This window comes from Luteibacter anthropi (assembly GCF_011759365.1).
GTDB classification, from domain to species: Bacteria; Pseudomonadota; Gammaproteobacteria; order Xanthomonadales; family Rhodanobacteraceae; genus Luteibacter; species Luteibacter anthropi.
The window spans coordinates 1-56246 of the sequence record NZ_JAARLZ010000008.1 but is presented as its reverse complement, the minus strand read 5'-3'; the positions used below and the strand labels follow the sequence as shown (position 1 = coordinate 56246).

Sequence of the window (56246 nt, the reverse complement as noted above, 5' to 3'; positions counted from 1 at the left end):
TCTACCCCGAAATCACCCTGGCCCGCAAAAGCGGCGACAACCCGACCTTCGTGCGCAACGGCTGGTCGCTCACGCTGACCGCGCGCAGCACGGCAGGCACGTTGCTTTCGGACGCAAGCTTCTCGCAGGTCATGGGCGATGCGAAGTGGATCCGCTCGTTCTGGGGCAACAACCGCCTGATCCTGCGCGGCACGGCCGGCAAGATCTGGACAAACAACTTCAGCGACCTGCCGCCGCAGCTGCGCTTCTTCGCCGGTGGCGACCGCTCCGTGCGCGGCTACGACTTCGAGAGCATCGGCCCGCGCAACCAGTACAACCGCGTGATCGGTGGCGAAGGCCTGCTGGTGGGCAGCACCGAGGTAGAACATTACTTCACGAAGAACTGGGGCATGGCCGCTTTCGTCGATGCAGGCAACGCCTTCACCGGCACCAATTACAGCCCCCGCGTGGGCACGGGCCTCGGCATCCGCTGGCTCTCCCCCGTGGGCATGATCCGCGCCGACGTGGCCGTACCCGTGGGTGACAAGAACGAACACGGCATCCATCTGCATGTCGTCATCGGGCCCGACCTGTGAGGAGCACCGGCATGAAATGGTTGATCCGCGCCGGCATCGCCCTGGGCATCGTATTGCTGGTCGTGGCGATGGGCGTGTGGTGGCTGGTGGGCACGGCCTCCGGCCTGCGCTTCGCGCTGGAGCGCGCGAAGGGCTTCACCGATAACGCACTCTCCGTCGAACAGGCCGAGGGCCGCCTCGCCGGTCCGCTGGACCTGAAGGGCGTGCGCTACAACGATGGCAAAGGCATGGACGTGCGCGTGGCTACGGCGCATGTCGATTACGCGTTTGGAGCATTGCTGCGCAAGCGTGCGCATGTGTTCGACCTGAGCGTGGATGGCGTGGACGTCGCCCTGCCGGCGAGCCAGCCCGAGCCCGACCAGCCTTCCGAACCGTTCTCGCTGAAGCCGCCGCTCGACATGGTGTTCGACAAGGTGCGTGTGGGCCATGTAAAGGTCACGCAGGCCGGGCAGCCGCTGTTCGAATCCACTTCGCTCGACCTCGCCGGCTCGTGGACCGGCAACGGTCTCGAACTGAAGACGCTCGCCTTGCGCGCCCCGGATGGTCAGGCCGACCTTGGCGGCAAGCTCGCCGTCGGCAAGGGCTACAGCGGCGACGGCAAGGCATCGTTCTCCTGGAAGCTCGGCGATGTGGAATACGCCGGCGACGTGGAAGCCCACAGCGACGGCAAGAAAGCGCACACCATCGTGAAGCTGCGCCTGCCCTTCGTGGCCCAGGTGGATGCAAACCTCGTGCAGAGCGGTGACTTTGCCTGGACGGCGAAGATCAACGCGCCGGGCTTCGATCCCAAGCCGCTGATCGGCAACAGTTCGTTGCAGTCGCTTGGGCTGGCCGTGGAAGGCTCGGGCGACCGCTATGGTGCCAACCTCACCGGCAATCTCGATCTCAACGATTACCGCGTGCGCCTCGCACCGATGAAGGCGTCGTTCGATCACGACTACAAGCGCCTCACCCTCGAAGAACTCACGGTGGGCTCGCCGCAGGTGAAGGGCTCGCTTACGGCCAGGGGCACGGTGGAAATCGCCGCCCAGCCGCTGAACGCCGATCTGGCGCTTACCTGGAAGGACGTCCTCGTTCCCGCCAACGTCGCCGGTCAGGATCTTGCCAGTGCAGGCACGCTCACCTTCAAGGGCGGCGCCGAGGCTTATCACGCCGGGGGTGATGTCGATATCGGCCCACCTGGCCATGTAGGCAAGTTCACCCTCGATCTCGATGGCAAACCCGAAGCCATCGACCTGCACACCCTTGAACTGAAGCAGCCCAACGGCGATCTCGCCGCCAGCGGTACGATCACGCTGAAGCCCGAGATGGCGTGGAAGCTCGACCTGAAGGGGCAGCGCTTCGATCCCGGGCAGCTGCTTGCCGAATGGAGCGGTGCACTCAATCTCGATCTTTCCACCGAAGGCCATCTCGCGAAGGACGGTCCGCTGGGCACCCTCGACCTGCGCAAGCTCGACGGTACGCTTCGCAAGCGTCCGCTGCGCGGCAGCGGCAAGCTCGAACTGAAACCCAACGAGGTGGTGAACGGCAATCTCGACCTCGCCTCCGGCGGCAGCACGATCCGCCTCGATGCAAAGGGCGACACGGCCAACGATGCCACGCTGAAACTCGCCATCGCATCGCTGGGCGATTGGTTACCGGATGCCGGTGGCCGTGTGCAGGGCGATGTGGGTGTGAAGGGACGTTGGCCCGATCTCGCCGTGAAGGCGAACCTGCGCGGCAATGCCATCGTCTACGCCGGGCAGAAGATCGACGCGCTCAGCGTTGATGCTGACGTGCCGGATATCGGCAAGCCCGGTGGCAAGCTCGTCGTGATCGGCAACAACGCCGTGACCAGCGGACTCGTGTTCGACCGTATCGCCATCAACGCCGACGGTAACGAACAGAAACATCAGCTCACCGTCGAAGCGAAGGGCCGTCCGCTGGCGGCCGACCTGACGCTTTCCGGCTCTCTGAAAGATGGTGCGTGGAACGGCAGCCTTTCCCGGCTGGATATCGATTTCCAGGGCCTGCCCCGCTGGCGCCTCCAGAACGCGAGCCAGCTTGCGTGGAAGGATGGCGCGGCGAGCATGAGCGACCTTTGCCTTACCGCAGGCGATCCGGTGCTGTGCGTTGCGGGCAAGCAGGACAAGGCGGGCAATCTCGACGCAAGCTACCGCCTGCGTCGCGTGCCGCTGGCCCTGCTGATGTCGCTGGCGGAAGCATCGAATACGCCGATCCGTGCGGAAGGCATCCTCGAAGGCGATGGCAACGTGCGTCGCACCGCAGCGGGCGCCTTGTCGGGCCAGGCGAACATCACCAGCACGCATGGCTCCGTGGCGTATACCGATCATGCGGATCGCCCCCTGCTGGTGTACGACAACCTCAGTGCCAATGCCCAGCTTGCACCGGACAATCAGCGCCTGACGCTGCGTGCCGCGATCAATGATGGCGGCAGCATCGACGGCAACGTGTCGATCAGCGGCGCCCAGCAGGCACTCGGCGGCAACATCTCGCTTCAGCTGAAGAGCCTGTCGTTCGTGGAGTTGTTCACCACGGAGCTGGCCGAGGTGAAGGGCGGCCTGCATGGCAACTTCGGCCTGGGAGGCACGGTTGCCGCACCGGCCGTTACGGGCAGTGCCGTGCTGGATGGTTTTGCGGCGGAAGTGCCCAGCGCCGGCCTGAAGCTCAAGGACGGACGCATCAGCGTCAACACGACCGATGCGAAGAATTTCATCGTGGACGGCACCATCCGTTCGGGTGACGGCACGCTCTCGGTGAAGGGCAATGCCGCCCTCGGCGAAGGTGCGCAGATGCGCGTGGGCGTGGAGGGCTCGAAGTTCACGGCGGTGGATATTCCTGCCGCGAAGGCGGTGATCTCGCCCGATATCCTGATCGTGCAGGATGCCAAGGGCATGAACGTGAGCGGCAAGCTCAACATCGACATGGCGGACGTCAATGTCGAGAAGCTGCCGGGTGCGGGCGCGACCAAGGCATCGAGTGATGTCGTGGTGGTAGACGAGAAGCAGCAAGAAGCGGCGGCGCAGGCCTCGCCGATCACGGCGGATATCCGTGTCGATCTTGGCCAGAAGGTGCATCTGGTGGGCTTCGGCATCGATGGCCGCATCACGGGCCAGCTGGATGTCCGCGAGCGCCCGGGCCGTGCCACCACGGGCCAGGGCCAGATCGGCGTCGATGGCACGTACAAGGCGTACGGCCAGGATCTGCGCATCGAGCAGGGCCAGCTGTTGTTCGCCTCCACGCCCATCGACAATCCGGGCCTGAACATCCGCGCGGCGCGCACGCTGAATCCGAATGCCACCATCGACGATGGCCAGAAGGTGGGCCTGTACGTTTCGGGCACAGCGCAGCGCCCGGTACTCACGGTGTTCTCGAACCCGGTGATGGAACAGTCCGACGCCCTCTCCTACCTCGTGACGGGCAAGCCGTTGTCGCAGGTGAAGGGTGGCGAAGGCAACATGGTGGGCGCGGCGGCACAGGCTCTGGGCTCGGCGGCAGGCGACCTGCTGGCGAAGAGCGTGGGCTCGAAGATCGGCGTAGACGACATTGGCGTCAGCAACAACGATGCGCTGGGCGGCACCTCGGCCTTCACGGTAGGCAAATACCTCTCCCCCCGCCTCTACCTCAGCTACGGCGTAGGTCTCTTCGACCCCGGCCAGGTCATCACCCTGCGCTACATCCTCAGCCACCGCTGGAACTTCGAAGCGCAAAACGCCACCGACTTCTCCCGCGCCAGCCTGAACTACCGCCTGGAACGCTAGCAACTCCCCTGTAGGAGCGCGCCTCGCGCGCGACCGGTAATCCCCATAAGCCGCCGATACCGGTGAGCCCGGGGAACCGATCGCATCGGCGGTTAACGCTCCGTAGTAAAGCAGCCTTTGGAGGCTTCGCTCCGCAGGATGGGCTCGCCTTACGGCCTCGCACGCGGCGCCTGAACGTGGCCAAGAACGAGCCGACGGGGGCGGCCCTTGGCGCGCCGGCCTGCGGTGTCCCTCGGGAAAGGAGGAGCCGCTGCGCGGCTCAGTGTCTTATGGCTTGCGCCCCTTCGGGCCCGGTGAGCGTGCGGGGTTTTTCGACTCGGCTCCTGCCTCGGCGAAAAATGCCGGTCATCCTGACCGGCACCCTACGGGCCTTATCCGCCCACTCACCTCACCTCCATCAAGTCGCGCCAAGGGCCGCCCCCGCCGGCTCTCCCCAACGCTGAGGTATTCGTGCGGATAAAAACCGGCGCACGGTTTCTTGGTGACGCGCACTGCTTGTGTAGGAGCGTGCTTGCGCGCGACCGGTTTTCACGAATGATTTGATGGTTCACCCTGACCGGTCGCGCGCAAGGCGCGCTCCTACACAATCACGTATCGCGATGCTTATCGCGGCCCCGGCGCCAACCACCCCAACCACAACGCCGCCATCGTCGCCCCAAACAACGTCGCCCCGGCGATATCCAGCGTCCACGTCCACACCGGCTCAATCACCGTACACGACTCCGACGCAAACACCGCCACGGCCAGCGCGCCGACCACGAATGCCGCGAACGCCAGCGCCACGTTCCACTTCGCCCCCTTCGATAGCGGATCGCCATCCTCGCGCTTCCCCATCAAGACGGCGATATTGATGCCCAGCAGCACCACCCCACACATGGCCTTGGCGATCTCGACACGCTGCGCCATCACTTAGCCCCTCCCAACGCGCGCACCTCATCCCACATACGCCGCACGTTTGCTTGCTTGGTGCATTGCAGGCTCATGCGATAAAGCACGTTCACACCGGACATGGCTCTGGCGACACACCGCTGATTCGGCAATTCGCTTTCGGCCATGTACTCGGTAAGCACCGACTGCATCGCCTCGGCATACGCCTGCCACGCCGTCGCATCATTCATCAGCGTGTCCATACTGGCCTCGGTATTCAGACCAAAGCTCCCCTCGCCGAGGACGCCATCGTCTTTCGGATCACTCATGGTTTGGTTTTTCCCTGGTACGCCGCTTCCGAGCGGGGCACGCCAAGGGCCGTGCCCCTCATCGACTCGGGCGACGAGATCTCACCATTCCCGCGTTTTGTCCGGTTTTCTCACAGGCAGGGCGCTACGCGCCGGGTAGGACGGCAGAGCCAGAAACCATGAGAAATCAGGACGAACGCGGGCGTTAGCCGCGTCCTGACAGGTGTTTAGGACGTCCCTGGACCGTCCGGGACAGACGGTGGGTGTGAGAATGCCTTAAGATTTGGCACAGCCATATCAACTCCTTGAGATAGTTGGTTTGGTCAGCGGGTCAGGGGTGCTGGTAACACCTCTGGCTCGCGTCTTTCTCGATACGTCGAGCGATGGTTGTCTGCCGAGCCATCAACGATCCAGCAGACAACGCGCACACCGTACCAAATTGCGGATGCGTTTGGGTATGGAAATATTCTCAAAAATCGCCCCCGTCGTTCCTGCGCACGCAGGAACCCAGCGCCCCGATTTGCCAGCAAACACGATGACGTTGCATCGGCTTTGGCGCCAACCGTTTCGATATCCATCCAGCGCCACGCCATCCCTGTAGGAGCGTGCTTGCGCGCGACCGGTGATATCGAAACGATGATGATGTTCGCAACAACCGGTCGCGCGCAGGCGCGCTCCTACACGACAGTAGCTGTGTCCGGTTAGTTGTGAGGTCGCGCCGGTCGCATCGGTGCTCCATCGTGCGACACCACATCCCTGTAGGAGCGTGCTTGCGCGCGACCGGTGGAATCGAAACGATGATGGTGTTCGCGATGACCGGTCGCGCGCAGGCGCGCTCCTACACGGCAATCGTTACGTCACGATCTATCTTGCCATGCGTCAATTTTTAACCGTTCCTTGCCCTGTGCAGAAACCACCCGCACCGCAATCACCCCCGAAAATCCATCAATATCCACAGGTACGTCGCTCCGCCTTCATGACCTGAAGATATCTCCTACATCCACACGCCAAGCCATCTGATCGAATACCCGATTGCGTCCGCCGAGTTGATGCCATGTGTTACTCACAAGGAGAAATCATCCTTTCACATATCCAAGGGTTCTCCATGGGCTGCTTGTTTTCTGGCAGGCCAAGAGCACGGATCGCCGGGCACGTCATGGCCCTATTAGTAATTATTTACCGGTTATTCCGGATGTTTCAGTAACAAGGACGATCGACATGAACATACCGAAATCTTCCACCATCACTCCTCTACGACGAATGATGATGGTGCTTGCCGGCATTACGGCGCCTATTCTTCCTCATATCTTCTGCGAAGACCCTGATCATGATTCCTCCTACATCGTAATCACGGTGACCGCTCTCCTCCTCATCGTACTCGCGACTCTTCGATACGCACGAAAGCACCCATGGGAAGCTGAAATGCGCAAGCTTGAAGACATTAAGTTCAGGTGGGTAACCGGTTTCGCCCTTTTCTTTGTCGTAGCCGACATGGCGCGCCTGCTGGTGGATGCCGAACATGGTTATCGGACGGCGCTTCTGCACGGTACGCCACTGGTGATATTTGCCTTTGCAATCGCATACACAGAACTCAGCCTTGCCAAAAAAGGGCGATTGCAGAGAAGTGGTGCACTTCAGTGAAAAATCGCTGGATCAGGCCTTGGCTTGTTTGCTCGTACGCCGTTTATTTCGCCGCATTTGCTCCGCACTTCACGTGCGAGAAGCATATGCATGAAATCTCGTTCTTTATCTATATGGCGGCTGCATGTACGACGATCTCCGCCATCGTGCTGTTGGTGCAGATGCGTATGTGGAGGCGGAGGACCTTCTGGATGGCGCATAGAGGTACGTTCTATCGCGAGCCATGGATCGAAGGGTGGCAAGTGCTGGTCCATGCCGGGTGGCGGGCGTTTGCACTTATTGTTTTGATAATGGCCATTACGCAGGTTGAGCGATTGCCGCTGGAGGGCGTTGAGCTGGTTTTCAGCACTTCGTTGCTGATGGGGCTTGGGTTGGCTAACGGGCTTTGTTATGCGCGTGGTTAATGGCGGAAGATCGCGGTGATTGCGTAGGGGGTGTTATCTCTAAAGCCGTATGCCACGCGCTGGGTTCCTGCTTTCGCAGGAACGACGGGGGACTTCGGGTAGGCGGGCTTCAGGCCGCCTGATTTGCGCTTAGTGTTGGAATCCTGGCGAGTACCGGTATCGGCTTCGACACGGGAGGGTCAGCGCCCTGCGTGCAGGTGATGCAGTAGTTCCGCTTCCGTGAGCGACAGGCCGCAGGTTTCGGCGATGTCCTGGGGCGAGGCACCCTGGCGGGCGAGGCGCTGGGCCAGGGCCAGGGCGCGGTCGGTGTTGACGCCGCCTTCGTTGGCGACACTGACGTTGGGCGTGCGGCGGACCTGGTCTTCGATGTCGCCGAGGCGGTGTTCCAGGCGGCGCAGCATGCTGTCGAGCTGGTCGGGCTCGATGGCGGGCGTGGGGTCTACCGTTGCAGGGGTCTCGTGCAGGGCCTCGGGAGCAACCGGCTGCGCCGGAGTCTGGGTCTTGCGCGTGCGGAGGATCAGGAACAGGAGGCCGACCAGGTTGAGGACGGCGAGTGCGATGAGCACGTAACCAATGGCGGCGTTCATGTCATGGGGCTCCGGGTGGACGGGCTGAACGGTAGCACGGGCGGCTTTGTTGTAGGAGCGCGCCTTGCGCGCGACCGGTGGTGCGAATGCGTTGATGGTTTTCGCGATGACCGGTCGCGCGCGAGGCGCGCTCCTACAGGAGTGAGGGCATCAGGCGCGGCAGAGGCGGGGGACGTCGACCAGGGCGATGAAGCCGTCTTCTCGGGTGACGACGCCGCTCACCGGGTCGTCGCGGCGTTCGGCGCGGCCGGGGGGCGGAGGGGAGACTTCGTCGTCGCCGAGGTGGAGCATGTCGCCAATGAGGTCGATGCGCATGCCAACCACGCTGCCGGCGTCGTCGAAGACGATGACGCGCTGCCCGTCGGCGTGCTGTGCATCCACCTGCCCTTCCAGGCCAAAGCGGCGGCGGCCGTCGAGCACGGGCACGATCTGGCCGCGCAGGTTGACGATGCCGAGCACGTCGTGCGGTGCGCCGGGTACGGGGGTGATGTCGCCGGGGCGGATCACTTCACGCACAGCGGAAAGGGCGACGGCGTAGCGCTGTCCCTTGAGTGAAAAACCGAGCCAGGTGCTACGGTCGTCGGATACGGTGACGGTCATGGCCCAAGCTCCTGTTCCAGCCATTCAATGAGTGCGGCGGTGCCAATCACGCCGCATTTCGGTTCTTTGGACATGCCCACCAGCCAGGGACGCGACGTCGCGCCGTGGCGCCACTGGATGCCTTCGCCTTCCAGCACCACCGGCTCGTCGTTGACGGCGCAGGCCAGGGCCCACGCGCGATTGCCCAGGATCACCAGCGTATCGGCCTGTGCGCCGGACATGTCGGGCGAGAGGATCGCGCCGAGGTCGGCCACGCGGGCTTCACCGCTGGGATGGCGCCAGCGTCCCAGGCAGATCGGATTGGCACTGTTGGGTGGCGACAGCGGCGGCATCGGCAGCATGTGCGTGACGTCATCCATCGGCACCGCAAGCTTCACGCCGGCAGCGACGCACAGCAGGTAACGCGTCTGGCCCGTGGCCGTGGGCGGCGGCAGCGGGTCGCTCCAGGTCTGGATGGCGACAACCTTCACTTCCGCGGGCGGTTCGGGCACCGGCAGCGGCGTGAGCAGCTCGGCGAGATAACCTGCGACGATCTGCTCGGCGTCTTGCATGGCGCGGATCATGCGGCCGCGTCCGTCAACGACGGCACGGGCATGGCCAGCAGCTCGTCGAGCAGCTGGCGGTAGGCGAGACCGCCGCGACGTGCGGCGGGCCAGGAGGCCAGCGGCACACCGGCGGCGCTGGCTTCGCGGATCTGGGTGTCGGTGGGAATCACCGACTGGCTCACGCCATCGCCATACTGCTCGCGCAGTTGTTCGAGGCAGGCGCGCGAGGCATGGGTGCGTGCGTCGTACAGTGTCGGCACGATGGTGCGTGGCAGCGGCTTGCCGCGCGAGCGCTCGATCATCGACAGGCTGCGCAGCATGCGTTCCAGGCCCGCGAGCGCCAGCGCCTCGGTCTGCGTGGGCACCAGCAGGCGGTCGCTGGCGGCGAGTGCGTTGACCATGAGCACGCCGAGCGTCGGTGGGCAGTCCAGCAGCACATGGTCGAAATCGGGGGCCAGTTCGGCCAGCGCCTGGGAGAGCACGAGGCCCATGCCCTGGCGGGTGCCGAGCTGGCGATCGAGCGTGATCATCGCCGCGGATGCGGGCAGCACGCTCAGCCGCTCCCACTGCGTGCCGTGCACGAGCGTGCGCACGGGCAGCGGATTGGCGGTAACTCCGAAGAGATCGTAGACGCTGCCGTGCGCACCGCCTTCGACACCGATATAGCCCGACAGCGATGCGTGGGGGTCCATGTCGATCAGCAGCGTGCGCTTGCCGGATTCGGCCAGCATGCTGCCCAGCGCCACCGTGGTGGTCGTCTTGCCCACGCCGCCTTTCTGGTTGGATACGGCCCAGACGCGCATCAGTGTGCCTCCCCTTCCGTCGCGAACCGGGCGGCACCCGCGGTGGGGGCGACCAGTTCGGGGGATGAGGTTGCGGCTGACGTCGCCGTGCCCGATGCCGCGGCAGGCGGTGTAGCGCCAGCAGCAGGCGCTTCGGTCGCGCCACGCTGAGCCAGATCCACACGATCCGCATCGCTATAGAAACGCGCCGGTGCCGCCTTGTCGCTCATCACGACGATCAGCACGCGGCGATTGTGATTGCGGCCGTCGGCCGTGGCGTTGTCGGCGGTCGGGCGATATTCGCCCCAGCCGATGATGCCCACGCGGTGCGGATCGACGCCGGTCAGGGTGAGCAGTCGCGCCACCGTAGCTGCGCGCGCGGCCGACAGCTCCCAGTTGGACGGAAACGTAGACGTGGCGATGGGCGTGTTGTCCGTATAACCCTCGATGCGCATGGCGTTCGGGAACGGCGCGAGGATGCCGGCCAGGCGACGCAGCACGTCTTCGGCCTGCGGCTGGAGCTTCGCCACGCCAACGGGAAAGAGGATATCCGTGCGCACTTCGATTTCGAGCCAGTCCGGCGTCTGCCGCACGCTGACCAGGCTCTTGTCGATCAGCGGCTTCATCGCCCGCTTCACTTCGTCGGAAATCTGGCTGAGCGTGTTCTGCTCGGTCTTGCCCACGCTGGTATTCGCATCGGCGCTGGTGGCGGTCTGCCGCAGCTTGCCGTCCTGGTGTTCGGTGGCGGCGCCTTCGTGGCCGGGCAGCGGCAGGTTGCGCGGCGGAATGGGTACGTCGATCTTCGCTATCGGCGAGGCAGTGGGCGCGCGCGACTGGTCGGGCAGCGGCACCTGCGCGGCGGGCGTCGAATCGCGGATGGGCTCGATCACCTTGCCCGTGCCGTTGAAAGCCTCGTTGATGGACTGGGCCATCACTCGGAACTTGGTCTCGTTCACGGCGGATACCGCGTACATCACCACGAACAGCGCGAGCAGCAAGGTGATCAGGTCGCCGTAGGGGATCGCCCAGCGCTCGTGATTCACGTGCTCTTCGTGGTGACGGCGTTTCACGAGAGGAATCCTTGCAGCTTGCTCTCGATGTGGCGCGGGTTGTCACCCTGGGCGATGGAGACCAGTCCTTCGACCAGGATTTCGCGCATCTGCGAACGACGTCGTGCCAGGCCCTTCAGGCGCGAGGCCATCGGCAACGCCAGCAGGTTGGCCAGGCCGATACCGTAGATGGTGGCGACGAAGGCGGCGGCGATGCCGTGGCCGAGCTTGCTGGGGTCGGCAAGGTTCTGCATCACGGACATCAGGCCCATCACGGCGCCGATGATGCCCATGGTCGGCGAGTAAGTGCCCGCGTTCTCGAAAACCTTGGCCGCCTCGATGTCGGTGTGCTCGCGCGAGTACACCTCCACTTCCAGCACCGAACGCATGGCATCGGGTTCGGTGCCATCCACGAGCAGTTGCAGCCCCTTGCGGATGAAGGGATCGGTTTCGCGCTCAATGGCCGGCTCCAGGCCCAGCAGGCCCGTGCGGCGGGAGATTTCGCTCCAGCCGATGATGCGGCTGACGAGGTTTTCCGATTCGATATCCGGCGGGCGATACACCCAGGGCAGCATGCTCCAGGCGCGCTTGAGCACGGCGCCGGGCGTCTGCACGAGCAGTGCGGCGAAAGTGCCGAGGAAGACGATGACGAAGGCAGCGGGGTTCCACAGGGCGTCGAGGCTCGATCCCTTGAGGATGGTACCCACGATGATGACCACGAAGGCCAGGATCGTGCCGACGACACTCACGATATCCATGTCAGACAGCCATCCTTAGTGTTGGCAGCACCTGTCCGCTGTCATCGGCCAGCCCCGCCAGGTCGAGCACGAGCGAAATACGGCCGTCGCCGGTGATGGTGGCACCCGCCACGCCCGGCACATCCTTAAGGAACGGACCAAGCGGCTTGGCCATGACGTCTTCGCGGCCCAGCACTTCGTCGACGAGGCAGCCCAGCACCTGATGACCGATCTGCACCACTACGACATGACCGCCCTGCCCTTCGGTGCCGGCCCAGCGGCCGAGGTCGGCCAGGGGCAGCGCGCGACCGCGATGGTTGGCGACGATGCGGCCGTCGAGCTTCTGCACCTGTCCGTCCGCCAGCTCAAACACTTCGGCGACATTGGACATGGGCAGCGACAACAGGCGATGCCCAACGCGCACCATGAGCACACGCAGGATCGCCAGGGTCAGCGGCACCGAAAGACGCACCGTGCTGCCATGGCCTACGCGCGAGTCGATGGACAGCGTGCCGCCCAGTTCCACGATCTTGGTGCGGACCACGTCCATGCCCACGCCGCGACCGGAGATGTCGGACACCTCGCTGGCCGTGGAGAAGCCGGGGCGGAACACGATCTCGTAGCATTCGCGTTCTTCCAGGCGCGCGGCCTGCTCGGCATCCATCAGGCCCTTTTCGACGGCCTTGCGGCGCAGGACTTCGGGATCCATGCCCTTGCCGTCATCGGTCACCGTGATGACGATGCGGTCGCCGTACTGACCGGCGGCCAGGCGCACGGTGCCCGAGCGCGGCTTGCCCGCACGGGCGCGCACGTCCGGCATCTCGATGCCGTGGTCCACGGAGTTGCGCAGCAGATGCACCAGCGGGTCGGCCAGCGCCTCCACCACGGTGCGATCGATGTCGGTCTCCTCGCCCTCGGTCACCAGTTCGATCTCCTTGCCCAACTGGCGGGCGAGGTCGCGAACGATGCGCGGGAAGCGCGAGAACAGCTTGCCCACCGGCTGCATGCGCATGCGCAGCACGGCGTTCTGGAGATCTTCGGCCACGCGTTCCAGCTCGCCGATGGCACGTTCCATCGGATCGTTGGTGCCGCGCGGCGCAAGGTTGGTCAGGCGGTTGCGCACCAGCACGAGTTCGCCGGCCGCATCCACGAGGTTGTCGAGGCGATGCGTATCGACGCGTACGGTTGTGTCGGCGGTGGAGGCCGTGCGCTTTTCGGAGGCGGCCCTGGCAGGTGCTGCTTCGCCAGCCGCAACGACAGGTGCCATGGGCGAGGCCGCCTGCACGGGAGCCGGAACCGGCACAGGTGCTGCCACGGGCACCGGTTCTGGCGCCACGGCACTGTTCGCGCCCGGCGCGGCCGTACCGTGCAGGGAATCGAGCAGGGCTTCGAATTCGTCGTCGCTGATGGCGTTGCTGTCCGCGACAGGCGCGGCCGCTTCCACCACGGGTACGGCTGCGCCTGCATCGGCACCGGGAGCCCCCGTGCCATAGAGCGAATCGAGCAGGGCCTCGAATTCGTCGTCGCTGATCGTGCCCGACGCAGCCGGTGCCGGCGCACGGTCGGCGCGCGCGGCATCGAGCATCGCCTCGAATTCGTCTTCGATGGGATCGTGCGGCTTCGGCACGGCCACGCTTGCCGCAACGACCGATGCAGTCACCGGCTGCGCGAGCGCGGCCGGGGGTGCGGAGGCCACGCGGCCGGGAATCACCAGGCGATCCAGCAGCGAACGCGGCGCGGCCTCGATGGGCACGCCGCCGTCGGCGGCGCGCATCATGTCGTTGAGGAGATCCAGCGATTCCAGCAACGCATCCATGAAGCCGGCATCGAGCACGATGGCACCGTTGCGCGCCTCGTTGAGGAGATCCTCCGCGCGATGGCAAAGCTCCACCATGGCGTGCAGGCCGAGAAAACCTGCACCGCCCTTCACGGTGTGAAACGCACGGAACACCGCGTTCAGCAGATCGACGTCACCGGGCGAGGACTCAAGGTCCACGAGCTGTTCGCCCAGGCTCTCAAGCAGTTCACGCGCCTCGATCAGGAAGACGTTGAGCAGCTCGTTGTCCAGCTCCACGCTCATGGCGCGCTCAGAAACCGAATTCGCTGAGCAGACGATCCACTTCGTCCTGGCTGACCTTGTCCGCCGCCGGAGCCGCACCGCCCGCCAGCGAACCGGTAAGGCGCACCAGCTCCACCAGCGAGGATTCGACCTTGGCCATGAAGGCTTCGACGCGGGCCACGCGCTGGCCGGAGAGATCCTGCCAGGACTGCGCCTCGACCATCTCGCCCAGGCCGATGTCGGCGCTCTGCGCGAAGTCGCCCACGCGAACGGCCAGCGCACGGGCGCTGGAAGCGAACGACGGGTCGGTCGGGTCGAGCACCAGCACTTCGTCGGCCTGCCTGGCCAGCGACTGGGCCTGCGGACGCAGCTTTTCGCTGAAATCGAGCGTGCGATGGGCAGCCTGCGAACTCATTTCGAGCACATCGAGCAGGTGCTTGCGCGCGTCGCTCATGTTGCCCGGGTTGCCGTCGTGCGAGATGTCGGCGGCGAGACGGCGGGCCGACTCGTGCAGGTCGCGCGCGAGGTGGCCCAGGGCGAGAAACAGGTGCTGTTCGCGGCTGCGGATCAGGCGATCGAGCGCCTGCTCAACGGCGGCCGGATCATCGGCCTCAAGCAGGTCACGCAGTTCGGGAGCGACCTCTTGGCCGGCGGAAATCGTGGAGTTCATGCGGTGTCCTTAGCCTGCCGCCGCGGCGAGGCGTTCGAAGATCTTGTCGAGTTTTTCCTTCAGCGTGACCGCAGTGAACGGCTTGACCACATAGCCGTTCACGCCGCTCTGTGCGGCGGCGATGATCTGGTCGCGATTGTTCTCCGCCGTGACCATCAGCACCGGCATCGCCTTGAGGGCGGCATCGGCACGGATGGCGCGAAGCAGCTCGATACCGGTCATGTTCGGCATGTTCCAGTCGGTGACCACGAGGTCGAACGACTGCGAACGCAGCAGCGCCAGCGCGGCGTTGCCATCTTCGGCTTCCTGGATCAGGCCGTTGGTGAAGCCCAGTTCCACCAGCAGGTTCCTGACGATGCGCCGCATGGTGGAGAAATCGTCCACCACGAGGATTTTCATGTTCTTGTCCAAAACGTCTCTCCGCCTGTACCTGCGCGTTTCTTACCCGGCGACGGCACCCCCGGATGCCGTCAATGCTTTTCTTTCCAACCCGACATGCGAGCGCGGAGGCGGATCAGGGCCTGGCCATGGATCTGGCACACCCGCGATTCGCTTACACCCAGCACCGCACCGATTTCCTTCAGGTTGAGCTCTTCATCGTAGTACAGCGACATCACCAGCTTTTCGCGCTCGGGCAGGCCGTCGATGGACTGCGCCAGCGCATCGCGCATGCCATCCTGCTCGAAGGTGCCTTCCGGTCCGGCAGCATCCGGATCGGCGACGTCGATGGCTGCGCCCTCGTCGCCTTCGGGCGCCGTCAGGCTCAGCAAACGCGCGCTCGCCGCGTCGGCCAGGATCTGGTTGTACTCCATGGCGTCGATGCCCAGCCGCTTCATCACTTCCGCGTCGTCGGCGTCGCCACCCGTCTCGTTTTCGATCTGCCTCGTTACCTCCGCTACCTCGCGCAACTTCCGGTGGACGGAGCGCGGGGTCCAGTCCGTCTTGCGCAGTTCGTCCAGCATGGCGCCACGTATGCGGATGCCCGCATAGGTTTCGAAGCTGGCCGCGCGAGTCGGCGAATAATTTCTTGCGGCTTCAAGCAAACCGATCATCCCGGCCTGCATGAGGTCGTTCGCGTCCACGCTCGGCGGCAGCCTGCCCATCAGGTGATAGGCGATACGGCGTACCAGCGGCGCATGGGTCTTTACCAGTTGGTCCGCGGGAACACGAGTAATTTCAAGGTATTCGCTCGCCACGCTCACAACGGCAGCCCTCCTCCCAAGTGGGAACGTTCGGCAAAGAAGCCAATGCGTCCCTGTGCCCGGGTTTCGGGTTCACCCCATGTATCGACCGACCTGGCCAGATTCTTGAATCCGACCGCGGAACGGCTGCTCGGCCAGGCATCCACCACCGCCGACTGGCGGCGGATGGCCTGCCGCAGGTACTCGTCGTGCGGCACCATGCCCATGAAGTCGAGCGATACGTCGAGGAACCTGCCGGTCACCCGGGACAGCTTCTCGTACAGCGCCTTGCCCTCCTGGGCATGGCGCACCATGTTGGCGACGATGCGGAAGCGATGCACCGCAAACTCGCGCGAGAGCACCTTGATCAGCGCGTAGGCGTCGGTCAGGGAGGCCGGCTCGTCGCAGACCACGATCACCACCTCGTCGGAGGCGGCGGCGAACATCGACACGCTGTCGGAGATGCCGGCGGCGGTGTCGACGATGAGGTATTCGGGGGCCAGCGGGTATTCGTCGAACGCGCGGATCACCGCGGCGTGCTCGATATTGGGCAGCTGGGCCATGCGCCGGGTGCCCGAGGTGGCCGGAATCACCTTCAACCCGTGTGCGGCTTCCAGCACCAGATCCTCGATGCGGCAGGCGCCTTCGAGCATGTGGCCCAGGTGGCGCACCGGTTGCAGGCCCAGCAGCACGTCGATGTTGGCCATGCCCAGGTCGGCGTCGAGCAGCAGCACGTCACGGCCGCCCATCGCCAGGGCCATGCCGAGGTTGACCGCCACCGTGGTCTTGCCCACGCCACCCTTGCCTCCCGCGATCGCGATGCTGCGGGTAGGACGACGGTCGGACAGCCATTCGAGTCCGGCAGCCTGGGTGTTGTCGACGTGTGTGCTCATGAAGGATTTCGCTGCCGGGGAAGAGTATGCGTTTGCAGATGCCGAGGTCACGGGTCGGGTCGTCCTGATCATGCCAGCGCCGTCGCCGGCATGCCGAACCGATCGGCAAGTATGGCGTCGTCGGGCTCTTCTGTGCGCTGTTTCACCCTTTGGGCGGCAAGACAGACCAGTTTGCGTGCATCCGCCGAGGCGATGTCCTCGGGGACACGCTGGCCATCGGTGGTGTAATCCAGCGGCAGGCCATGGCGGATCACGGCCGAGAGCACGCCGCCAACCAGCGGCGCCTCGTCGAGCTTGGTGAGGATGGCGCTCTGCGGCCCCAGCGGCGCATAGGCGCGGATGGCGTCGTCGATGGCCTGGGACTGCGCGTTGGCGGCCAGCACCAGGCAGGTGCGCACATCAGCCATGGCGCGCAGGGTATCGAACTGCTGTTGCAGGCGCGGGTCGTTGCCGGCCAGGCCGGCCGTATCCACCAGCACGGTGTGCTTGCCACGCAGCTGGAGCAGTGCGTTGCGCAGGCTGGTGGCGTCGTTGGCGTTGAACACCCGCACGCCGAGCAGGCGGGCATAGTGCTCCAGCTGGGCGCCGGCGCCGATGCGGTACTGGTCGGTGCTGATCAGCGCCACGCGCGAAGCGCCGTGGCGCATCACGGCGCGGGCGGCCAGCTTGGCGATGGTGGTGGTCTTGCCCACGCCGGTGGTGCCCACCAGCGCGGTGACACCGCCACCCACCGTGTCGAAGTTACGGCCGGTGGTGCGCACGTTGCGCGACAGCAGGCCCAGCGGCAGGTAGCGTGCCTGCTCCACGGTCATGTCGGCGGGCAGCTCGGCGCACAGGGCACGCGCCACGTCGCCGTCGATGCCCAGGCGGGTCATCTCGCGCAGCACGCGGGCATGCAGGGGCTGCTGGCGATCCATCTGGTTCCAGGCCAGGGCGGACAGCTGCACTTCGAGCATTTCGCGCAGATGGTTGATCTCGGCGCGCATGCCGGTGACGGCGATGTCGTTCTGCGGGTTCACCGTGGCGGCACGCACCACGTCGGCGACGCTGGCGGCCAGCGCGGCGCTGGACTGCCGCTGCGGGGCGGCGCTGTTCGGGTTTTTCACGGCACGCTCGACCACGGCGGCCGTCGCGGCGCGGGCCTGGTCGAGGCGGGCGGAGCGCTCGCTGTCGCGGTCCTCGCGGATCGCACGGATCGGCGACGGCGCCTGGGCCTGCCTGGCGGCCTTCTCTTCGACGTTGTCGAAGGCGAAACCGGCTTCGCGAACCAGCGCCTCGTCATAGTCGAGCGCGGCGATGATCTCGATGCCGTCGTCCATGCGACGCGTGGACAGGATCACGGCATCCGGGCCCTGCTCGTCCCGTACCTGGCGCATGGCCTGGCGCATGTCGGGAGCAACGAATCGTTTGATTTTCATGCGTTCGATCCTGTCTTACGTCGCGGTGCCCAGGTTCGAGGACACCACCATGTTCGTTCCGTCCGGCCGGCGAATCGGCGAACGGTGTCTCAATGCTCAGCGCCCGAGGGCCGTCACCAGCTTGACGCGGCGGTTGTCCGGCACCTCGTTATAGGCAAGCACATGCAGGTTTTGGGCCACATGTCGCGTAAAGCGGGCCAGCCAGGGACGCAATGCAGGAGAAACCAGCAACACGGCCGGTTCGCCGGCCGCTTCCTGGCGGCGGGTGGCATCGGCGACGCTCTGCTGGAGGCGATCGGCCAGTCCCGGTTCCACCGCCGCACCCGCCGGGCCACCGCCCTGCAACGACTGCAACAGGATCTGCTCCAGGTCCGGCGCCAAAGTAATGACGGGCACTTCGGTACCCAGGCCGGCGATCTCCTGCACGATCTGGCGACCCAGCGTCACGCGCACGGCGGCGGCAAGCACGCCCGGGTCCTGGCTCTGGCCGGCATGCTCGGCCAGCGATTCCACGATGCCGCGGAAGTTACGGATGGGCACGCGCTCGGCCAGCAGGTTCTGCAACACCTTCACGATGGCACCCAGCGACAGGCGCTTGGGCACCAGGTCTTCCACCAGCTTCGGCGTCTGCTGGGCCAGGCGGTCCAGCAACTGCTGCACGTCCTGGTGACCGATGAGTTCGTGGGCGTGGTTCTGAAGGATGTGCGACAGGTGGGTGGCGATCACCGTGGCCGGGTCCACCACCGTGTAGCCGAGGGTCTGGGCGTGCTCGCGCAGGCCCGGCTCGATCCACACGGCATCCAGGCCGAAGGCCGGATCGCGCGTGGCGATACCGTTCACCGTGCCGTGCACGCGACCCGGATCGATCGCGAGCATGCGCTCGGTGTGGATCTCCGCTTCACCCATCGGCACGCCCATCAGCGAGATGCGATAAGCATGCGGCGCGAGGTCGAGGTTGTCGCGGATATGCACCGAGGGCACGAGGAAACCCAGCTCCTGCGACAGCTTGCGGCGCACGGATTTGATCCGCGCCATCAGCTCGCCGCCCTGCGCCTTGTCCACCAGCGGAATGAGGCGGTAACCCACTTCCAGGCCGATGGTGTCCACCTGGGCCACGTCTTCCCACGACAGCTCGGTACGCTCGGCCGGCGGCGCCGCTTCCAGCGCCAGCTCGGTGCCGGGCGCGGAGGCGGGAGTCGAACCCGCGGCACCGCCCTGCTGGTTGAGGTGCAGCTTCCATGCGCCGAAGCCAGCGGCGGCGGCGAGAATGAGAAACGGGATATTCGGCATGCCCGGAATCAGGCCCATCGTGCCGAGCACGGCGGCCGCCACGCCCAGCGCCTTGGGCTGGCCGAACAGCTGGCCCATCACCTGCTTGCCCATCTCCTGCGACTTGGACACGCGGGTGACGATCACCGCCGTGGCGATGGAGAGCATCAGGCCCGGCACCTGGGCCACGAGGCCGTCGCCGATGGTCAGCAGCGTATAGGTGCGCGCAGCCTCGGAAGCCGACAGACCGTGCTGGAGCATGCCGATGAAGAAGCCGCCGATGATGTTGATGGCGAGGATCAGGATGCCGGCCGACGCATCGCCGCGTACGAACTTGGAGGCACCGTCCATTGAACCGTAGAAGTCGGCTTCCTCGCGCACTTCCTGGCGGCGCTCGCGCGCCTGCTCCTGCGTCAACAGACCGGCGTTGAGATCGGCATCGATCGCCATCTGCTTGCCGGGCATGGAGTCGAGGGTGAAGCGTGCGGTCACTTCGGACACGCGGGTGGCGCCCTTGGTCACCACCACGAAGTTGATGATGGTGAGGATCGCGAACACCACGAAGCCCACTGCGAAGTTGCCACCAATGACGAACTCGCCGAAGGCCTCGATCACCTTGCCGGCGGCACCGGGGCCGTTATGACCATGCAGCAGCACCACACGGGTGGAAGCAATGTTCAGCGCCAGGCGCAACAAGGTGGCGAACAGCACCACGGTGGGAAACGAGGCCAGCTCCAGCGGCCGCATCACGTACATGGTGGCCAGCAGGATCACCAGCGACAACGCGATGTTGAAGGTGAACAGCAAGTCCAGCATGAACGGGGGCAACGGCAGCATCATCATGCCGAGCATGATCAGCATCGCCACCGGCGCCGCGACGCCGCGGCGGCCGATCTGGCGGAAGGTGCCCATGAGGTTCGTGGAGGCTGCCATGTCTTCAGTTATCCATGCGGTAAGGACCGAGCAGTTCCGGATCGATGTCCTGCGTCGGCAGATCGGGCGGGAGATCACCCATGGCAATCGCCTGCTTCAACCGGAACACGTAGGCCAGGATCTGGGCCACGGCCACGTACAGCGCCGCGGGGATTTCACGTCCGATTTCCGTCGTGTGATACAAGGCTCGTGCCAACGGCGGGGCTTCCACCACCGGAACCTTCGCACCGCCACCGATCTCGCGGATCTGCTGGGCGATCACGTCCACGCCCTTGGCCACCACGCGTGGCGCTCCCATGCGGTTTTCGTCGTATTTGAGGGCTACCGCGAAGTGCGTCGGGTTGGCGATGATCACGTCGGCCGTGGGCACGTCCTGCATCATCCGGCGGCGCGCCATCTGCTGCTGCACCTGACGGATTTTTGACTTCAGCTCCGGCGAGCCTTCGCTCTCCTTGTGCTCGTCCTTGACCTCCTGCTTGGTCATTTTCATCTTCGTGGTGAAGCTGTACTTCTGCCATGGCGCATCCACCAGCGCGATCACGCCCAGAGCGCAGGCAAAAACCAGCGAGGCATGGCCGAAGATGCCGAAGGCCTTGGCAATGCCTTCGCTGACCGGACCACTGCCTACCGAGAACATGTCCAGCGTGCTGCGGCGCAGGAACCACACCAGTGCGCCGCCGATCAGCAACAGCTTCAGCACGGACTTGCCCAGTTCCACCAGGCCATTCACGGAAACCAGGCGCCCGAAGCCCTTGATCGGGTCCAGGCGGTCGAACTTCGGCACCAGGGCCTGCATCGAGAAGTTGAGTCCGCCCATCAGGGCCGGTGCCGCGATGGAGGCCACCATGGTCACCACGAACACAGGGCCGAGCAGCTTCAGCCCTTCCAGCGCCGCCGTGGCAAGCGCATGGCGCAGGCCGTCGGGCCCCAGCAGGTCGTCGCGGTGGTAACGCAGGCCTACATGCATGATGTTGGCGGCGTGCTCGGCCATCTTCTCGCGCGAGGCGATAAGCGTTGCCACGCCGGAGAGCACCACCACCGCCGTGGAAAGATCGCGCGAACGCGGCAGCTCGCCCTTCTCGCGGGCTTCGCGAAGGCGTTTTTCGCTGGGCGATTCGGTGCGGTCTTCCTTGTCGGACTGCTCGCTCATCGCGACTACCTCCCGATAAGGCCGCGCATGGTTTCCCACGCGGCGGTCTGCAGGGAGTCGAACGCGCTCGGCAGGCCACGCAGGGCCAGCCACACGGCGACCATGCCCAGGCAGATGGTGATGGGAAAGCCCACGGCGAACAGGTTCATCGACGGTGCCGAACGGCTGATGGCGCCGAAGCCGAGGTTGACGACAAGCACGGCGGTGAGTGCCGGCAGGGCCACGCGCACCGCGCCCCCGAACAGGTGGGTGGCGAAGCTCAGCACCACCCACAGGCCATCGGCACCGATGCCCTGTTCGCCCACGGGCAGGCTGCGGAAGCTTTCCGCGAGCAGGTCGATCAGTTGCAGGTGGCCGTTCATCACGAGGAACAGCAGGGTCACCATCATCGTGTAGAACTGGCTGAGCACAGGCGTGCTGCCGCCGACGCCCGGGTTGACCACTTCGGCGAAGCCCAGGCTCATCGCCTGGGACACGAACTGGCCACCGAACGATACGGCCTCGAACACCAGCTTCAGCACGAAACCGATCGCGGCACCGATGATGATCTGCTGCGCCAGCGTGGCCACGCCTGCCGCCGACAGCGGACGGATATCCAGCGGCGCCAGCGGTGCGAGCACGACGGTAAGCAGCACGGTGAGGCCGATGCGGATCTGCGCCGGAATCGTGGTGGCGCCAAGGACAGGAGCCACCAGCATCAGGCCGGAGACGCGCGCCATCGCCCAGCAGGCGCTGCCCACCCACGCCTCGATCTGGCCGATGTCGAACGGCATCAGCGCACCGCCTGGGGCAGCGATTCGATGAGCGTGCGGGTGAACTGCACCAGGGTGCGCAGCATCCACGGACCGGTGATGATCATCACCAGCGACATCGCGATCAGCTTGGGAATGAAGCTCAGGGTCTGCTCGTTGATCTGCGTGGCGGCCTGCACCATGCCGATGATCAGGCCCACCGCCAGCGCGGTGAGCAGCAGGGGCGCGCCGACCAGCATGGCGATGTGCAGCGCCTGCTGGCCGAAGCCGATGACCGATTCGGGCGTCATGGGTAGAAGCTTCCGGCCAGCGTGCCCAGCAGCAGGGTCCACCCGTCCACCAGCACGAAGAGCATGATCTTGAACGGCAGCGAGATGATCATCGGCGAGACCATCATCATGCCCATCGACATCAGCACCGATGCCACCACCAGGTCGATGATGAGGAACGGGATGAACAGCAGGAAGCCCATCTGGAAGGCGGTCTTCAGCTCGCTGGTGACGAAGGCCGGCAGCGCCACGCGATACGGCACGGATTCACGATCGGCATAGGGCTCGTCACCGGCCAGCTTCGTGAAGAGCTGCAGGTCCGGCTCGCGGGTCTGTTCCAGCATGAAGTGATGGAACGGCGCAGCCGCCAGCGGCACGGCTTCCTGCACGGTCATCCTGCCGTCCATGTACGGCTTGATGCCCGCGTCGTAGGCGTTGTTGAGCACCGGCGACATCACGAACAACGTGAGGAACAGCGACAGGCCGATGATCACCTGGTTCGGCGGCGTGCTGTTGGTGCCCAGCGCCTGGCGCAGAAACCCCAGCACGATGACGATGCGGGTGAACGAGGTCATCATCAGCAGGATGGCCGGCAGGACGGTAAGCACCGTCATCAGCGCCAGCATCTGGATCGACAGCGACCACTGCTGGCCGCCATTGGCGCCCGGTGCCACGTTCACCAGCGGAATGCCCTGCGGATCAGCGGCAAATGACACCGCCGGCGCCAGCAGGAACAGGAAAAAGACCAGCCAGCGCTTCATGGGCGCTTCCACTGGGCAAGCACGTCACGGAAACCACGGATCACCGGTGCCTGCGGCGGCACGGCATCTTCGGCCACGGGCGTATCGAGCACGTGCAGCGTGCGCAGGCCACCACCCGGCGACGCACCCACCAGCAACTGCTTGCCACCGACTTCGATCAACATGACCCGGTCCTTGACGCCGACCGGCATCGATTCGACGACGCGGATCTTCCGGCCACCCGGGCGGATCCGCACCTGCGCGCGCCGGCTGAGCCAGCCCACGAAGAAGATGAGCGCCACGACACCCAGCAGGCTGATCAGCACGCGGACCAGTTCCGCGCCCGAATCCACCGCCGGAGCGGCGACCGGGGCCGCCATCAGGGCACAGGGAAGGAAGCCGCCAAGGACGGCAACGATGCGACGCATGGGGATCACCGCAGCTTGCGGACGCGCTCGGCCGGGCTGATCACGTCAGTCAGCCGGATACCGAACTTCTCGTTGATCACCACGACCTCGCCATGAGCGACGAGGGTGCCGTTGACGAACACGTCGAGCGGCTCGCCGGCAGCGCGGTCGAGTTCCACGACGGAGCCCTGGTTGAGCTGGAGCAGGTTGCGGATGCTGATCTTGGTACGGCCCACTTCCATCGCCATGGTGACCGGCACGTCGAGGATGACGTCGAGGTTCACCTCGTTGCCGAGGCCGCCCAGCGTGGCGGTAGCGTCGGCGTCGGCGCCTTCCTGGTTTTCGGGGCTCAAGGTGGGTTCGTTCATGTCCGTTCCGATGACGTTGCGTGGATACGCCGGACATAAAGCAAGCCGCGTGCCATACGGCCGTCACCGCGCGGGGGGTCAATTTTTCCTTGCTTGCCGACCACTTGGCGAAGTGGCTGCATGCCGGCCTTCACGGATTCGCCAGAAAGCTGACGCTCGACGGCAGTTAGTCGCCATGACGGTCAACTGTCACCGCCACGTCGGAACGCCAATACAGAGACGCGAACGATTTCACGACATAGAATGCGTGCCTGGTTAAACCGCTCTCAGACTCATGGACGAACGAACCGCCTCCACCATCATCAACCCCGACGTACTCTCTGCGGTGAACGGGCTTCAGGCGGCCTTCCGCTCGGCCGACCCGTTCCCCCACGTGGTTATCGACAACTTTCTGGACGACAGCTTCGCCAGGGAACTACTGGCCGCATTCCCGTCATTCGAGCGTGGCAATTACATCGGCGACGATGGGAAGCCCGGGGCAAAATCCACGCTCGACAAGGTTCGCTCGCTCGGCCCTGCCTACGAGCGTCTGGATGATGCAATCAAGAGCCCCGGATTCCTCGAAGCCATCGGCCGTATAACGGGTATCGATGGTCTTCTCTACGACCCCTGGTACCTCGGTGGCGGCACGCACGACAACCGCAACGGAGCCAGTCTCGATCCGCACGTCGATTTCAACTTCCACCCGAGCGAGCGCTGGCACCGCCGGCTCAACCTCATCGTGTACCTCAATCCGGAGTGGGACGCGGCATGGGGTGGCAACCTCGAACTGTTCCGCGATCCCTATACGCAGGCCACGCCCACCCAGGCCGTGACGCCGGTGTTCAACCGCTGCGTGATCTTCGAGACCTCGGAGCGTTCGTGGCACGCCTTCGACCAGATCGCGTTCCCGGCCCGCCATGCGGAGCTGAGCCGTCGCTCGGTGGCGCTTTATTTCTATACGAAAGACCGTCCTGAAGAAGAAACGGCCGACCGGCACACGACTTACTACGTCAAGCGCCAGCTGCCAGACCACCTGGCCGAAGGCCACACGCTGAGCGCGGCCGATGTGGACGTCATCCGCGGCCTCATCGCCCAGCGCGACGGCCACATCCGCCTGCTCTATGACGAGAACACATCGCTGCTGAAGGCGCAGGACAAGGGCTTCGGCGGGCACCTGCTTTACCTGGCCAAGCGCGCGTACGTCCGCATCCGCCGCTGAACCAGGTCACACCGCTTTTGTAGGAGCGCGCCTTGCGCGCGACCGCTTTACGAAATGCTGTCGCGCGCAAGGCGCGCTCCTACAAAAGCCGGTCGTGCATATCTCGCGCGGGTCAGGCCGGGTCGGTCATCGGCTCGATGGGCAAGGCCGCCGGGCGCTGGGTGCTACGGCGCATCAGCGTCTCGAAGCGCACCGCCTTGTTGCCGCTGGCGTTGGCCATGCGGCCACGGAAGATCGGCACGTCCTCCGCGAACACCGTCGCGAGATCCGGCAGGTTGATGGGAATCACGTCGCCCTTGCGCAGGTGCAGGAAGTCACCGATGGTGAGCCTGGCCTCCGCCAGCAGCGAGGTCACCTCGACCTCCGCATCGAGGATTTCCTCGTGCAGGCTCTGGATCCAGCGATCGTCACGCTCCGCCCGGTCGCTCTGCACGCCGGCATCGAGCAGTTCGCGGATCGGCTCCACCATCGAGTAGGGCAGCGTCAGGTGCACTTCGCCACCACCGCCATCCAGCTCGATGTGGAAGCGCGACACCACCACCGTCTCGGTCGGGCTCACGATATTGGCGAACTGCGGATTGATCTCCGAGTTCATGAATTCGAACTGCATCTTCAGCACCGGCGCCCAGGCCTCGCACATGGCGGCGAAGGCTTCCTGGAGCACGATCTGGATGACGCGGTTCTCGGTGGGCGTAAAATCGCGACCCTCGATGCGGGCGTGGTAACGACCGTCGCCTCCGAAGAAGTTGTCGATCACGGTGAACACCAGGCGCGGCTCGAACACCATCAGCGCGGTGCCGCGCAGTGGCTTGATACGCACGAGGTTCAGGTTGCTCGGCACGGCCAGCGAGTGCACGTACTCGTTGAACTTGGTCATCTTCACGCCAAGCACCGACACCTCGCATGACTTGCGCAGCACGCCGAACAGGTTGGTGCGGAAGTAACGCGCGAAGCGGTCGTTGACCATTTCCAGCGTCGGCAGGCGGCCGCGGACGATGCGATCCTGCTGGGTGAAGTCGTAGTCCATCACGCCGCCGGGTGGCGGAAGATCGATATCGGTATCCACCGACCCGCCTTCCACGCCTGCGAGCAGGGCATCGATTTCTTCCTGGGTAAGGATGTCGCTCATCGCCGCGGCTTTCCCGTTACTGCATGATGAAACTGGTGAAGTAGACCGCGTCCACGCCGGGACGGCCGATCTTCTCCTTGAGGATGCGCTGCACTTCGGCCAGGGCCGAGGCCTGCAGCTTCTGCTTGCCCTTCACGTCGGAAAGGGTTTTCACGTCCTGCGCCGAAAACAGCATGAGCAGGGCATTGCGGATCTCGGGATCAGCCTCCTTCACGGCGGCGATCGCATCGGCATCGTGCGACATGACGTTCACGCCCACCTGGAGAAAGCGCAGGGCGGTGTCGTCCTGGAAGTTCACCACGAAGGCCGGGTCAAGCTGCAGATAGATGGCCGGCCTGGAGCGGTTGGCGTCTGCCGTCGTCGTTTCGCCCGGCTTGCCGTGCCCCGACTTCATCATGAAGTAACCACCCGCCCCGCCCGCCACGAGAACGATCAGCGCACCGACAAGCAACAGCTTGCCCTTGCCCTTCTTCTTCGGGGCGGTTGCGCCTTCGGCGGTGTCTTTGGGTGCTGCAGCCATGCGGAAAAACCTCTCTGGTACCGTAACGGAAACGGCAGGGACGATGACGCCCCTGCCGGTGTTTTAGCAAGTGGCGTGCCAGCCTGAGAAAGCTAAGCACCCACTCCTTCATCGCGCTGTGACGCCGTTCGCGTCACGGGCAGCATCAAGGGCGCGACGAAAAATTGACTGCCGACGTCAGTGTGACGTCAGGCCACCTCGTCCAGCAGGCCACGCGATACGGCCGTTGTCGCCAGCGTGGCCGGTGCGGCGTCGGCATCGCTGCCCCCGTTGCCCTGCGGCGAGGCCGTGGCCGACGCATTGCCGTCGCCCTGCCCCGCCTGCCGCTGGCCGACATCGGCCTGCCCGAGCGACAGGCCGTGATGGGCCAGCATGCTGTCAAGCTGCGAGAGCGTCTGCTGCACGGCATGCACGGCTGCGGGATGCTGGGCGATGATGGCAACGTTGACCTTGCCCCCATCCATGTTCACGCGGACATCCATGCTGCCGAGTTCTTCCGGATGCAGCTTGATGCGGGCCTCCTTGACCTGACCGCTGCCCATCCATGCGATCTGCTCGCCCAGTTCCTGGGCAAACTGCGGCGAGTTTGCCGGCTGCGTGGCCTGCACCTGCATGGCCTGCCCGTCGGCAGGTGTGGCGTGCAGGGCCGGCATGGGACTCTGCAACGGATCGATGGCGGTGGGATCATCCTTGCTGGGGGTGACGTTGCCACCCTGCGCGGCAAGCAAGGCCCCAAAGGCCGGAGCTGCCGTCGTTGCGGCGGCATCGGCCACGGCACCGGCGGGCGCCATGCCAACCACGCCGGGCAGAGCGCCCTGCTCCGCACCCTGCGCTACGCCATCGGCACCCAGCGCGGCCTGCGGTGTCGTGGCAAGTGAACCGAGTGCATTGCCCGCGAGCTCACTGGCGGCGTCTGCCGGCTTCGTCGTGGCAACGGTCTTCGCCTGCGGAGCTACGCCGATCAGGGCAAGCATCGCGCTGGCCACCGACGTATCGGTGTCCTTGGGGTCCTTCGTACCCTTGTCGGCCTTCGCGGCTTTGTCGTCACCCGTTTTCCTGGCCGACTTCGTATCGGCCGGCTTCGCGGATGCTGTCGTCGACGATGCCTGGTCCTTCGATCCCTTCGCCGTATCGCCGCGCTGCGCCTTGCTCGCATCCGCACGCGCCGCGTCCATCGCGGTGTCGAAGCGCTGGCTGCCGGACGAGTTGTCCGTAGGCGCCGGTGACGGCGTGGACGGCGGCTGCGGAGGATTGGCGTTGAGGGTGAGGTTGGCGGTGTTCATGCAAAGAGTCCTGGCATGGCGGCGGGATGACGCGGGGAGGCGTCAGCCTTCGCTCCTGGGGTTACGGCGGTACTGCGATCGTTCGTCGGCCTGTTCCTGCTCGCGACGATCCTGCGATTTGCGTTCCTGCTCACGGTACTTCGTGGTCACCGAGTCCAGCGCCTTCGCGCGACCGCGCGCATCGGCCCAATCCGTGCGGGCACGGTCCAGTGCGTGCCCGCGGCGCTGCACTTCGCCCATCTGCTGCACGATCGCCACGTCGATCTTCTGCAGGAACTGCTGGCGGTTGAGCAAGGCACTCACCCCGATACCATCGGGCATCACGGCGTATTCGTTGCGATAACGGCGCAGCTCTTCGAGCTGGTGTTCGGCCTCGGCCAGGGCGCGCTGGTGCACGGCCAGGGCGCGCGTGGCGTCCTCGGCCTTGCCGGCGGCGATATCCACCACGGGCTGGAGACGGTCGGCACGCGAGGGCATCAGTCGGCCCTCGCGGCGTCTTCAAGACCTTGCCGTGCTTCGGCAAGATCCACCGGCACATCGGTTTCCTGCTGGAGGAAGGCCGAAAGACGTGGATACAGCGCGATGGCCTCGTCGGTGCGGGGATCGCTGCCCTTCTGGTAGGCGCCTACGGCGATCAGGTCGCGCTGCTGACGATAGGCCGAATAGACCTGGCGGAAGCGCTGCGCCGAACGCATGTGTTCTTTATCCACCACCGCAGGCATCACGCGACTGATCGACGCCTCGATATCGATGGCCGGGTAGTGACCCGCCTCCGCCATGTCGCGCGACAGCACGATATGGCCGTCGAGAATGGCGCGGGCGGAGTCGGCAATGGGATCATGGCGATAATCGTCGCCCTCGGTGAGCACGGTGTAGAACGCCGTGATCGAACCGCGCCCTTCCGCATCGTTGCCTGCACGCTCCACCAGGGCGGGAAGCATGGCGAACACCGAGGGCGGATAGCCCTTGGTCGCGGGCGGCTCGCCGATCGCCAGGGCGATTTCGCGCTGCGCCTGCGCATAGCGGGTCAGCGAATCCATCAGCAGCAGCACGCGCTTGCCTTCGTCGCGAAAATGCTCGGCCACCGCCGTGGCCACCTGCGCGCCACGCAGGCGCGACAGCGGCGGCGCATCCGCCGGGGCGGCCACGACCACGGCGCGGCGACGACCTTCCTCGCCCAGCGTGTGGTCGACGAATTCCTTCACTTCACGGCCGCGCTCGCCAATCAGGCCGACCACCACGACATCCGCATTGGTGAAGCGGGTCATCATGCCCATGAGCGTCGACTTGCCGACGCCCGAGCCTGCAAACAGGCCGATGCGCTGGCCACGTCCTACGGTGAGCAGGGAATTGATGGCGCGCACGCCGACATCGAGCGGCGTGTCGATGGGCTGGCGCAGCATGGGGTTGATCGGGTCGCGGCGCAGCGGCGCGCGATCGCGTGCCAGCAAGGGCCCCAGTCCGTCGAGCGGTACGCCATCCGGGCCGATCACACGGCCGAGCAGCGAATCGCCCACGGGAACACCAGACACGGCCGCCACGGGCGTGACCCGGGCATTGGGCAGCACGCCGTGCATCTCGCCCGTGGGCATGAGCAGCAGGCGGCCATCGGAAAAACCGACGACCTCCGTTTCCAGCTGCTTGCCATCGGCCGAGGCGACCATGCAGCGTGCGCCGACGGGCGCCTCGCAGCCCACGGCTTCCAGCGTCAGGCCGACCACGCGACGCAGCTTGCCCTCCGCCTGCAACGGCCGCACGCGGGCGGCATTGGCCGCCTGGGCGGTCAGTGACTCGCGCCAGTGTGCATTGCGCGCGGCGTTGTGCGTGTCGGTGCTCACGGGGCCTCGTCCTGCTCGTCGGCCTCCGCATCCACCGAGGGCGTGAGGACACTGTCCACCACGGCGGCCAGACGCGTGCGCACGCGCGCATCGAGGCGGGAATGCTCGCTTTCGAGACGGACATCGCCGCGCTCCAGCGCCGCATCGTCCACCACCGTGCCCTCGTGATCGAGGGTTGAGCGATGCTCGCGCACGAGGGCGGCATCGATGGGATTCAGGTGAATCTTCAGGTGGCGCGTCGCCGATGGCAGTGCGTCCACGGCCTGGCGCACCACTTCGACGATCTTTTCGGGACGGGTGGCGATCTCGAAACCCAGCACGCGCTCGGCAATCACCGTGGCAAGCATCGCCAGGTCACCGGCCACATCGTGGTCCAGTTCGGCAAAGGGCTTCTGCACCGCGGCGATCAGCGCCTCGATCCGGGCTACCTGTGCCGTGAGTTCACGCCTGGCCATGGCGCGACCTTCGTTGAGGCCGGCATTGAAACCTTCTTCGCGGGCCTGCCGTTCGATGGCCTCGATTTCCGCCACGGTGGGGCGCGGCGGACCTTCGTCTTCCGCCTCGGCCTCGGCCGTCACCGGCGCGGGGCCGTTGACCAGCGGCAGCTCCCAGCGTTCGAAGCGCTCGACGCGTTCGCGGGCGAGAATGGAAGTAAGGCTCATCAGACGAACTCTTCCCCGCCACCGGCGAGATTGATCTGGCCTGCGTCAGCCAGGCGACGCGCGGTAGCAAGCACTTCCTTCTGCGCGGCGTCGACTTCGGACAGGCGCACGGGGCCCTTCACTTCGAGGTCGTCGCGCAGCATGTCGGCGGCGCGCTTGGACATGTTGGAGAAAATCTTCTCGCGGATCGCCGCATCGGCACCCTTGAGCGCCGTGATGAGGCGCGCCGACGGCACTTCGCGCAGCAGGGTCTGCATGCTGCGGTCGTCGATCTCGGCGAGGTCGTCGAATACGAACATGAGCTCTTCGATACGCTCACCCAGGCCGTTGTCGATACCACGGATGGACGACATCAGCTCGGCCTCGCGCGCGGTTTCCATCGCGTTGAGGATGTCCGCCGCCGCCTTCAGGCCGCCGACCGTGGCCGACTTCAGCTTGGTGGAGTTGCCGGAGAACTGGCGCTCCATGATTTCGTCCAGCTCGTTGAGCGCATGCGGCTGCACGCCGTCGAGGGTGGCGATGCGCATCACCACGTCGCTGCGCGTGCGTGCCGGCAGGTAACCGATGACTTCGGCGGCCTGGTCCGGTTCGAGATGCGCCAGCACCAGCGCGATGATCTGCGGGTGCTCCTGTCCGATCATCTCGCCGATGGCACGGCTTTCCATCCACTTCAGCGATTCCAGGCCCTTGCTGCTGCGGCCGAGCAGGATGCGGTCGATGAGACCGCCGGCCTTGTTCTCGCCCAGCGCGTTGACCAGGATGCGGCGGATGTATTCCTCGGTGCCGACACCGATGGACGTGTGCTGGCCGACGTCGTCCTGAAGCTGGTTCAGTACGGTTTCGACCTGCTCCTTGGTGACGTTCTTCAGCGCGGCCATGGCGGTGCCCACGGCCTGCACGTCGCGCGCACCCAGGTGCTTGAGGATGGACGCGGCGTCTTCCTCACCCAGGGTGAGCAGCAGGATCGCCGCCCTCTGCGCGCCCGTCAGGGCGTCCTTCGACTCAGCCGCCATCGTCTGCCACCCAGCTCTTCACGACCTGTGCAATCTGTTTCGGGTTTTCGGCAGCCATGCGCTTGGCAAGGCCCACCTTCTGTTCGTAGGCCAGCAAGGCCGGCGAGCCAAGCTGCACCTGGGTGCTGGCCGTGACGCGATCCGGCGTCATGTCGTCATCGTCCACCATGACCGAGACGCTGGGAATGGGACCGGCCAGGGCGACGTTGTTCATCGCTACGGGAGCCGGCTTCAGCAGGCCCTTCAGCATCGGGCGCAGCACGAAGAAACCGACCACCAGGGCAATCATCACGCCGAGGCCCTGCTTGATGAGGTCGAGCATGCCCGGGCGCTCCCAGAACGGCGTGCCCGTCGGCGCTTCGTCGGCCACGGCACCATGGAAAGGCTCGTTGATGACGCTGACGCTGTCGCCACGCGCGGCGCTGAAGCCCACGGCGTTCTTGGTCAGCTCGGTCAGGCGCGACAGCTCCTCCGTCGTGAATGGCACGCTCTTGGTCTTGCCGTCCTTGTCGGGCATCTGCTTGTTGTCCACCACCACCGCAATAGTGAGGCGGGCAACCTTGCCGGCCGGGTCGGTCACATGGCTGACGGTACGGTCCAGCTCGTAGTTGCGCGTGGCGCTCTGCGAGGACTGCGACGGATTCTGGTTGTTCTGCGTGCTGGCGGTCTGCGCACCGGGCTTGGCATTGCCGTTGCCAGGATTCGCCGCCGTGGGGTTGCCGCCTGTGTTGGGCGGCTGGTTGCTCAGCGCACCCGGCACGCCGCCGTTGCTGGCCGGATCGGTACGCGTCTCGTTGCTGGTCTGCTCGCTGCGTAGCGCCGGATTGTCGTGATTGAAGGTTTCGCTGGCTTTCTCGGTCTGCGAGAAGTCGAGATCGGCAAACACCTGCGCGCGCACCTTGCCCGCACCGACCAGCGGCGTGAGCAGGTCTTCCACGCGCTGCGTGTAGGTTGCCTCGATGCGGTTGGACAGGCGCAGGCGGCTGTCGCCGATGGCCTGGGCGCTGTCCGGATCGCTCACGGTCAACAGGTTGCCGCCCTGGTCGATCACCGATACCTGGCGGGTATCCAGGCCCGGCACGCTGGAAGCGATGAGATGCACGATGGCGGCGACCTGGCCCTGGTCGAGCTGGCGTCCCGGATACAGCGTGACCACGACCGACGCACTGGCCGGCTTGTTGTCGCGGATGAAGGCCGAGGGCTTGGGCATCGCCAGGTGCACGCGCGCAGCCCGCACGGACTGCAACCCGGCGATGGTGCTGGAAAGGTCGCTCTCCAGCATCGACTGGTAACGCGAACGCTCCGCCATGTCGCTCATGCCGAACGGCGAATCGGCCTGCGGAAGATTGTTGTTGGCCGTGCCCTGCGGCAGGCCCTGCCCGGCAAGCTTCAGTCGCACGCCCGCCACGTCGGCGGCCGGCACGAAGATCGAGCTGCCATCGGCGCTCAGCGTGTAAGGGGTATTGCCTGCCTGCAAGGCCTGGGTGACGGCAGCGGCATCCTTCTGCTCAAGGCCGCCATACAGCAGGCCGTAGTTCGGCGAACGCGACCACAACACCGCAGCGATGCCGATGGCGACCGCGCCGGCGATGCCCGCCAGCATGAACAATTGACGCGCCGCCGGCGTCTGCGCAAGGGACTTCAACGAGTCCATGCGCGTGGCCTTGCCGCTTTCCGTGGTAGCTACGCCGTTATCAGCCATGGTTCGGGCTCAATCCTGTGGTGGGGCTCATTCGCGTCAGATCGACAGGTTCATGATTTCTTTGTACGCATCGACGAACTTGTTGCGTACTTCGGTCATTGCGCGAAACCCGAGGTCGGCGCGCTGTCCCTGGATCATCACCTGGGCAAGATCGATCTTCGGATCGCCCCGTTCGAAGGCGTTGGAAAGTTGACCCGCCTTCTCCTGGGACTTCGCCACACCGTCAATGGATTGCTTCAGCAGGTCGCCGAAGCTGCCCTTGGCGGTGGGCTCCGTTTCCCCAACCCCGCGTATCGCGGGCATTTCTGTCTGCGAACTGATGCGGCGCATCTGGACGAGAAGGTTGTTGACATCGATCGTGGTCATGACGGTTTTCCAACGCGGTATCGGCTTTGCGTCACTCGATGCACGAGGTGTGCCAACCGAGGCCGATGCGGCCGGATGCGTCAGCCCGCCTGCGCGGTTTCCGACAGACCGTACTTGCGCAGCTTTTCCACCAGCGTCGTACGCTGTACGCGAAGCAGCTTGGCCGCATGCGCCACCACGCCGTTGGCAGAATTGAGCGCCTGGCGGATCAGGCCGATCTCGATGCCGGCCAGGTGATCCTTGAGGTCGAGGCCACCCTGCGGCAACACCGACGGATCGCCTTCACCTGCATAGGTAAAGGTCTCGGTCACTTCCGGCTCGGCTTCCATCATGGCAATGAGGGCCGCGCCGCTCACCTCTTCCACCGGCTGCGCACCACGGTACTTCTCCGGCAGGTCGACGGCGCGGATTTCGCCGTGCGGCATGAGGATGGCCATGCGCTCGACGAGGTTCGACAATTCGCGCACGTTGCCCGGCCAGCCGTGGCGGCACAGGGCCGTCATGGCACCCGGCGAGAAACGCACCGACGACAGGCCACGCTGCACGAGACGCTGGTTGAATTCGCCGATGAGTGCCGGCAGGTCTTCCAGGCGCTGGCGCAGCGGCGGCATTTCCAGCGGGAACACCGAGAGGCGGTAATAGAGGTCTTCGCGGAAGCTGCCGTTCTCGATGGCGCCTTCGAGGTCACGATGGGTCGCGGCGATGATGCGCACGTCGCAACGCTGCGGACGGTTGCCACCCACGCGCTCGAACACGCGCTCCTGCAACACGCGCAGCAGCTTCACCTGCATCGGCAGGCTCATGTCGCCGATCTCGTCGAGAAACAGCGTGCCGCCCTCGGCCATCTCGAAACGGCCCTTGCGGCTGCTGATGGCGCCGGTGAAGGCACCCTTCTCGTGACCGAACAGTTCGCTTTCGAGCAGTTCGGCCGGGATCGCGCCGCAGTTGATCGCCACGAACGGCTTGTCACGGCGCGGGGAGCATTCATGGATGGTGCGGGCGACCAGTTCCTTGCCGCTGCCGGATTCGCCCAGCACCAGCACGCTGGAATCGAACGGTGCCACCTGGCGGATCAGTCCGTTCACGCGCTGCATCGGACCGGACTGGCCGACCATGCGCAGGCTGGCCGCCGGCGGCTGGATACGCGATTGCAGGGCACGCAGGGCTTCGGACAGGCGCTCGTAGCGCAGCGGCACGTCGATCAGTTCCACGCTCTGGCTGCGCGAGTCGTCGGCGATCAGGGCGGTGGCAAGCGGGGAGTCTGCGGCGACCAGCATGGGCAGGTCGCGGCCGTTACGGCCCAGCGCGGCGACATGGCCTTCGAGCTCGGCCTCGTCTTCCACGGTGCCGACGAAGATCCCGCGCCAGCTCTCGGCGGTGTCCGCCGCTTGCAGGCGGCTGGCCAGCACCGGGCGGTAGCCGAGGAAGGCAAGCACCGACATGATGCCATCGGCACGGGCGCGATCGGACTCGACAACCAGAAAGTTGGACGACTTCATCTTGTTACCCCTTGGGACGTTGGAGCGAAGTCCGGACTCCGGAAGGAGCCCCCTGCCGACTTCAGTTGCGGGATAACAATCAAGGAGCGTGCCAACGTCGGAATTCCGCCGCACGACGACGTAAATTCACGTCACCGTTCACACTTACATGCGATCGCAAAATCCTTTTCGGCAGGGTGTGAAATCGCGCCGGGGCGCGCTCGCGTCAATGCTGACGACACGCGTCACGAATGTGACGCAGGAGGCCATGCGACGTTTTGCCGACACGTGACGTAAAAGGTCACCTGCAGGAGCGCGCCTTGCGCGCGACCGGCAGAAACGTCACGTCGATGGCTCACAAAGCCTTGTAGATCGCGGTATGACCCGGTCGCGCGCAAGGCGCGCTCCTACAGGGATTCCGGTGTGTCGGCGGGGCGGGACTGGGCCCTGGCCTCGGCCACCTGGCGGCGGTGCTGGCGGAACACCAGGCGCTCGATGCCGTCGCGGACGGCCTCGGACAAACCTTCGAATCCTATGAACCCACGACCATCCGACGGACCCGGCAGGCGTACGCCCGGAAGTTCCAGCGGCAGCGCACGGCAGGCATCGAAGTGCAGTCGCAACATCACGCCCTGCCCTACGGGGGGCAGGCCGTCCCACGGCAGTACGGCGCCGATGGCGTTGAAGCGCAGCGACAACCGTGACGGCAGGCCCGACTGCGGCAGCAGCAGCCGGTTGACGATTTCCATGAGTACGTTGAGCTTGGCGTCGAGCCGGCCCACTTCCTGGCTCAGGGGGCTGTCTTCCTCGCCCGTCTCGGTGCGGCGCTCCATCAGCGCCGACACCGCCACCAGCACGCTGGTGTTGCGGTCGTTGATCAGCGCCAGCTCGGCCGGATCGGGACGGGCCGCGATATCGCAGATGGCGTGGAACCGTGCATCCCACGCGACACGATCGGAAAATGCCTGCCAGCTTTCCTCGCCCATTCGCCCCTCCCGCCCAGGTGTCCGCTTCAGAGCGAACTATACGCGGCCACGGCCTGGCGCGAGCGGCGATGCGCGTCCCACGCGGCAGCGGCCTCGTCCCGGGCGGCGGACACCAGGTCGGTAATCAGGGTATCCAGCAGCATGATGGACTTCAGCGCCTCGACCGTTTCCGGTGCCTGGCGCATGGGGCCGGCATGCAGCACGGTATCGCGCTCGGCTTCGAGCGAGGTCATTTCATCCCAGCGCGATTCACTGGCCGCCTCGTGCATGGATTCGGTCAGTTCGAGCACGCGGTGGATATCGCAGCAGGCCACGTCGTTCATGGCGTGCCACCGGCGACCTGGCGGGCCTCGACGGGAATCGCCACCCAGGTCTCGCGGATCTGCCCGATCAGGCGGGACACTTCATCGAGTGCCGACTGATCGTTATGCAGGTTGGCGTGCAGCAGGCGACGGCTCATGTAGTCGTAGAGGTTGTTCAGCTGCTCGACCAGCGGCGTGTCCATCTCGGGATTGAGGCCCGACTGCAAGGCACCGACGATTTCGATCGCCTTGGAGATGGCCTCGCCCTTGCCTGCGATGTTGCCGGTCGCCATGCAGCCACCCGCGAAGCGGATGCGTTCCAGCGCGCCGTCCATGAGCATCGTGACCAGTCCATGGGGATCGGCGTTCTCGACGCCGCCCTGGATATGCACCTGCTGGTAAGCGCCAGCGCCGCGGGAATAACCGTAAGACATGGTGATTGCGTCCTCGATGCGATCAGCTGGACTTGGTAAGCGCGGTGAACTGCTGCGCGATGTAGCTGCTGGTGCTCTGCAGCTTGGTCATCAGGGTGTCCAGCGCGGTGTACTGCTTGGTCAGGCGATCGGAGTAATCGGACATCTGGCTGTCCAGCGCGGTCTGCTGGTCGGCCAGGTCCTTCTTGGTCTGGTTCAGGTTGGCGATGCGCTGGGTGACGATGCCGTTGGAACCGGTCCAGCTGGTGATCATCTTGTCCAGCGACGGGCCGATACCGTTCGCGCCGCTCAACAGGCTCTGCACGCCCGTGGGGTTGTTCGTGAGCGCATTGGTGAGCTTGGTGGAGTCGAGCTTGAGCGTGCCATCGACCTGGAAGGACACGCCCAGGTCGCTGAGCGAACCGACCGAGCCGTTGCCGGGCACGCGCTGGCCGATCAGGTTCGAGATCTGCGACTTGATGGACGACACCGTGGCGTCGCCGATCAGCGCGCCCACCTGCTGGTTGGTCGGATCGTACTTCGTCAGCGTCTGGTACGTGCCGATGAACGAGTTGTACGCGTTGACCAGGCTGGTCATCTGCGAAGTGACCGTCGACGGATCGTTGGCCAGGGTCACGGAGCTGGGGCCGGTCTTCGCCAGGGTGAGGGTCACGCCGCTGATGGCGCTGGTCACCGTGTTGGAGGCGCTGGTGGCCGGGGTGTTGTCGATGGTGAACTTCGCGTCCTGCGCCTGGGTCGTGGCCTTGGCGGCATCGGTGGCGGGATTGAAGTTCAGCGCGGCCAGGTTGCCGTCGCCGCCACTTGAGGTCACCGTGAAGGCATTCGCCGCACCCGTGGCACTCGAGGTCAGCACCAGGTGGGCGCCGTCAGAGCCGTTGATCACCGCCGCAGTGACGCCCGGATTGTCCTTGGCGTTGTTGATCTTGTCGGCAACGTTCTGCAGCGTGTTGTTCGTGCCGTCGAGGCTGAACGACATCGACTTGCTGCCGACCGCGATCGTGAGATTGCCGGTACCCACGGCGGACTTGGAACTGGCATACGCCTGGGACGTCGTCTTCTGAGCAACCGCCAGCTGGGTAACATTGATATTGAAATTGCCAGGCTTGGCCGTGGCGTCGGCACTGGCAGTCAGCACCGTGTTGTCACCGATGGTGATCTTCTGCGAGTTGAATGCGCTGCCGTCGGTAAAGCCCTTGAGCGCGTTCTGCAGGGAAATCAGCGCTGAGTTGAAATTGCCGACCGCTGAAATCTTGGTGGTGTTGTCCGACGTCTTGGCATCAAGCGCCTTCTGTGGCGCAGCTTTCTTGAGGTTGACCAGGTTACTGACGATCGTTGGAACGTCAATGGAGCTGGAACCCAGGTTGACGCCGTTGCTGCTGTTGGTGGCCATGAGGCTTCTCCGTTGAAGACGCCTCACTGCCCGGGGCGCCAATTTGTCGACGGCGGACCCCTTCCGGAAGCCCGCCGCCCACAATTAAGCAATTACCCTGCCAACCCCGGGAATATCCGGGGTGGCCGTGCTACCGGGCTTAGCCGAGCAGCTTGGTGATGATCTGCTGGCTCTGGTTGGCGGTAGCGAGCACCGACACGCCGGCCTGCTGCAGGATCTGCGCCTGGGACATGTTCGCCGTTTCCTGGGCCATGTCGGCGTCCATGATGGCGGACTTCGAGGAGGTCAGGTTCTGCGAGATGTTCTGCAGGTTCGAGATCGTCGAGTCGAAGCGGTTCTGCACCGCGCCGAGCTGCGAACGGAGGCCCGAGACCGACTGCAGGGCAGCATCGATGCGGTTGATCGTGGCGTTGGCGTCGTCCACCGTCTTGACGTCCGAGTTGGCCAGCGTGGTGGCGGTCGAGACCGCGACGCTGGTCGAGCCGGCGGTCAGGCCGAACTTCGTCACCGCGGCAGAACCTGCCTTGGCGTTGACCGTGATGGCCTGGGACGAAGCGAAGGCCAGCGAGCCGTCCTGCTTCACGTAGGCATTGATGCCCTTGGTCGACTGCGAGTTGATCGCGTCGGCCACGTCCTGCATGGACTTGAACGAACCGGTGATGCTGACCGTGTTGGTGCCGACCGTGAAGGACAGGTCGCCAGCGGCCAGGTTGGTGCTGGTCGAGGACACGGCAGCGGTCGACGCGCCGGTGGCATTGGCGGCGACCGTGGCCGGCAGGCCGAGGGTCGTGGCAGCCGCGCCACCGAAGGCCAGGGCCTGGGTGCCACCCGTGAGAGCCAGTTCGCCCGTGGAGTTGTTCACCGTGGCGACGTTCGCACCGGCGGCCTTGTTGATGGCCGTGGCCAGATCGCCGACGCTGGTGTAGTTGCCGGCGGCAACGCTGACGGCGGTACCGGTGCCGACCGTGACGGTCAGGTCGCCAGCGGCGACGGCGAGGCCGAAGGTGGCCGGGGCAGCGATCGAACCGGTGGCGAGCTGGCCGATCTGGTTGGCCTTCATGCCGGTGTTCAGGTTCACACCGATGGTTTCACCGGTGTTGGCACCGACCTGGAAGCTGAGGTTCTGGGCCGAACCGTCGAGCACCTTCATGCCGTTGAAGTTGGTCTGCGTGGCGATACGGGTCACTTCCGACAGACGCTGCTGCACTTCGGCGTCGAGCGCGGCGCGGTCGGTATCCGAGTTCGACGCGTTGGTCGACTGGACGGCCAGTTCGCGGATGCGCTGCAGGTTGTTGGTAACTTCGTCCAGCGCCGATTCAGTGGTCTGCGACAGCGAGATACCGTCGTTGGCGTTGCGGACTGCCTGGTTCAGGCCGTTGATCTGGGTGGTGAAGCGCGTGGCAATGGCGAGGCCGGCGGCGTCGTCCTTCGCGCTGTTGATGCGGTTGCCCGACGACAGACGCTCGATGGCCGACGACAGCTTGGACTGCGACGTGCCGAGGTTGCGCTGAGCGGTCAACGACATGATGTTGGTGTTGATGGTCAGAGACATGGGATGTGATCCTGATTTAAGCGGAACCGAAATGCCGGAAAGATGCGGCGTAGTCCGGCGGGGTTCCGTTGGTGGAGCCTTCCGCCTCAAAGAGGTTTACGGCAGGCCGGGAAGAAACTTGAGGACTTTTTTCTGCCAGTGAATCCACTTCCTGTTGACCGGGCCCCAGCAGGATTGCCCCGCCCAGCCGCTGTCAGAGGGTGTATCGGCACCTCCCCGCCCGGGTTTAGGGGAATTTTCACGATTTCCGGCAGGTTTATCTGGCCCATGACTCAGATAACCAAAAAGGGCGGCCCGACAGGCCGCCCTTTATTCGTTGCATCCTCAATAAAGCGATTATTTGAGGTAATTGAACAGGGTCAGGTTCTGCAGCTTCACATAAGCCTGCTGCGCCGCATCCAGCGCTACCTGTTGCTGGCTGAACTTGCTTGCCGCGCTCGCATAATCCAGTTCGGTCAGGTCGGACAGCGTGCTCTGGTATTGCAGGCTGGTATCGGCACCGATGGACGTCTGCTGGTCGAGCACGTTCATGCGCGCACCGATCTGGGTGATCGTGTTCATGAAGTTGCCCTTGGCCTGGTCCAGGCTCATGAGCTGCCCGTTGAGCTGGTTATTCATGGCCGGGCCGCCGCCCGGTGCTTCCAGCGCATTGATGATGCCGGCCACGGTCGAGAACACATCCTGCGACGACGAGGGCGTCACCGAGAACGAGTCGCCGGTAGCCGGCGTGCCGGTGATGTTGAGCTGCACGCCCTTGAACTGAATGGTGCCGCTGTCACCTGAATACGTACCCGTGGAAATCGCGGGCCCCGTCGGGTTGGCAGGATCGTGGATTTCATACGTGGTGGGCGACGTGAAGTTGACCGTGTAGTTCTTTCCGTCCCAGGCAGACACATCGGTGACCGACGTGCTGCCTACTACGGCACTGCCCGTATTGGCCGCATTCGCCGTCGTCACGAAGGTACCGTTGCCGCCCTTGATCGACATGAAGACAGAGTTGCCGTCGTCACCCGTGGCAACCTGCATACCCGGCCCCGCGGCGACCATGCGTTGCCCCTGGTCGCCGCCATAGCTGACACTGAGATCGCTGATCGTAAAGGGCTGCGAACCGGTGCGCGTGCCGCCGAAGATGTATTCGCCCTGCCCATCTTTCGTGTTGGCCAGTCCGACCAGCGCCTGCAGGTTCTGCCGCAGTTCGGCCGCGATGGACTTGCGCGATTCGTCGGTCTGCGGGGCATTCATGCCTTGCAGGGTCAGCGTGCGGATGCGATCCAGGATGTTGTTGGCCGAGTCCAGCGCCTGCTCCTCGGTACCCAGGCGGTTGTTCGCCGACTGGATATTGCGAGTGTACTGGTCGTTCTGCGCGGAGGCCGACGAGACGTCCACGGCGCGCGCGGCCGCCGACGGATTGTCCGATGGCGACTGGATGGCCTTGCCGTTGCCGAGCGAAAGCTGGGTCTGCGAGAGCTGGTACTGGCGATCCAGCATGGCGTTGACGGCCTGCTGCTGCCCCCATGAAGTCGAGATACGCATGATCAGCCTCGCACCGCGGAAAGAAGGGAATCGAAAATCGTGTTCGCCGCGTTGATCACCTGCGCCGAGGCCGCATACGCCTGCTGGAAACGGATCAGGTTAGCCGCTTCCTCGTCCAGGTTCACACCCGACAGGTTCTGCTGCGCCGACGTGGCGTTGTCCAGGATCGTCTGCTGCGCATCCTGCGCGGTGTTCGCCGCCGAACCGGCCGTGCCCACCTGGGAGATCAGCTGGCTGTAGGACTTGCCGACCGTGGTTACGCCATTGTCGAGCACACCCTTGTTGGCCACGTCCGCCATGGCGAGCGCGTTGCCGTTGTCACCGCTGCCGGAGGTGGCAGGTTTCACATTGAACGTATCGTTAGCGGCAGGGGCCCCCGTGAGCTTTAGGGTCCAGCCGTTGCCGGTGATCGTCGTCGGGTCGGTATAGTTCTGCGGCGCGCCGCCGTCGACCGTATAGGTCGTCGGCGAGGTGAACACGATCGATACCGGCTTATTGAAGTTGGGGTCGGCGTTATTGGTCACCGTGAGGTTGCCCAGCTTGCCCGAGCCCGTATTGCTGGAACCCTTGGCCGCACTGAGCGGGCCGGACGCCGCGATCTTGTTGGTATCGCTGATCGCCACGCCGATGGACGAGGCGGCGTTGCGGGTGGGCTGGATCTGGAAGCTGTCGCCTGCCTGCGGCGTGCCGCTGGGGATGGTGATCTTCAGCCCGTCGATGACGATGGGATCGGCCGACGTACCCGTACCGGTGGAGGGCACCGTGACGCCAGCCGTGGTGGTCACCGACCACTTCGTACCGTCGTAACGCATGATGTAATCGGAGCTGCCCAGCTTGCTCACGTCGGACACGGTGGCTGCGACCTGCGCATTGCCCTTGTTCGAGGTGCTGTTGTACACCGACGGATCGCCGATGGAGAAGAAATCGCCGCCCGGGTTGCCGTTGAGGTCGATGCCCTGGGCATGCTGCTTGTTGAACGCGCTCTCCATCGCGATGGCCGCACGACCGAGCTGGTTGCGCGCCGGGTCGAGCACATTGGTACGAAAGTCGATGGCCGCACCGAGCGAGCCGGAGCCCAGCTGCGTGCTGATCACCGCCCCACCCTCGCCCAGGATCTCCAGGCGCGAGGAATCGTACTGGTTGGGCGCGGTGGACAGCTGGGTAAAGCTGGTGCCGCTGACCAGTGGCTGGCCGTTGCCGATGGAAACCGTCACCGTGTGATCGCTGCTCTGGGTCACGCTCACGCCGACGATGCCGGAGAGCTTGGTGATCGCCTGGTCGCGCGCGTCCAGCAGGTCGTTGGGAACAGCGCCACCTGAATAGGCCTTCTGGATCTGCCCGTTGAGGTCGGCGATGCTCTTCGACAGGGAGTTGACGTCATCGACGCCACTGCTGATCTGCTGGTTGGTCTGCTTGTCGATCTGCTGGAATTGCGACGACAGCGAACGGAACGTCGAGACCAGCGAGTTGGCCTTGCCGATCAGCGCCTGTCGGCTGGCCGTATCGGTGGGGGCATTCGCCACGTCGCTCACGGCGCCGAAGAAGTTGTCCAGCGCACTTTGCAGGTTGGCCGAGCCGCTCACGGCATTGTTCACCGAGGCGGTGAGGCTGGCGTAGGTCGCCGCCCTGCTCTGCCCCGACGTGGCGCCCCAGACCTGCTGGGTGAGAAACTGGCTATAGGATCGCTGCACCGACACCGCATCGGCACCCTGGCCGATGTACATGTTGCCGTAGTACTGCGGCGCACGCGCGTTGAACGACGTGGTCTGCCGCGTATAGCCGCTGGTATTGGAGTTGGTGATGTTATGGCCGACGGTCGCGAGGCCTACCTGCGAAGCAAGCAGCCCGGACACGCCGGTGGAAAGTAAATCGGCCATCGTCGTTACCCTCTGTATCCCGTTGCGTTTCGTTGGCCCGTAAGTCGTTACAACTGGTCGGCGATGTGACTGAGCGCGGCCAGCGCCTGCTTCATCACCGGACCATTGGCGATATCCACCAGCTTCTGCGCATAGCTCGGATCGGTGGCGTAACCACCCTTGGTGAGCGCGTTCGCGAAGCCCGCGATATCGTCGCCACGGCCCACCGCCTGCGCATAGCGCGGGCTGGTGGACACCATGTCGGCGTAATCACTGAACGAATCGGCCGGCGTGTCGTAGGCGCGGAAGCTGTCCTTCTTGCGCACGGCCATGCCGTTTTCGTATTCCAGCGTCGGCACGTTGACGCGGCGGCCATCCCAGCTGCTGCCGGCCTTGATGCCGAACATGTTGTTGCTTGCCGTCGCACCCTGCACCGGCATGTGCTTGCCCCAGCCGGTTTCGAGCGCGGCCTGCGCCAGCAGGGCGCGCACCGATACGCCGAGCTTGCGCGCGGCCTCGATGGCATGCGGCGCGAACTTGCGCACGAAATCTTCGGGGCCTTCGATGTTCATCTTGCCCACGGCGTCGGCCACTGCGTTGGCACCGGCACCCACCACCTTGCCGGCATTGCTCAGCATGGCTTCGAGCGAATCCATGAGGCCGCTGTCGCGATCGGACGGCGACGAAATGGCCTGTGCCGTGGTGGCGCTGCCCGACACATCGGCAAACATGTCGTCGTTGGAACCACCCTTACCCTTGGTCAGGCCACCCAGCTGGCGTACCAGCATGTCGGCGATACCGATGCCCTTGCCCTGCGACAGGGTCAGCGACAGCTGGTGGTCGAACATGTCGCGATAGGCATCACCGGCCTGCGAACCCATGATGTCGTCGCCCATCGACTTACTGGCGTCGCGCATGGACTTCAGCATCATCTGGGTGAAGATCGATTCGAACTGCTTGGCGACCGCAGGCAAGGCGGCCTTCGAGTCCTGCTGCGCGGCCGTACGCAATCCGCCCAGCGAGGACAGGTTGGTATAGACGCTCTGCGGGTCGAAGGCGGCGGCCATATCAGATCACCACCAGTTCGGCACGCAGCGCGCCGGATTCCTTCAGCGCCTGGAGGATGGAAATCAGGTCGCTGGGTGACGCGCCGACCTGGTTCACGGCACGCACGATCGCATCCAGGCTGGTGCCCGGACCGAACTTGAACATATGGCCGCCATCCTCGCTCACGGCAACCTGGCTGCTGGGCACCACGGCGGTCTGGCCCCGGCTGAACGCGCCCGGCTGGCTCACCTGGGGCTGCTCGCTGATGGTGACCTGGATGGAACCATGGGCCACGGCGGCGGCACCGACCTTCACGTCCGAACCGATCACCACCGTACCGGTGCGCGAATTCACGATGACGCGCGCGGGTGCATCGCCCGGCGTGACATCGAGCGCCTGGATCGTGGACAGCCATGACACACGCTGCGACGGGTCCATCGGTGCGCGGACAGCCACCGAGCCGGAATCCACCGCATTGGCGGTGCCCGAACCGAAGTTGCGGTTGACCGCCTCGGCAATGCGCGCAGCCGTGGTGAAGTCGGCCGTGTTGAGGTTCAGCATGATGTCGCCGCCCTTGTCGAAGGACGTGGCGACGCTGCGTTCGATGGAAGCGCCACCGGGAATGCGGCCGCTGGCGGAGATGTTCACCTGCACGCTGGAGCCGCTACGGCCCTGCGCGCTGACGCCGCCAACGACGACGCTCCCCTGAGCGATGGCGTAGATCTGGCCATCGGCACCCTTGAGCGGCGACATCAGCAGTTCGCCGCCACGGATGCTCTTGGCATTGCCGATGGAAGCCACGGTGACGTCGATCCGCTGGCCCGGCTTGGCGAACGGCGGCAGTTCGGCGGTAATGGTGACGGCCGCGGCATTCTTCAGCTGCGGACGCACGTTCGCCGGCACGTTCACGCCGAACTGCTGCAGCATGTTCTCGATGCTTTGCGTGGTGAACGGTGCCTGGCTGGTCTGGTCGCCACTGCCGTCCAGGCCCACGACCAGGCCATAGCCCACCAGCTGGTTGCTGCGCACGCCGCCGACCTGGGCCAGGTCGCGGATGCGATCGGCATGCACCGGCAGGATGGCGCCAAGCACCAGCACTGCGATGGCGGTGCGCACGATGGCACGCAGGCGGGAGGTCACGGCGTTCATCAGTACGGCATCCACTTCGAATCGAAGAAGCGCGACAGCCAGCCACGCGTATTGGAGTCGGCCAGCGTGCCCTTGCCCACGTATTCGATACGCGCATCGGCCACGCGGCTGGACGGCACGGTGTTGTCCGAGCCGATGTCCTGCGGACGCACGATGCCCGACACACGCACCAGCTCTTCGCCCTGGTTGATGGTGAGCCACTTCTCGCCGCGCACGATCAGTGCGCCGTTGGACAGGCGCTGTGCGACGGTGACGGTGATCAGGCCCGAGAGCTGGTTGCTCTGCGTCGACGAACCGTCACCTGCAAAAGCATTGCTGCTGGACAGCGAGCTGTCGGCCGTCTTGCCACCGATGCGCAGGCCCTGGCCGAGCAGGGTCGGCGAGGTGAGTGTGTTGCCGTTCTTCTTGTTCGTGCTGGTCGCGGCCTTCTTGCTGGCCTGCGTCGCTTCCACGAGGGTAATGGTCAGGATGTCGCCGACGCGATGCGCGCGCGGGTCGGCGAACAATTCCATCGACTGCTGGTCGGCATAGATCGAGCCGGTGGGCTGCGCGGGCACCGCCGGATCGACGGGCAAGGTGGCCGTGTACATCGGCTTGGGCGTAGGCGGCACCATGCCGCAACCGGAGAGCACGGCCAGCGGCAGCGCGGCGACGAGAATGCGGGCGAAACGGTTCTTCATGACGTTGCTCATCAGGTCTTCTGGGTGATGAACTGGAGCATCTGGTCGGACGCCGAAATCGCCTTCGAATTCATCTCGTAGGCGCGCTGGGTCTCGATCATGTTCACCATTTCCTCGACGACGTTCACGTTCGAGGTTTCCAGGGAGTTCTGTGCGATGGTGCCGAGGCCGTTGAGGCCGGCGGTACCGGTCTGCGGCGCGCCGCTGGCGGCCGTTTCCAGGTAAAGGTTGTCGCCACGCGGCTCCAGGCCGGCGGGGTTCACGAAATCGGCGAGCTGGATCTGGCCCAGCGTCTGCGGCGTGGCCGAACCCGGCACCACGACGCTGACGGTGCCGTCCTTGCCGATGGTCATGCTGCTGGCATTGGGCGGCAGCGTGATCGCCGGCTCGATGGGGTAGCCGTCGTTGGTGACGAGCTGGCCGTTGGGGTCGCGCTTGAGCGAACCATCGCGCGAGTAACCGACGGTGCCGTCCGGCAGGGTCACCTGCAGGAAGCCGCGGCCGTCGATGCGGATATCGAACGGGTTGTCGGTCTGTTGCGAACCACCCTGCTCGAACATCTTCTGGGTGCCGACCACGCGCACACCGGTGCCGATCATGAAGCCGGTCGGCGACTGGGTCTGTTCCGTCGTCTGCGCACCGGCCTGGCCGCGGTTCTGGTAGGCCAGGTCCTCGAACTCGGCGCGCGTACGCTTGAAGGCCGTGGTGTTGGTATTGGCCAGGTTGTTGGAGACGACATCCATGCGCGTCTGCTGCGCATCGAGGCCGGTCTTGGCAATCCAGAGGGACGTGAGCATGGCTGACTCCTGCGCATCCGCGCTTTACATGCCGGCGACGGTTTTGCGTCGCGCGACGGTGGTTACCCCACCTGAAGCAATTTCGATGCCGACTGGGCGTTGTCGTCGGCAGTTTTGATGGAACGCACCTGCATTTCGAATTCGCGCGAGAGCGAAATCATCTTCACCAGCACCTCGGAAGGGTTGACGTTGCTGGCTTCCAGCGCGCCGGACACCACGCGCACATCGGCATCGGCAGGTGCCGTGCTGCCGTCTTTCATGTGCATCAGGCCGTCGCTGCCGTAGCTCAGCTGGTCGTTGCCGGGGTTCACCAGCTTGATCCGGTCCGTGGTGGCAACCGCGGCCGGCGTATCGCCGAGCGGCACCACCGAAATCGTGCCGTCCGTGCCGATCCGCACACTGGAAGCCTGCGGAATCGAGATCGGACCACCACCGCCCATGACGGCATTGCCACGGGCATCCGTCAACAAACCGTCGGCATCGATGCGCAGGTTGCCCGCACGCGTATAGCCTTCGTTGCCGTCCGGGCCTTGCACCGCGATCCAGCCGTTGCCCTGCACGGAGATGTCCAGGTCATTGCCGGTGGCACTCTGCGTGCCGCCAGTAGTGTCCCAGCCCATGCCCTGGGCCACGCCGTTGATGCGCGTCTGCAAGCCGTCGCCCTGCACCGGCATGCTCTGGAAAGCCGACAATTCGGCCTTGAAGCCCGTGGTGTTGGCGTTGGCGAGGTTATGCGCCACTTCGGCCTGGGCACGCATGATCTGCGTGGCACCGGTCATCGCGACGTAGACGGAACGATCCATGGCGGATTCCCTGCTGGACGGGTGGGGCCCGGGCGCGGATCACTCCGCACCCGGGCCGCCGGCTTAGTTGCGGATGTTGATGATGGTCTGGGTGAGCTTGTCGTCGGTGGAGATGACCTGCGCGTTCGCCTGGTAGTTGCGCTGCGCCTTGATCATGTTCACCAGCTGGGCCGTGAGGTCCGCCGTGTTCGACGATTCGAGCTGGCCGGACTGCACCTGGCCCACATCACCGGAGTTGGCCACACCACGGATCGGCTGGCCCGATTCCGCCGACGGCACCCAGTTGGTGTCGTTGAGCTGGCGCAGGCCCTGGTTGTTCGAGAAGGTGGCGATCGCCAGCTGGCCCAGCGGAATGGTGGCGCCGTTGGAGTAGATGGCGTTGACCGTGCCGTCCTTCGCGACGTCGATCTTGGAGAACTTGCCGGCCGCATTGCCATCGTTGCTGATGGCCGTGGTCGCGAACTGGTCGCCGAACTGGGTGACCTTGCTCATGTCCAGCGTGAGGTTGATCGGCGCCGCGCCCGGGTTCGGCGACACGGCACCGAAATTGAGCTTGCCACCGGCCGGCGTGGTGATTGCGCCACCTGCGCTGAATACCATCTGCTGTGCCGTACCCACCTCGGTACCGTCCACGGTCATGTGGGCAGCCCACGTGTTCGGATTGGTGGCGTCCTTCACGTAGTAGACGTTGACGGTATGCGTCGCGCCCAGCGAGTCGTAGGCCTGGAAGGTCGAGAAATTGTTGTACGTGGCGTTGTTCTTCGGATCGAACGCACCGCCGGTCGGCGCCGTGGCGCTGGACTGCAGGTTGGCGGTGATGCCGATGTTCGCGCTGGCCTTGGCCGGCGACGCACCGGTGGTGATCTTGAGATCGGTGAGCGTGGAGATGTCGAAGGTGCCGCCGGCGGTAGGCGGATACACCTGCACGTTCTGGCCCGTGGCGTTGACGATGTTGCCGTTGTCGTCCGGGTGGAAGTTGCCGGCGCGCGAATACGAATAGCCCGAACCGTCGTGCAGCGTGAAGAAGCCTGCACCACTCAGGGCGAAATCGTAGGAGTTGCCGGTCTGGGTCAGGGCGCCGTCGCCGAACTGCTGGGCGATGTTGGTCACGCGCACGCCGCTGCCGGCGGCCGTGGCCGAGAGGTTTTCGCCGGCCACCGAGTAGACCTGCGAGAACTCGGCGCGCGAGCCCTTGTAGCCCACGGTGCTGACGTTGGCGATGTTGTTCGCGGTGACTTCCAGGTCGGTGGACGCCGCGTTGATGCCGCTTAGGGCGATATCGAATGGCATGGTGGATTTCCTCGCTGTACTTACAGGACTTGTGCGATCTGGCTGAGCAGGGCACCGCCGAAGCCGGCCACCTGCACGTACGTACCGTCGGTGCCCGAAGCACCGACGCCTTCCACCTTTCCGCGAACGAAGGTATCGATCGCGTTGCCGCCGGAAGTCGCGGACATCTGGTACACGCCGTCCGGCAGCTGCGTGCCGTCGTCGGACTTGCCGTCCCAGCTGAACTGGGCCAGGCCCGCATCCGGCTGGCCGAGGGAAATGGTGCGCACGACGTTGCCGGCGCTGTCCTTGATCTGCACGTTCACGTAGGTGCCCGAGTTGGGCACGTTGACGGCGCCATCCATTTCCTTGTTCGTGAGCTTGCCCGCCGTGGAGGGCACGATCACCTGATGGCCCACCAGCGCCGATGCACGCACGAACTGGTCGCCCGTGAGGTTCTTCGACAGGCTGTCGAAGGACTGCTGCAGCTCCTGGGTGGCGGCCACCTGGGAGAACTGCGCCATCTGCGCCACCATCTGCGTGGAATCCATCGGCTTGGTCGGATCCTGGTTGGTCATCTGCGTGACCATGAGCTTCAGGAAATCCGACTGCGACAGCGTCTGCTGCTGGAGCTGGTTGGAAGACGACTGATTGGAGCCGTAGCTGTTGTTGCCGCTGACCGCATCGACCATGACTGGTTACCTCTTATTTGCCCAGGTCCAGCGTTTTCTGCATGAGCTGCTTGGCGCTGTTCATGACTTCGACGTTGTTCTGGTAGGAACGCGACGCGGAGATCATGTTGACCAGCTCGTCGACCGGATTGACGTTGCTCGAATAGACATAGCCGTTGGTGTCGGCCATCGGGTTGGCAGGCTCGTAGCGCGACTGCACGGGGGCCTGGCTTTCGGTGACGCCCATCGCGCGCACGCCCGCGTTTTCCATCTGCCCGTTGACCTGCTGCTGCACGGCCGAAAACATCGGCTGCTTCGCGCGGTAGGCCGTGGCCTCGCTGCTGGACACGCTGTCCGCGTTGGCCATGTTGCTGGCGGTGGTGTTGAGCCGCGCCGACTGCGCAGCCATGCCGGAACCGGCGACGTCGAAGATATTGAGCAGGCTCATGAGCTGGATCCTGTGATGGCGAGGCGCATGGCGTGGATCTGCCCCGTGATGAAACTGAGGGATGCCTGGTAATGGATGGCGTTGCTGGCGAACTGCGCCTGCTCCACCTGGGTGTCCACGGTGTTGCCATCCATGGTCGGCTGGGTCTCCACGCGGTAGGCGAGCTTGTTCGCCTCGTTCATCGCGAAGGCGGAGTTGCCACCGATATGGCCGTCCGAGGTGGCGCTCATCGACAGGCGATCGCCGTCCTCCGCTCCCGTGGCGGCGCTCAGCACCTTGCGGAAATCGAGGTCGCGGGCGAGGAACCCCGGGGTGTCGGCGTTGGCGAGGTTCGATGAAATGACCTCGGCACGGCGCTGGAACACGCCCAGTGCCTGCGCGTGTACGCCGAATAGCGGATCCTTGTTGTCGATCATGGCGCTGCCCCTCTCGTTAGACCTGGCCCGAGGGCTTCAGCAAGAGGCGTGCCATGAACGAAAAACGGCGCCGTAGCGCCGTTTACAGGTGAACAGGATGGACTTGCGCCGGAATTCCGACGCCCGTCAGGCGACGGTGGCCCGTCGTCAGGTCGGCAACAAATCCAGCACGGCCGAGGCCAGCACGTCGGGCTGGAACTTGGCGATGAAGCGGTCGGCGCCCACGCGGGCCACCATCGCCTCGTTGAACACCCCGCTCAACGAGCTATGCAGCAACACCTTCAGATGACGCAGCTGGGCGTCCTCGCGGATGGCACGGGTCAGGGCGTAGCCATCCATCGACGGCATCTCGATGTCGGACACCACGAGCGAGACCTTCTCGGCCTCCGGTCCCATCGCCAGCGTGCGCAGCAGGTCGAGGCCTTCGCTGCCGTCCTTCGCCACGATGCATTCCAGGTCGAGCTTGCGAAACAGGTCCACAAGCTGGGTGCGGGCCACGAGTGAATCGTCCACCACCAGCAGGCGACGGTTTCCCGCCAGGTGGACATGGGCCGCCTTCTGCACCCGCTCGGAGATCTCCACCGTGCGCGGATCGACGCTGGCCAGCACCTGCTCCACGTCCACGATGGCGATCAGGTCGCCGTCGAGGCGGGTCACGGCGTTCACGCGGGAGCCATAGCCCAGGGCCGGCGGTGGGGCGGCCATCTGGGCACCATCCACATGGATGATGCGATCGACGTCGGACACCAGGAAGCCCTGCACCGAGCGGTTGAACTCGGTGACGATGAGATGTGCGCTGTCCACGGCGGCCAGCGGCGGATAGCCCATGGCGGCGGCCAGGTCGATCACGGGAATGGTATGGCCGCGATAGTCGAAGCTGCCCGAAACCAGCGCGTGCATGCTGGGCATGCGCTCCAGCCGCGGGCGGCGCAGCACCTCGCGCACCTTGAACACGTTGATCCCGAACGCCTGCCCGTCACCCAGCCGGAACAGCAGCATGGCCACGCGGTTGTGGCCCGCGAGGCGGGTAAAGGTTTCGACGGTGTCGAGGAGCGGTCGGGCCATGGAGTGCAGGTGACGTTCGATGGGGTCAGATCCGTATCGGCCGGTGCCGGCCGTTCTTTACCTGTAGGAGCGCGCATTGCGCGCGACCGGCTGAGGCCGGGCCATGCACGCTCGCCAATACCTGCCTCCCCCTGTGCGCGACAGGGGCATGCCTCACCGCTGGAATCGGTCGCGCGCGAGGCGCGCTCCTACAGGGGGGGGGGGATGGCACGGGTATTGCTTGACTCAAGTCCGAAGGCCCGCGACCGATGTAGTGGGCGTCCTATGGAAAAGCGAACCACTATGTCCCTGCTCTGGAGTCAGCACGTCCGCCTTCTTGCCCAGGCCGCCGCCAGCGGCGATGCCGCGCGCGTGCGTGCGCTGGCGGCGCAATATCCGGCCGCCGCCAACGCCCTGGGGGCCCTGCTGAAGCCCGCGGAACCGCGTACCGCACCAGCCACCACCATCCAGGCCATCGAGCAGCAGGGCATGGTGCTCACCAGCGCCCAGGCGCTGGGCGTCACGCTGCAAGACCTCGGTGGCGCGGTGGAAGGCGCCCGCGATGCCGCCGGTCGTTTGACGGAGGCCGGCGCCAGGATTTCGACGGCGATCGACCAGGCGCGCTCCGGCATCAACGGCATGACCGATGCCGGCAACCAGGGCCAGTCCACCGCCGGCGAACTCGATGGCCAGCTGCGCCTGCTGCGCAGCGCCCTGTCGGGCATGAGCCGCAACCACGCCCAGTTCTCCGAATACTTCACCGCCATCCGCAAGCTGACGGCCTCGGTGCAGGACATCGCGCACCAGACCAACCTCGTGGCTCTGAATGCCGCCATCGAAGCCGCCCGCGCCGGTGAAGCCGGCCGTGGTTTCGCCGTGGTGGCCGACGAGGTCAAGCAACTGGCCGAGAAGACCACCCAGGCCACCGCCGAGATCGACGACGTGACCCGGGCCGTGGGCGAATTCTCCGGCCAGCTCGACGAGGCCGTGCAGAACAGCCTGCGTCGCCTCGAACAGACCCAGTCCGGCATCGCCGGCATGCAGGCCTCGCTGGGCCGCGTGGACGGTGCCGTGCGCTCTGCCCGCGAAAGCCTGGATGCGGCACGCGACGGCATGGGCAACCTGCAGGAACGGATCGGTGGCGTGCAGGCCGCGCAGTCCGGCCTCAACCGCACCTCCAACGAAGCGCGCCGCCAGGCCGACGCCGCCGCACGCTCCGCCGTGCTGGCGCATCGACTGGGGCTGTCACGCCTTGAAACCGAAGGCGAGCTGGACGTCGCCACGCTGAGCCAGATGATCCGCGAAGCCAGCCAGGGCCTGCGCTACGCGCTGGAACTATCGGCCCGCGATCCGGCTGGTCTCGACCGTCGCTGGCTCGACACCACCCCGCTGATACGCTGCATCGACCAGCTGCGCTCGCGTCGCGGTGACGCGTCGGCCGATCCGGTGCGCGCGGCGGGCGAGCGCTTCTCCGCGCTGGCCTCCCAGTACGCCCTGACCCTCGGTGAGGGCCGTCACGCCGACGCTTCGCACATGCTGCCCAACCTCACCCGCGAGCTGGATGCCATCGTGCAGGGACTGTCGTCGGCGCTCGCGGAGCGTGCCGCCTGATGTCCAGCCGCCCGGCCAGCGCCATCGCCGCCCTCGTCGTCCTGTGCTGCGCGCAGGACGCGCTGGCGACGACGCAGGAAGCGGTGCGCTCGACGGCGGTGTCCTGGCTACAGAACAACCGTACGCTGCCCGGTGCGCGCATGACGGCCGAGGCGGATTCTCTCGACAGCCGCCTGCGACTGGCCGATTGCGCCGCCCCGCTCCAGGCGTCGCTGCCCGGCAATCGTCCGCTGGGCGCACGGGTCAGCGTCATCGTGCATTGCCCCGTGCCCGGTGGCTGGACGGTGCGCGTGCCGGTCAAGGTAAAGATGTTCACCAACGTGCTGGTCACCAGCCGCCCTCTGACTCGGGGCGACGGCATCGGTGCCAGCGACGTGCATAGCGAAGAGCGAGATGTTGCCAGCCTGGCCTACGGCTATATCGCCGGCCTCGACCAGGTGGACGGCCGCGCGCTGGCCCGCCCGTTGAATGCAGGCACCGTACTCACCCCCGGCATGCTCGCCGGCCGCCAGGCCGTGCGCGTGGGCGATGCGGTGAGCATGGAGGCCAATGTCGATGGGGTGACCATCCGCGCCGAAGGCGTGGCCATGGGTGCCGGGGATGCCGGAGCGCGCCTGCGGGTGCGTAACGCCTCGTCCGGCAAGGTGCTCGATGCCGTGGTCCGTGGGCCGGGGGTCGTCACCGTCCTGCCATGAACGAAATCCCAATTCCGTCACACTTCACCGCCTGAGCCCCGTTAAAGTTTGCCTCCGGATCGCCGATAAGCCATTCGAAGGACACCCGTTCCGAGGAAATACCCATGACCAACACCATCAAACCCGGTCTCCAGCCACAACAGCCCCCGGTGCAGCTGCGTTCGCAGAATGCCCAGGCAGGCTCGGCTGGCCAGGCACAGGGCTCCACGGCGGTCCGTCCCAGCGACGACAGCGTGAAGATCACCGACTCGGCCAAGGCGCTCGACGCCGCCAGCCGCGGTGACGGCATCGACACCGCCAAGGTGGACGCCATCCGCGCCAAGCTGGCCGACGGCACCTACAAGCCCGACGCCCAGGCGATCGCCAGCAAGTTTCTTTCGATGGAAGGCCAGCTCGGCGGCAAGGTATGACCGACTCGCACGCCTCCGACTTCGACGCAGCCCTGCGCGCCGTCATGGACGAACTTGCCCATGAAGTGGACACGCTGCACGCTACCCTGGTGGACGAGCGCATGGCGCTGGACCAGGGCGATGCGCCGTCGCTTGAAGTCGCCGGTCGTGCGAAGAGCCATTCGCTGGATCGCATCGAGAAACTCGACGTCGAGCGCCGCCACCTGAGCGATGCCGCCAACGTCGACTCGCTCAACGATCCACGCTGGTCGCATACCATCGACCGCCTGCTCGAATGCCGGCGGATGAATGAAGTCAACGGCCGCATCGTCGGCCAGCGCATCGGCCAGGTGCGCCAGGCGCTCGCGCTGATTTCCGGCGACGCCCAGGGTGGTGCCACCTACGGTCCCGACGGGGCCGCACGGATAAAACTCCGTTCCGCGACGCTTGCACAGGTTTGATGTCGCCGAATCAGGGATAATCTTTCCGTCAAGCACTCACCGAACGGCGCACGACCCAGATCCATGGCAGCGAACCCCCAGCCGAACGCGGTGAACGACGACGGAATCCTTCCCATCGTTCGTATCCCGATCCTCGACCGCAAGCAGGCGTTGTTCGCCTACGAGCTTATTTTCCCGCGCCCCGCCGGCAGTGACATCGATGCCGCCGCGCATGCGCACACCCAGGCCACGCTGAGCGCCATCGCCGATGGCAGCCTCAAGCGACTGGTGCGCGACAATCGCGCGTTCCTGCATATGTCGCGCGATCTGCTGCTTTCGCACGCCGACATCCTGCGGCACAACGCGCGCATGGGCGCCAGCATCAGTGCCGACGTCGGCCTCGACGACCAGCTGCTCACCCGCCTGCGCGAGCTGAAAAGCCAGGGCTGCCTGTTCATGCTGGAAGACTTCAACCTTCCGGTCGATCCCGAGCGCCGTGCAGGCGTGGATGCACTGCTGCGCATCGTGCAGTTCGCCAAGGTGGCAGTGGATCATCGACACCCCGTCGCGGCCCGGGCGCACATGGATTACGTGCATGCGTTCGGCGTCAAGGTGATCGTCACCGGCATCGATACGCACGAGACCTTCATCGACTATGCCGACCAGGATGTCGACGGCTTCCAGGGCAAATACCTGCTGCGCCCCGAGCGCGTGGACATGCCCCGTCTCACGCCGAGCAAGCTGGGCGTGCTGCGCCTCATGGGTGCGCTGCAGGATGAAAACAACGGCCCGGTAGAACTGGGCAAGATCGTGCGCGACGATGCCATCCTCAGCTACAAGCTGCTGGGTTGCGTGAACTCGGCCTATTTCGCCCTGCCCCGCCAGCTGAAGTCGGTGGAACAGGCGGCCGTGTTCTTCGGCGTGAACCGCATGCGCAACTGGATCTTCACCATGGCCGTGTCGGGCATGGACGAACGTCCGCCGGAGCTGCTGCGCCTGGCCCTCATCCGCGCGCACATGTGCGAGAAGCTGGCCCGCAGCGTGAAGCCCGAGTTGCAGGAAATGGCCTTTACCGCCGGCCTGTTCTCGCTGCTCGACACGCTGATGAACGTGTCGATGGCCTACGTGCTGGAACACCTTCCGCTCGCATTGGAAATCCGCGAGGCACTGCTGGAAGGCGTCGGCCCGTTCGCTCCGCTGCTCGACCAGATCCGTCACTGGGAACAGGGCGAACTGGAAGGCGAGAACGAACTGGACGCACAGCACCTGCAGACCATGGCCTCGATCTACCACGAGGCTGCCGGCTGGGCAGACCACGTCTACGCATTCGCAGACGGCTCGGCAAACGACTGAATCCCGTGGTTCCTGCGAAAGCAGGAACCCAGTGCGGGGCGATGGGTTTTCGCCTGAGGCTACCCTGCACAAGAGCCGATGATGCGTGGTCGTGCTTGCTGGTGAACCGGGGCGCTGGGTTCCAGCTTTCGCTGGAACGACGAGCTGTGACGCTTGCCCCCCCTGCCTATCCCTCACGTCGTTCCTGCGAAAGCAGGAACCCAGTGCGGTGCGATGGGTTTTCG

At 65.2% G+C, this 56246-nt stretch carries 58 protein-coding genes (1 of these 58 running past the window's edge); 10 read left to right on the top strand and 48 right to left on the bottom strand.

Annotated elements, in window-relative coordinates:
• Window positions 1-575, top strand: the 3' portion of a protein-coding gene (locus HBF25_RS14935) for an autotransporter assembly complex protein TamA (RefSeq protein ID WP_166949774.1). The gene continues 1192 nt to the left of window position 1, outside the view; the window shows 575 of its 1767 coding nt (coding positions 1193-1767); the start codon falls outside the window, past its left edge; the stop codon is at window positions 573-575.
• Between the two features lie 11 nt (window positions 576-586).
• Entirely contained in the window at window positions 587-4336 is a 3750-nt protein-coding gene (locus HBF25_RS14930) for a translocation/assembly module TamB domain-containing protein (protein ID WP_166949772.1), read from the top strand.
• Between the two features lie 603 nt (window positions 4337-4939).
• Here HBF25_RS14930 and HBF25_RS14925 read toward each other — a convergent pair.
• Together HBF25_RS14925 and HBF25_RS14920 are read right to left on the bottom strand one after the other, a co-directional pair.
• Window positions 4940-5242, bottom strand: a complete 303-nt coding sequence (locus HBF25_RS14925) for a hypothetical protein (protein ID WP_166949770.1) — start codon at window positions 5240-5242, stop codon at window positions 4940-4942.
• Window positions 5242-5532 carry a hypothetical protein gene (locus HBF25_RS14920; RefSeq protein ID WP_166945524.1) on the bottom strand — a complete coding sequence of 97 codons (291 nt, stop codon included), beginning with the start codon at window positions 5530-5532 and terminating at the stop codon, window positions 5242-5244. Before HBF25_RS14920 ends, HBF25_RS14925 begins: the two co-directional genes overlap by 1 nt.
• Window positions 5533-6729: 1197 nt before the next feature.
• On the opposite strand from HBF25_RS14920, the gene HBF25_RS14915 reads away from it, so the two are divergent.
• Together HBF25_RS14915 and HBF25_RS14910 are read left to right on the top strand one after the other, a co-directional pair.
• The gene (locus tag HBF25_RS14915) at window positions 6730-7152 is read left to right on the top strand and encodes a hypothetical protein (protein ID WP_166949768.1); all 423 of its coding nucleotides are present in this window, start codon (window positions 6730-6732) and stop codon (window positions 7150-7152) included.
• A gap of 86 nt (window positions 7153-7238) precedes the next feature.
• The gene (locus HBF25_RS14910) at window positions 7239-7556 is read left to right on the top strand and encodes a hypothetical protein (RefSeq protein ID WP_166949766.1); all 318 of its coding nucleotides are present in this window, start codon (window positions 7239-7241) and stop codon (window positions 7554-7556) included.
• Window positions 7557-7735: 179 nt separating this feature from the next.
• Here the strand turns inward: HBF25_RS14910 and HBF25_RS14905 are convergent, their stop codons facing one another.
• The 19 genes from HBF25_RS14905 to fliN form a co-directional block, all read right to left on the bottom strand.
• Complete coding sequence (locus HBF25_RS14905) at window positions 7736-8143, bottom strand: DUF2802 domain-containing protein (protein ID WP_166949764.1); 408 nt, start codon at window positions 8141-8143, stop codon at window positions 7736-7738.
• A gap of 150 nt (window positions 8144-8293) precedes the next feature.
• The gene (locus HBF25_RS14900; protein ID WP_243853255.1) at window positions 8294-8743 is read right to left on the bottom strand and encodes a chemotaxis protein CheW; all 450 of its coding nucleotides are present in this window, start codon (window positions 8741-8743) and stop codon (window positions 8294-8296) included.
• The gene (locus HBF25_RS14895; protein WP_166949760.1) at window positions 8740-9306 is read right to left on the bottom strand and encodes a hypothetical protein; all 567 of its coding nucleotides are present in this window, start codon (window positions 9304-9306) and stop codon (window positions 8740-8742) included. The genes HBF25_RS14900 and HBF25_RS14895 overlap by 4 nt, the downstream gene beginning before the upstream one ends.
• Complete coding sequence (locus HBF25_RS14890) at window positions 9303-10091, bottom strand: ParA family protein (RefSeq protein ID WP_166949758.1); 789 nt, start codon at window positions 10089-10091, stop codon at window positions 9303-9305. The genes HBF25_RS14895 and HBF25_RS14890 overlap by 4 nt, the downstream gene beginning before the upstream one ends.
• The gene (gene motD / locus HBF25_RS14885) at window positions 10091-11140 is read right to left on the bottom strand and encodes a flagellar motor protein MotD (protein WP_166949756.1); all 1050 of its coding nucleotides are present in this window, start codon (window positions 11138-11140) and stop codon (window positions 10091-10093) included. Before motD ends, HBF25_RS14890 begins: the two co-directional genes overlap by 1 nt.
• The gene (locus HBF25_RS14880; protein ID WP_166949754.1) at window positions 11137-11877 is read right to left on the bottom strand and encodes a flagellar motor protein; all 741 of its coding nucleotides are present in this window, start codon (window positions 11875-11877) and stop codon (window positions 11137-11139) included. Before HBF25_RS14880 ends, motD begins: the two co-directional genes overlap by 4 nt.
• A gap of 1 nt (window position 11878) precedes the next feature.
• On the bottom strand, window positions 11879-13936 hold the full coding sequence (locus HBF25_RS14875) for a chemotaxis protein CheA (RefSeq protein ID WP_166949752.1): 2058 nt from the start codon (window positions 13934-13936) through the stop codon (window positions 11879-11881).
• A gap of 7 nt (window positions 13937-13943) precedes the next feature.
• Window positions 13944-14585: a protein phosphatase CheZ gene (locus tag HBF25_RS14870; protein WP_166949750.1), complete on the bottom strand. Its 642-nt coding sequence runs from the start codon at window positions 14583-14585 to the stop codon at window positions 13944-13946.
• Window positions 14586-14594: 9 nt separating this feature from the next.
• Complete coding sequence (gene cheY, locus HBF25_RS14865) at window positions 14595-14996, bottom strand: chemotaxis response regulator CheY (RefSeq protein WP_166949748.1); 402 nt, start codon at window positions 14994-14996, stop codon at window positions 14595-14597.
• A gap of 59 nt (window positions 14997-15055) precedes the next feature.
• Window positions 15056-15787: an RNA polymerase sigma factor FliA gene (locus tag HBF25_RS14860; protein WP_166949746.1), complete on the bottom strand. Its 732-nt coding sequence runs from the start codon at window positions 15785-15787 to the stop codon at window positions 15056-15058.
• Window positions 15784-16659, bottom strand: coding sequence for a MinD/ParA family protein (locus tag HBF25_RS14855; RefSeq protein WP_166949744.1), 876 nt, complete (start codon window positions 16657-16659; stop codon window positions 15784-15786). The genes HBF25_RS14860 and HBF25_RS14855 overlap by 4 nt, the downstream gene beginning before the upstream one ends.
• Before the next feature lie 68 nt (window positions 16660-16727).
• Entirely contained in the window at window positions 16728-18077 is a 1350-nt protein-coding gene (flhF, locus tag HBF25_RS14850) for a flagellar biosynthesis GTPase FlhF (RefSeq protein WP_166949742.1), read from the bottom strand.
• A gap of 96 nt (window positions 18078-18173) precedes the next feature.
• Window positions 18174-20279 carry a flagellar biosynthesis protein FlhA gene (flhA, locus tag HBF25_RS14845; RefSeq protein ID WP_166949740.1) on the bottom strand — a complete coding sequence of 702 codons (2106 nt, stop codon included), beginning with the start codon at window positions 20277-20279 and terminating at the stop codon, window positions 18174-18176.
• A 4-nt stretch (window positions 20280-20283) separates the two neighbouring features.
• Window positions 20284-21429, bottom strand: coding sequence for a flagellar biosynthesis protein FlhB (flhB, locus tag HBF25_RS14840; RefSeq protein ID WP_166949738.1), 1146 nt, complete (start codon window positions 21427-21429; stop codon window positions 20284-20286).
• A 5-nt stretch (window positions 21430-21434) separates the two neighbouring features.
• Complete coding sequence (fliR, locus tag HBF25_RS14835) at window positions 21435-22202, bottom strand: flagellar biosynthetic protein FliR (protein ID WP_243853254.1); 768 nt, start codon at window positions 22200-22202, stop codon at window positions 21435-21437.
• Entirely contained in the window at window positions 22202-22471 is a 270-nt protein-coding gene (gene fliQ / locus HBF25_RS14830; RefSeq protein WP_166949736.1) for a flagellar biosynthesis protein FliQ, read from the bottom strand. The genes fliR and fliQ overlap by 1 nt, the downstream gene beginning before the upstream one ends.
• The gene (gene fliP, locus HBF25_RS14825) at window positions 22468-23211 is read right to left on the bottom strand and encodes a flagellar type III secretion system pore protein FliP (RefSeq protein ID WP_166949734.1); all 744 of its coding nucleotides are present in this window, start codon (window positions 23209-23211) and stop codon (window positions 22468-22470) included. Before fliP ends, fliQ begins: the two co-directional genes overlap by 4 nt.
• Entirely contained in the window at window positions 23208-23618 is a 411-nt protein-coding gene (gene fliO, locus HBF25_RS14820; protein ID WP_243853253.1) for a flagellar biosynthetic protein FliO, read from the bottom strand. Before fliO ends, fliP begins: the two co-directional genes overlap by 4 nt.
• 5 nt (window positions 23619-23623) lie before the next feature.
• Window positions 23624-23965 carry a flagellar motor switch protein FliN gene (fliN, locus tag HBF25_RS14815; protein ID WP_425483496.1) on the bottom strand — a complete coding sequence of 114 codons (342 nt, stop codon included), beginning with the start codon at window positions 23963-23965 and terminating at the stop codon, window positions 23624-23626.
• Window positions 23966-24239: 274 nt separating this feature from the next.
• Between fliN and HBF25_RS14810 the strand changes: the two genes are divergently transcribed.
• On the top strand, window positions 24240-25166 hold the full coding sequence (locus tag HBF25_RS14810; protein WP_166949732.1) for a 2OG-Fe(II) oxygenase: 927 nt from the start codon (window positions 24240-24242) through the stop codon (window positions 25164-25166).
• 112 nt (window positions 25167-25278) lie between these two features.
• Here the strand turns inward: HBF25_RS14810 and fliM are convergent, their stop codons facing one another.
• The 27 genes from fliM to HBF25_RS14675 form a co-directional block, all read right to left on the bottom strand.
• A complete protein-coding gene (gene fliM, locus HBF25_RS14805) occupies window positions 25279-26295 on the bottom strand; it encodes a flagellar motor switch protein FliM (protein WP_166949730.1) in 1017 nt (338 codons plus the stop codon).
• A 16-nt stretch (window positions 26296-26311) separates the two neighbouring features.
• A complete protein-coding gene (locus tag HBF25_RS14800) occupies window positions 26312-26815 on the bottom strand; it encodes a flagellar basal body-associated FliL family protein (protein ID WP_166949728.1) in 504 nt (167 codons plus the stop codon).
• A 188-nt stretch (window positions 26816-27003) separates the two neighbouring features.
• Complete coding sequence (locus tag HBF25_RS14795) at window positions 27004-28098, bottom strand: flagellar hook-length control protein FliK (protein WP_166949726.1); 1095 nt, start codon at window positions 28096-28098, stop codon at window positions 27004-27006.
• A gap of 42 nt (window positions 28099-28140) precedes the next feature.
• Complete coding sequence (fliJ, locus tag HBF25_RS14790; protein ID WP_166949724.1) at window positions 28141-28575, bottom strand: flagellar export protein FliJ; 435 nt, start codon at window positions 28573-28575, stop codon at window positions 28141-28143.
• The gene (gene fliI / locus HBF25_RS14785) at window positions 28575-29936 is read right to left on the bottom strand and encodes a flagellar protein export ATPase FliI (protein WP_166949722.1); all 1362 of its coding nucleotides are present in this window, start codon (window positions 29934-29936) and stop codon (window positions 28575-28577) included. Before fliI ends, fliJ begins: the two co-directional genes overlap by 1 nt.
• Window positions 29933-30598, bottom strand: a complete 666-nt coding sequence (locus tag HBF25_RS14780; RefSeq protein ID WP_166949720.1) for a flagellar assembly protein FliH — start codon at window positions 30596-30598, stop codon at window positions 29933-29935. Before HBF25_RS14780 ends, fliI begins: the two co-directional genes overlap by 4 nt.
• Complete coding sequence (fliG, locus tag HBF25_RS14775; protein ID WP_243853260.1) at window positions 30598-31587, bottom strand: flagellar motor switch protein FliG; 990 nt, start codon at window positions 31585-31587, stop codon at window positions 30598-30600. Before fliG ends, HBF25_RS14780 begins: the two co-directional genes overlap by 1 nt.
• A gap of 13 nt (window positions 31588-31600) precedes the next feature.
• Window positions 31601-33313 carry a flagellar basal-body MS-ring/collar protein FliF gene (fliF, locus tag HBF25_RS14770; protein ID WP_166949716.1) on the bottom strand — a complete coding sequence of 571 codons (1713 nt, stop codon included), beginning with the start codon at window positions 33311-33313 and terminating at the stop codon, window positions 31601-31603.
• Between the two features lie 36 nt (window positions 33314-33349).
• Window positions 33350-33679, bottom strand: coding sequence for a flagellar hook-basal body complex protein FliE (gene fliE, locus HBF25_RS14765; protein ID WP_166949715.1), 330 nt, complete (start codon window positions 33677-33679; stop codon window positions 33350-33352).
• Between the two features lie 80 nt (window positions 33680-33759).
• On the bottom strand, window positions 33760-35178 hold the full coding sequence (locus HBF25_RS14760) for a sigma-54 dependent transcriptional regulator (protein ID WP_166949714.1): 1419 nt from the start codon (window positions 35176-35178) through the stop codon (window positions 33760-33762).
• 386 nt (window positions 35179-35564) lie between these two features.
• Window positions 35565-36143, bottom strand: coding sequence for a PilZ domain-containing protein (locus HBF25_RS14755; RefSeq protein ID WP_166949713.1), 579 nt, complete (start codon window positions 36141-36143; stop codon window positions 35565-35567).
• Window positions 36144-36169: 26 nt separating this feature from the next.
• Entirely contained in the window at window positions 36170-36466 is a 297-nt protein-coding gene (fliT, locus tag HBF25_RS14750) for a flagellar protein FliT (protein WP_166949712.1), read from the bottom strand.
• Window positions 36463-36879 (bottom strand): flagellar export chaperone FliS, encoded by a 417-nt coding sequence (gene fliS / locus HBF25_RS14745; protein ID WP_166949711.1) that lies wholly within the window; start codon window positions 36877-36879, stop codon window positions 36463-36465. Before fliS ends, fliT begins: the two co-directional genes overlap by 4 nt.
• 22 nt (window positions 36880-36901) lie before the next feature.
• Window positions 36902-38269 (bottom strand): flagellar filament capping protein FliD, encoded by a 1368-nt coding sequence (gene fliD / locus HBF25_RS14740; protein ID WP_166949710.1) that lies wholly within the window; start codon window positions 38267-38269, stop codon window positions 36902-36904.
• A gap of 139 nt (window positions 38270-38408) precedes the next feature.
• Window positions 38409-39821 (bottom strand): flagellin N-terminal helical domain-containing protein, encoded by a 1413-nt coding sequence (locus HBF25_RS14735; RefSeq protein ID WP_166949709.1) that lies wholly within the window; start codon window positions 39819-39821, stop codon window positions 38409-38411.
• A gap of 336 nt (window positions 39822-40157) precedes the next feature.
• Window positions 40158-41354: a flagellar hook-associated protein FlgL gene (gene flgL, locus HBF25_RS14730; RefSeq protein WP_166949708.1), complete on the bottom strand. Its 1197-nt coding sequence runs from the start codon at window positions 41352-41354 to the stop codon at window positions 40158-40160.
• A 2-nt stretch (window positions 41355-41356) separates the two neighbouring features.
• Entirely contained in the window at window positions 41357-43231 is a 1875-nt protein-coding gene (gene flgK / locus HBF25_RS14725) for a flagellar hook-associated protein FlgK (RefSeq protein WP_166949707.1), read from the bottom strand.
• A gap of 47 nt (window positions 43232-43278) precedes the next feature.
• Window positions 43279-44277 (bottom strand): flagellar assembly peptidoglycan hydrolase FlgJ, encoded by a 999-nt coding sequence (flgJ, locus tag HBF25_RS14720; protein WP_166949705.1) that lies wholly within the window; start codon window positions 44275-44277, stop codon window positions 43279-43281.
• A 1-nt stretch (window position 44278) separates the two neighbouring features.
• Window positions 44279-45406: a flagellar basal body P-ring protein FlgI gene (locus HBF25_RS14715; protein WP_166949704.1), complete on the bottom strand. Its 1128-nt coding sequence runs from the start codon at window positions 45404-45406 to the stop codon at window positions 44279-44281.
• Window positions 45406-46098, bottom strand: coding sequence for a flagellar basal body L-ring protein FlgH (gene flgH / locus HBF25_RS14710; protein ID WP_208392608.1), 693 nt, complete (start codon window positions 46096-46098; stop codon window positions 45406-45408). The genes HBF25_RS14715 and flgH overlap by 1 nt, the downstream gene beginning before the upstream one ends.
• Window positions 46098-46883, bottom strand: a complete 786-nt coding sequence (gene flgG / locus HBF25_RS14705) for a flagellar basal-body rod protein FlgG (RefSeq protein ID WP_166949702.1) — start codon at window positions 46881-46883, stop codon at window positions 46098-46100. The genes flgH and flgG overlap by 1 nt, the downstream gene beginning before the upstream one ends.
• Window positions 46884-46945: 62 nt before the next feature.
• Window positions 46946-47686 carry a flagellar basal-body rod protein FlgF gene (gene flgF, locus HBF25_RS14700; RefSeq protein WP_166949700.1) on the bottom strand — a complete coding sequence of 247 codons (741 nt, stop codon included), beginning with the start codon at window positions 47684-47686 and terminating at the stop codon, window positions 46946-46948.
• A gap of 63 nt (window positions 47687-47749) precedes the next feature.
• On the bottom strand, window positions 47750-48976 hold the full coding sequence (gene flgE / locus HBF25_RS14695) for a flagellar hook protein FlgE (protein ID WP_166949699.1): 1227 nt from the start codon (window positions 48974-48976) through the stop codon (window positions 47750-47752).
• Window positions 48977-48996: 20 nt separating this feature from the next.
• On the bottom strand, window positions 48997-49647 hold the full coding sequence (locus HBF25_RS14690; RefSeq protein ID WP_166949698.1) for a flagellar hook assembly protein FlgD: 651 nt from the start codon (window positions 49645-49647) through the stop codon (window positions 48997-48999).
• A 13-nt stretch (window positions 49648-49660) separates the two neighbouring features.
• Complete coding sequence (gene flgC, locus HBF25_RS14685) at window positions 49661-50074, bottom strand: flagellar basal body rod protein FlgC (protein ID WP_166949696.1); 414 nt, start codon at window positions 50072-50074, stop codon at window positions 49661-49663.
• On the bottom strand, window positions 50071-50490 hold the full coding sequence (gene flgB, locus HBF25_RS14680) for a flagellar basal body rod protein FlgB (protein ID WP_166949694.1): 420 nt from the start codon (window positions 50488-50490) through the stop codon (window positions 50071-50073). Before flgB ends, flgC begins: the two co-directional genes overlap by 4 nt.
• A 147-nt stretch (window positions 50491-50637) precedes the next feature.
• On the bottom strand, window positions 50638-51555 hold the full coding sequence (locus HBF25_RS14675; protein WP_166949693.1) for a chemotaxis protein: 918 nt from the start codon (window positions 51553-51555) through the stop codon (window positions 50638-50640).
• 282 nt (window positions 51556-51837) lie between these two features.
• Here HBF25_RS14675 and HBF25_RS14670 point away from each other — a divergent pair, with 282 nt between their 5' ends.
• From HBF25_RS14670 to HBF25_RS14650, 5 genes are all read left to right on the top strand, one after another.
• Window positions 51838-53145 (top strand): methyl-accepting chemotaxis protein, encoded by a 1308-nt coding sequence (locus tag HBF25_RS14670; protein ID WP_243853252.1) that lies wholly within the window; start codon window positions 51838-51840, stop codon window positions 53143-53145.
• Entirely contained in the window at window positions 53145-53840 is a 696-nt protein-coding gene (gene flgA, locus HBF25_RS14665; RefSeq protein ID WP_166949690.1) for a flagellar basal body P-ring formation chaperone FlgA, read from the top strand. The genes HBF25_RS14670 and flgA overlap by 1 nt, the downstream gene beginning before the upstream one ends.
• 104 nt (window positions 53841-53944) lie before the next feature.
• Entirely contained in the window at window positions 53945-54250 is a 306-nt protein-coding gene (gene flgM / locus HBF25_RS14660; RefSeq protein WP_166949689.1) for a flagellar biosynthesis anti-sigma factor FlgM, read from the top strand.
• Window positions 54247-54690: a flagella synthesis protein FlgN gene (locus HBF25_RS14655; protein ID WP_166949688.1), complete on the top strand. Its 444-nt coding sequence runs from the start codon at window positions 54247-54249 to the stop codon at window positions 54688-54690. Before flgM ends, HBF25_RS14655 begins: the two co-directional genes overlap by 4 nt.
• 63 nt (window positions 54691-54753) lie before the next feature.
• Window positions 54754-56022, top strand: coding sequence for an EAL and HDOD domain-containing protein (locus HBF25_RS14650; protein ID WP_166949686.1), 1269 nt, complete (start codon window positions 54754-54756; stop codon window positions 56020-56022).
• Window positions 56023-56246: the final 224 nt, after the last annotated feature.

Bases quoted from the DNA above. Each gene is read 5' to 3' on its own strand.
- HBF25_RS14800 (WP_166949728.1), bottom strand. From the start codon at position 26,815: ATGGCTGCAGCACCCAAAGACACCGCCGAAGGCGCAACCGCCCCGAAG.
- HBF25_RS14810 (WP_166949732.1), top strand. From the start codon at position 24,240: ATGGACGAACGAACCGCCTCCACCATCATCAACCCCGACGTACTCTCT.
- HBF25_RS14780 (WP_166949720.1), bottom strand. From the start codon at position 30,598: ATGAGCCTTACTTCCATTCTCGCCCGCGAACGCGTCGAGCGCTTCGAA.
- HBF25_RS14875 (WP_166949752.1), bottom strand. From the start codon at position 13,936: ATGAGCGTGGAGCTGGACAACGAGCTGCTCAACGTCTTCCTGATCGAG.
- HBF25_RS14920 (WP_166945524.1), bottom strand. From the start codon at position 5,532: ATGAGTGATCCGAAAGACGATGGCGTCCTCGGCGAGGGGAGCTTTGGT.
- flhF (WP_166949742.1), bottom strand. From the start codon at position 18,077: ATGAAAATCAAACGATTCGTTGCTCCCGACATGCGCCAGGCCATGCGC.
- flhB (WP_166949738.1), bottom strand. From the start codon at position 21,429: ATGAGCGAGCAGTCCGACAAGGAAGACCGCACCGAATCGCCCAGCGAA.
- fliP (WP_166949734.1), bottom strand. From the start codon at position 23,211: ATGAAGCGCTGGCTGGTCTTTTTCCTGTTCCTGCTGGCGCCGGCGGTG.
- HBF25_RS14930 (WP_166949772.1), top strand. From the start codon at position 587: ATGAAATGGTTGATCCGCGCCGGCATCGCCCTGGGCATCGTATTGCTG.
- flgE (WP_166949699.1), bottom strand. From the start codon at position 48,976: ATGCCATTCGATATCGCCCTAAGCGGCATCAACGCGGCGTCCACCGAC.
- HBF25_RS14910 (WP_166949766.1), top strand. From the start codon at position 7,239: ATGCATGAAATCTCGTTCTTTATCTATATGGCGGCTGCATGTACGACG.
- fliD (WP_166949710.1), bottom strand. From the start codon at position 38,269: ATGGCCACCAACAGCAGCAACGGCGTCAACCTGGGTTCCAGCTCCATT.
- flgB (WP_166949694.1), bottom strand. From the start codon at position 50,490: ATGATCGACAACAAGGATCCGCTATTCGGCGTACACGCGCAGGCACTG.
- fliE (WP_166949715.1), bottom strand. From the start codon at position 33,679: ATGACCACGATCGATGTCAACAACCTTCTCGTCCAGATGCGCCGCATC.
- fliS (WP_166949711.1), bottom strand. From the start codon at position 36,879: ATGTCTTACGGTTATTCCCGCGGCGCTGGCGCTTACCAGCAGGTGCAT.
- HBF25_RS14925 (WP_166949770.1), bottom strand. From the start codon at position 5,242: ATGGCGCAGCGTGTCGAGATCGCCAAGGCCATGTGTGGGGTGGTGCTG.
- HBF25_RS14880 (WP_166949754.1), bottom strand. From the start codon at position 11,877: ATGGATATCGTGAGTGTCGTCGGCACGATCCTGGCCTTCGTGGTCATC.
- flgG (WP_166949702.1), bottom strand. From the start codon at position 46,883: ATGCTCACGTCCCTCTGGATTGCCAAGACCGGCCTCGATGCGCAGCAG.
- fliM (WP_166949730.1), bottom strand. From the start codon at position 26,295: ATGAGCGACATCCTTACCCAGGAAGAAATCGATGCCCTGCTCGCAGGC.
- fliO (WP_243853253.1), bottom strand. From the start codon at position 23,618: ATGCGTCGCATCGTTGCCGTCCTTGGCGGCTTCCTTCCCTGTGCCCTG.
- HBF25_RS14690 (WP_166949698.1), bottom strand. From the start codon at position 49,647: ATGGTCGATGCGGTCAGCGGCAACAACAGCTACGGCTCCAATCAGTCG.
- flgK (WP_166949707.1), bottom strand. From the start codon at position 43,231: ATGGCCGATTTACTTTCCACCGGCGTGTCCGGGCTGCTTGCTTCGCAG.
- HBF25_RS14895 (WP_166949760.1), bottom strand. From the start codon at position 9,306: ATGATCCGCGCCATGCAAGACGCCGAGCAGATCGTCGCAGGTTATCTC.
- HBF25_RS14890 (WP_166949758.1), bottom strand. From the start codon at position 10,091: ATGCGCGTCTGGGCCGTATCCAACCAGAAAGGCGGCGTGGGCAAGACG.
- HBF25_RS14715 (WP_166949704.1), bottom strand. From the start codon at position 45,406: ATGAACGCCGTGACCTCCCGCCTGCGTGCCATCGTGCGCACCGCCATC.
- flhA (WP_166949740.1), bottom strand. From the start codon at position 20,279: ATGGCAGCCTCCACGAACCTCATGGGCACCTTCCGCCAGATCGGCCGC.
- HBF25_RS14675 (WP_166949693.1), bottom strand. From the start codon at position 51,555: ATGGCCCGACCGCTCCTCGACACCGTCGAAACCTTTACCCGCCTCGCG.
- fliN (WP_425483496.1), bottom strand. From the start codon at position 23,965: ATGAACGAACCCACCTTGAGCCCCGAAAACCAGGAAGGCGCCGACGCC.
- flgM (WP_166949689.1), top strand. From the start codon at position 53,945: ATGACCAACACCATCAAACCCGGTCTCCAGCCACAACAGCCCCCGGTG.
- flgC (WP_166949696.1), bottom strand. From the start codon at position 50,074: ATGAGCCTGCTCAATATCTTCGACGTCGCCGGTTCCGGCATGGCTGCG.
- flgA (WP_166949690.1), top strand. From the start codon at position 53,145: ATGTCCAGCCGCCCGGCCAGCGCCATCGCCGCCCTCGTCGTCCTGTGC.
- HBF25_RS14900 (WP_243853255.1), bottom strand. From the start codon at position 8,743: ATGACCGTCACCGTATCCGACGACCGTAGCACCTGGCTCGGTTTTTCA.
- HBF25_RS14855 (WP_166949744.1), bottom strand. From the start codon at position 16,659: ATGAGCACACACGTCGACAACACCCAGGCTGCCGGACTCGAATGGCTG.
- fliJ (WP_166949724.1), bottom strand. From the start codon at position 28,575: ATGCCCTCGCGTGCCGACCGTCTCCAGCCCGTGGTGGATATCGCCGCC.
- fliF (WP_166949716.1), bottom strand. From the start codon at position 33,313: ATGGCTGATAACGGCGTAGCTACCACGGAAAGCGGCAAGGCCACGCGC.
- HBF25_RS14655 (WP_166949688.1), top strand. From the start codon at position 54,247: ATGACCGACTCGCACGCCTCCGACTTCGACGCAGCCCTGCGCGCCGTC.
- HBF25_RS14905 (WP_166949764.1), bottom strand. From the start codon at position 8,143: ATGAACGCCGCCATTGGTTACGTGCTCATCGCACTCGCCGTCCTCAAC.
- HBF25_RS14650 (WP_166949686.1), top strand. From the start codon at position 54,754: ATGGCAGCGAACCCCCAGCCGAACGCGGTGAACGACGACGGAATCCTT.
- flgJ (WP_166949705.1), bottom strand. From the start codon at position 44,277: ATGGCCGCCGCCTTCGACCCGCAGAGCGTCTATACCAACCTGTCCTCG.
- HBF25_RS14915 (WP_166949768.1), top strand. From the start codon at position 6,730: ATGAACATACCGAAATCTTCCACCATCACTCCTCTACGACGAATGATG.
- flgH (WP_208392608.1), bottom strand. From the start codon at position 46,098: ATGAGCAACGTCATGAAGAACCGTTTCGCCCGCATTCTCGTCGCCGCG.
- HBF25_RS14670 (WP_243853252.1), top strand. From the start codon at position 51,838: ATGTCCCTGCTCTGGAGTCAGCACGTCCGCCTTCTTGCCCAGGCCGCC.
- HBF25_RS14795 (WP_166949726.1), bottom strand. From the start codon at position 28,098: ATGAACACCGCCAACCTCACCCTCAACGCCAATCCTCCGCAGCCGCCG.
- HBF25_RS14755 (WP_166949713.1), bottom strand. From the start codon at position 36,143: ATGGGCGAGGAAAGCTGGCAGGCATTTTCCGATCGTGTCGCGTGGGAT.
- HBF25_RS14760 (WP_166949714.1), bottom strand. From the start codon at position 35,178: ATGAAGTCGTCCAACTTTCTGGTTGTCGAGTCCGATCGCGCCCGTGCC.
- fliQ (WP_166949736.1), bottom strand. From the start codon at position 22,471: ATGACGCCCGAATCGGTCATCGGCTTCGGCCAGCAGGCGCTGCACATC.
- flgF (WP_166949700.1), bottom strand. From the start codon at position 47,686: ATGGATCGTTCCGTCTACGTCGCGATGACCGGTGCCACGCAGATCATG.
- HBF25_RS14870 (WP_166949750.1), bottom strand. From the start codon at position 14,585: ATGAACTCCACGATTTCCGCCGGCCAAGAGGTCGCTCCCGAACTGCGT.
- fliR (WP_243853254.1), bottom strand. From the start codon at position 22,202: ATGCCGTTCGACATCGGCCAGATCGAGGCGTGGGTGGGCAGCGCCTGC.
- flgL (WP_166949708.1), bottom strand. From the start codon at position 41,354: ATGCGTATCTCGACTTCATGGGGGCAGCAGCAGGCCGTCAACGCCATG.
- fliT (WP_166949712.1), bottom strand. From the start codon at position 36,466: ATGAACGACGTGGCCTGCTGCGATATCCACCGCGTGCTCGAACTGACC.
- HBF25_RS14735 (WP_166949709.1), bottom strand. From the start codon at position 39,821: ATGTCTCTGACCATCAACACCAACATCATGTCGTTGACCGCTCAGCGC.